Origin of the sequence: Cryobacterium sp. TMN-39-2 (assembly GCF_004402745.1) — a bacterium.
Lineage (GTDB): Bacteria > Actinomycetota > Actinomycetes > Actinomycetales > Microbacteriaceae > Cryobacterium > Cryobacterium zongtaii.
On the sequence record NZ_SOFX01000020.1, the window covers coordinates 1 to 57,671 of the forward strand.

A 57,671-nucleotide genomic window follows, 5' to 3' on the forward strand; every position below is an offset into this window, starting at 1 on the left:
CCGGCTCAGTGACTTCCTCATTGTTAACCCGGACGCCAAGAGCTAATTGCCCCGCAGCTCGTCATCGAGCCCGGAACGAACGCCGGTGGATTTGAGTCGACTCTCCCGCCATTCGTCGCCCATCGACGAATGACAGCTTGGTCTCGTATCCCATGGATTATGAGGCACCTTGGTTGCGAGATCAACCACACCGATCAGACGTAGTTGCCGCCCCTGCCTCCACGTTCCCTAATGCGACGATCTAGGACAAGGCTCGCCCAGACCAGACCTACGAGGACGACACAGTTGACGGCCATAGGAATCGGAAACGTCATCGTAAACAGGAGCACTATGGAGAGAGCGCCTGCTAGCGATTGAACTATGCGTTGGGCCTTCTCCAAGGATGGAAGCTTGGCTGCGTCTTGGTCGTTGCCCGGGTGTTCGGGCATCTGCGCTCCTCTGGGCTAAACGCTTGCGGGATACCGACGAAAGATTCGTTGTGGCCTTGATCATATCCGGGTGCCTCATACAAGCGGGCGCCATTCACACCGTGCAGTGTCTCGTATCCCTAGAGATATAGGAGGTCTCAAAGCCGTGATGTGGGCTTCTTCTGAGATCGCCTGGATCTAGCGACGGGCCGAGTCTTATAACTAGGTCGCACAACCTCCGGAGGGTTTTCGGTACTCATCGTTAGTTATGCGACACCTTGTCGTCGCTCACATGTCGATTGCGGCTGTTTAGCTGTGGGCATGGACGCTGCGATATTCTCTCCTACTGGGTACGCCTCGACTTGCCGCTGCAGCTTCCCGCACCGTCCGCGGGAACCATCACTCGCGAACTGCCCTACACACACTTCACCATCCTTCTGGATCCCGTCCGGCGCCTTGCTATCGCCACCGGTGTCAACATCAACGGCGACCAACTCATCGACGTCGACCGCGGTGATGACTGGCACCTCGACCCCCGCATCCCCAACAATGAACAGACTGGGGAGGCCGTCTACGCGAAGAACGACCTGGACCGCGGGCACCTCGTGCGGCGTCGAGACCCGGTCTGGGGCGACGCCGCAACCGCCCAGCAGGCCAACGCTGATACCTTCACCTACACCAATGCCGCCCCGCAAGCCGGGGCGTTCAACCAATCGAAAGAGCTCTGGCTCGGCCTCGAAGATCACGTCCTCACCTACGCACACACCAACAAGAACCGCATCAGCGTCTTCACCGCACCCGTGCTCTTCGAAGAAGATCCGGTGTATCGCGGTGTCAGGGTCCTTCAACTTTTCTGGAAGGTCGCGGCGTGGACGACAACGGTTGATTGCCACTGTTCTTCAAGCCGCTGGGTTCGTCTTGGATCAAAGGCCGCAGCTGGCCGATCTTGATCTCGACGCTCTTCGCGCCCAAACGCTCATCGCTGGCACTCCTCCCCCACTTGGCCCGTACCGCACATATCAAGTGCCCATTATGGTATCGCCGGCCTGACCGGCCTTGACCTGATGGCATTCGCCGACGCTGACGTTTTGGCGCCGGTCTTAGCCGTGCGGAATGACACTTGTGACCGTGGGCTCTGGGTCGAGCTCTCGGACGAGTCAGGAATCCACCTTTAGGGGACCTGGTGTGGCGGCGCATTACGCTCGCCCCTACCGACTCGAGCAGAGGGCAAAGAGGATCGGAAAGTTCCCGAACCGGAACTAGGCAGCTACTCTTTCGGAATGAGAGACACCTGGACACTCTTTACCCTCGTCTACGTCCAGAGCGGGTGGCAACGGTTTCTTCCGAGTTCCTCCATCGCGGTTCTGTCGTACCTTGCGACGGAGGGGGCCGCTTCGCCCACTGAAATAGACGAAGAACTAAGAGGCAACGTCGACACGGCTGAAGGTCTCACCTCGGATGTCTGGGAACCTCCGCTGGAATTCGCGGACGAAGAACTTCGCCCGCTCGATGAAAACTCCGAGGGCATCCCCCTCGTCAGTGACGGACCCCGCCGTAGCGCTGAGGTCGTCAACGCCCAGGCCCAAGCGACTCGGATACAAGAGATTGCCGAGCTCGAGGTCTTCAGCTCGCACCTGGGCCTGGCAGCCATTCGCACTCTGGCCGACCTGCTGGATTTCATGACTGCCGCACAGGTGACAGTCCTGGCCGATGGCCAGTATTCCATCAATCCGGCCGCTCCCCTGCCGGAGGAAGTCCTGCCCCTGACCGAACCACGCCGCGAGACGGAGGCACAGCTTCGCTGGAACCAATTACACCAAGAAATGTCCCAGCAGACTATTTCGCTCTTCAAACCAGAACAGCCCTACTCCGTCAACTCGTTGTCGACAACGATAAATGAGCTCGCCCAAAAGCTGGGGGCCGATCCACAGTCCATCCGTGAAGCCCTGGTCATCCTCATCGATGAGGGAGATTTCACGATCACCCGTGACCCCCTCCGAGCCGCTGCGGATGACCCTTTCAACGTCAACGTGAACTGGGAAGCGTTCTACGTATCCCGCCTTCCGGTGCGATTCAACAATCCGCCCAGCGAAGACAAATAGGCGCCGGAATGACCCCAAATCACGCCAAGCACCCCCAAACTCATTCCCTGGGCGGTACAGCTAGCTGATCATTTTTTGCTGGCCATCACCGAGCGGCCGGACAACGATTTTTGCTGCGGTATCGCGCAGGCTCGCATGCATTCTGCGGGCCTCGGCCCGCAGCAGACCAAACGCGTCATCCATGGGTACACCGTAACGCTGGGCGAGGGTCCCTTTGGCTTGCTCGATGAGTACTCGATCCTCAAGCATTACTTTCATCTGGTCCCGAACGGCGATGTGGCTATGGAGCTTCCTGTGCTGCTCAACACTGTTCGCGGCATACAGGGCCATCGCCTCAGCCAATTCTGCATCGCGGCCGCTCAACCGGCCGGGCTCTGCCAAGAACAGATTCATCGCGCCCAACCTTTGCGAACCAAACCGTATAGGAACAGAGTGAACAGCCCGATATCCGCGGGCCTCAGCGATATCGCTGAAGGCCGGCCAGGTCCCTCGAGCGTCGGCGATGCTGGGAACTTCAATCGTGGCTCCCGACCGGTATGCGTCCAGGCACGGACCCTCGTGGGCGCCGAGCTGTTCCTCTTCCACATCGCTGGCCCGCTCACTACTGGACGCTGCAACATGAAGTACGTCACTGCTATCGGCCAGGAGGATACCCGCGGCGATAGCAGCCGTGAACATCGTGCACCCCCGAACCAAAACGTCCATCGTGTCGATCACGTCATGGCCCGTCTGCACGGTGTCCGCGATAGCTACAAACACCTCAACGAAGCTCTCCCCCTCATTTGCAAACATTTCTATAAGTTACAACGCGCATCGCATTCCCGCACCTCTCAGTTCGCCCAACCTTGCTCGTCGCGCGCCCGCCTCCTACCTGGCAGACCACCGGACGCACCTCTTCCTCGCTCCCCCTGCGGCGACACCCTCGAGCGCCACAATGTTGAATCGTGTGTAAATTCCGTAAACACCATGTCTCGGAAACCTATAGCTTTCCAAGACATTCGATCCCCCACTCCCCCGGTGGCCCCCACCCACAAGATGGCGGGCCGTTCGATGCCCCATAGATGTGTCTCACCGTAAAACGTCTCAGGAGACTGGCAAGACGGGGTTTGTGAGTCAGAATGGGCGAATGAGGCATGTTGGGTACACGCGCGTGAGCACATCGAGCCAGGATGCGCAGCTGCAGCTCGACGCGCTCGTCAATGCTGGCGTGCAGAAACGCGACGTGTTCGCGAACGTCACGTCAGGGAGCAAGGCCGCGATCGAGCGGCCCGGGATGAAGAAGCTCCTCGGGTACGCCGAACCTGGTGACACGGTCGTCGTGTGGCGAATCGACCGGCTCGGCCGCTTCCTCATGGACGTCCTGAACACGGTGAACCTGCTGCGCGAGCGCGGCGTCCAGGTGCGATCCATTTCGGATGGCATCGACCCGGCGACGTCGACGGGCCGGCTGATGCTGAACATGCTCGCCACCCTCGCCAAATACGAGCGCGAACTTATCGTCGAACGCGTCAATGCCGGAATTGCCGCCGCGCGGCAGAACGGGACGCGCTTCGGTCGTCCGCTGTCCGATCCGGTCGTGATCGCCGACAAGCTCCAGCACGTAGCAGAAGCCCGAGTAAAAGGCCGCACCGCCAAGGACGCAGCGCAACTGGTCGGCTGGAGCCGTGCCACCCTTTACCGTCACCAGCAAGCCAAAGCATCCCTCACGAGCACGACGCCCTAAGGAAGCCGTCCGACGGCGCAGAGCGGTACCGGACTCGCCGGGACGCACGACTTGGCGACACGCTCATCCTTCGAGGACGAGCTTGTCTATTCCGCCGAGGGCCCCTCAGCCCAGTCGAGAGCGGCAGTGAGTTTCTCCTCGTCGGGCAGCGCGTTGCGCTCGGCCGCCGGCAGGGTGTCGTAGGTATACGTCGACACGGCCATCGGCGCATCGGTCTGACCCAAGGAGTAGCGGACGGTGTGATCGTTGCGGCTGCCGCAGATGAGGATCCCGACCGTTGGATTGTGCGTAGGGAGGCGGAGTTTGTCGTCGACAACGGCGATATAGAAACCGAGCTTCCCGGCGTACTCGGGCTGGAACTTCCCCGTCTTCAGCTCGACGACGACGTAGCGGAGCTGGACGACGTGGAAGAACAACAGGTCCAGGTAGAAGTCATCCCCGCCAACGTCGAAGTGCACCTGGCGGCCAACGAACGCGAAGCCAGCGCCGAGTTCGCGGAGGGTTTCCACGATGCGATCCATCAGGGACTGTTCCAGGTCCCGCACGGCGGCCTGGTCGGTCAGCTCGAGGAAGTCGAAGACGTAGGGGTCTTTCGCGATCTGCTGCGCGAGCTCCGACTCAGCAGTGGGAAGTTGCCTAGTGAAATTGCTCGGGCCCGACCCGATCCGCTCGTGGGTACGGTTCATAATCTGGTTCATCAACACGTTCCGTGACCACCCGTGTTCAACGGCGGCTTGGGCATACCAGGTACTCGTGCGGGCATCGTCGAGCTTGTCCAGTAGAACCGTGATATGGCCCCACGGCAATTGTCCAACAGCCTGTTGGACGATTACGCCCTCTCCTGGCCACGCCACCGCGAACGCCCTCATGTAGAAGAGATTGCTGCGAGAGAGCCCTGTCATCTGAGGGAATTCGGCTCTGAGATCAGAGGCCAGTCTGCCCACGACACCACTCCCCCACGCTTGGCTTTTCTGCTGGGTGAGTATCTCGCCCCCAATACCCCAATGCAGTTCGAGGAGCTGGGTATTGACCACCCGCTGAGCCCGCACCTGCGCATTCCGGACGCGCACCTTCAGACCCTGTAAAAGTTCGGCGTATCCCTCAGGGAGGGCAAGCTCAGTGTGCGTGGTCATGTCCTTCATTCTGTCCGATGCGTGCGTCGAGTCGCGCCGGCAGCTGGCTTGATGGTCCTGAGCAGCTCCAATGCTCGCGGAACATCCTGTCGGTGGCTCGCCGTACGGTCATGTCACCGGAGATTCCGGGGCAAGGCGAAGGAGCCTGAAATGCGCGTCCCACCGTATTACTCGACCAATCCGAATGACCCCGACGTGCACCACGTGCACAGCGACTGCCCCTCCGGAAAGCAAATCCCGGCCTCAAGCAGGCGGCCAGGCACAAACGACCAGCGACTCTGCCGGACTTGCGCTGCCATGTAAAGATCACTGGTGCGGCCCTGGCTCCGAGCGAGACAGGGCCGCACTGCCAGCATCAATTGGTGGCCCCATTTTTCGATCGGCACGCCAAATCGATCAGCTGCGGCACCCCGCCCGCGATGTCTCACATCTAATGGCGAGCACCGCCGACCAAGCACCAGGTTACGAGACGTAGTCGCCTCACGACCGGACTTCGACCGCGCGCTCGGCAACACTCTCCTCATCACGACCTGGTGTCAGCCAGTGAGCGGCCTGACTACACGCTTCTGACGAACGGCGACTGCAACAACGACTCCGCCGCCTAACAATCACCGACTGCTGGAGTGCGTTCAGCCGGAGCCGTCGATCCCGAGAGCCGACCGCCCTGGCCTGAGTTAGCGCTTTTCCTGCTCATCGGCCATAGAGCAATCGCAAGCAACCACACGCTAGCGAACCCGGCGAGCAAAGCCGCTGCGGTAAAAAAGCCGAGCTGTGACTGAGGCCACCCGCATTCGCGTCTACCACCACGATTGCCGCCAGGCCTGTAACGTTCCCTATTTGCTGCGCGGTGGTCAGGACGCCGGACGCAACCCCAGCTGACGTCGGCGGGAATGACCCCGTGACCAGGTCAGCCAGAGTGCTGATCGTAATGCCCATGCCGGCGCCAAAACCGGCGCTGGCAACCAGTACCCCGATGAGAGTGCCGTTGTCGGCAACAAGAGAAATCACCAGCAAGGACGCCGCCATGACGACCGTCCGCTAATCGCCGCTTTCGACCCGCCCACAGATCGCACCAGGAGGTGCGCATTCGCGGCCGCCGCGAACGCGGCGACTGACGGCACCAGGAAAGATAACCCCGTCAGGAGCGGCGCCAGTCCCCGGAAGATTTGGAAGTGAAGCCCCGGTCAGTTCGCCAATCGCTTCTACGAGGTCGCGGAACGAGAATGGTGTCGACGAGACGGCATTGAAGATCCCGGCGACCGGCATGGACAGGGCAAGCACATACAGATCAACGATGTCGTCCACGTGCACCGGTGTCCACGTGTTGGCGCCGTCGCCGATGTAGGTGGCGGCTCCCCGGGAGACGGCGCCCTGGATCATGTTCGCCACGGTGCCGGGGCCGTCGTGACCATAAATAAGTCCCGCGTGAACAACGATGCCCGTGACGTTCGGGGCATCCAGGTTAAGCTTCTCGGCGAGAGCCTTGACGGGCTGAACGCTGGCCGCCGGAAGTGGGGCGTTCTCAGTCATGTGAGCAGTCGGGTCGAATCCGTAAATTGAAGTCGAGCTCGTAAAGGTGATCGTCGTGGCCGACCCCGCGGTGTTCGCACCTGCTTGCGGGCGTCCTGATCGGCCAGGACCGCCGGTATGGGTGCGTCAACCTGACAGGGGGGTGGTGCGCGCATCACTTGGGGCGTGATGGTGCGGCCTGTCTTCTTCAGCGCCGTCAGCGGCCGATCCGACTTGTTTCTTGCGTTCAGCGCACTGGTATTCATCATTTAGCCAACGCTCAACAGGTGACGTCCAGCCGCATCGGTTAAGAAAGAGGGTTGTCCGGGCTTGCCACGATGTTGTACACCAGCCAGTTGGAGGTGGCGCCATCACAGATGGTGAGATCAGCCACATCAACCAGAAGGTCTTCGCTACTTTGAGGCAGACGGATCCGCAGTGTTGCCGCTCCGAGCAGCGGGCAACCCTGGTAGAGGTTTTGGCCGGCGACCTTGAGCATGACGTAGGCGGCGTGCTTCGGTTTTACCGTGAGCGTCCGTGCTGGGATCGTGGTTCTTTCTACGGCCGGGTCGCCGATAACGTTCCCGTTGACATCGAGCAGGGCCACATCTGGAAATCCGAACACTTCGCAGTCAGTGGTGCCGGTGTTGGCGAGCCTCACGTAAGTCAGGGCAGTGTTTTGCGGGTGGTCAGGGTCGAGGGATTTACGGGAGGCAGCAAACTCGCAGCTGCCGGTCGTGGCAGCTACCCTCGGTGCCGACGTTGCCGGCCTTTCATTGGCCCAGGTCGGCGAACAGGCCGTTAGTACCGCCAGAATGATCAACGCTGTCGCGCCCGTCAGTGCGATGGTGGATCGACGAGGTCGACCGTTCATTGGAATCCCCCCAGACCAAGTCATCTAGCAGAACTATACAACTGATCAGCGCGAAAAGTTGGGGAACTCCTAGTCCCTCAGAGACTCAGCACTCGCCCAGCTTCCCCGTATCTCGAGGGACAACTCGCTGGTCGCCCCAGACGTGCGTCGTTAGGTTCCAGGCTGGGCCTTCTGGGTCGGCCTGGGCTTCGGCTAAGACAGGCGCGGGTGCGTTCCTTCTGCCCTGGCAAGCGCGGCGCTCAACCGCTCGGCGTCCACTCGCGGGTGAGGATCACGTCTCGAAGATCGCGGGAGAGCTACGCGCGTTTCTCCTCCATGATGCCGAACCGTTCGCCCTCATCGCCCGGTAAGCGTCCGGGAATCGATCGTCTGGTAGGGCACTCCCCCAGTCCACGGTCGTTAGCCGAGGGCGGCGCGGCTATCGAGCAGGGCCTGACGGCTGTCCAGGCGCAGTTCCAGTTCCATCATCACGACGCCGGCGAGGCCTTCCAGAGTGGCCATCTCGGCGCTCGTGAAGTCCCGGGGCGTGTGGTCGATTAGGCACAAGGTGCCGACGTTGTGTCCGTCCCGAGTGGTGAGCGGAACGCCGGCATAGAACTGTAGACCCATTTCGCCGATCACCAGGGGGTTAGCGAGCGCTCGGGGATCGATCCGGGCATCTGTCACCACCCAGGGCTTGTCTTGCAGGATGGCGGAGGCGCACAGTCCGGCGTCGCGGTCGATCTGTTCAACGGCCAACCCGTGTCGCGATTTGAACCAGATCCGATCGTGGTCTACCACGCTGACGAGCGCGATCGGAACCCTAAAGGCGCGAGCGGCCAACGCGGTGATCTGGTCGAAAGTGTCGTCGGGCGGGGTGTCTAGTAGGTCGTAGCGTCTGACGGCGATCATCCGACCCTCTTCGTCCGCGGCGTCAGGAGCCCCGGGCCGGGTGGCCGTCAGTTGCAGAGGTGCATTGGCGCGGTGCCGCCCTGAGCTGCCGGCGATCCGCTGCCGCAGCGCGAGGACCAAATCGTCCACCAACGGCCTGTCCCGAGGGTCGCGCGCAGTCATCGCGGCGATCAGGCCGGCCCAGGCGGCTGGCACAGTTTCGGGAATGGCCGGATCCTTCATTAGTCGGGCCAGAGCCGACGGTACTGCCTGGCCGGGGAAGGCGATTTCGCCAGTGAAACACTCCAGTAGAACCAGTCCCAGCGCATACACGTCACTGGCTGGCCCGACCTGGTCACCCGTGGCCTGCTCGGGGCTCATGTAGTGAGCACTGCCGGTGGCCGCTCCATCCGCGGTATAGCGCCGGGAATCGGCGAGCAAGGCGATGCCGAAATCGGCGAGCTTAGCTCGGGTACGCGAGTCGTCGCCGTTGTAGTTGACGAGCAGCACGTTGGCGGGTTTGATGTCCCGGTGCACAACGCCGCGCGAGTGGATGTATTCCAGGCCTTCTGCGAGATCCTGAGCCAGCTGGGCGATTTGACGCAAGGGCAACGGGCCGCGGGCGAGCCGACGCTGCAGGTCGGCGCCCTCGACGAGCTCCATCACCAGGTAAATACGCGGCATCATTGGATCGCTGCGGTCAACGGCAGCGTCGAGCAGGGTGACGAGGCTGTGGTGACTAAGGGAGGCGAGGATGTTAACCTCATCCTCTTGACGCCGTACGTCGGCCGACTGGGTGGCGTCGGCGAGGAAGATCTTGATGGCCACGTGGCGGCCGAGGACTTCGTCGATAGCCTTGTAGACGGCCCCCATGCCGCCCTGGCCAAGCAGGTCAAGCAGCCGGTAACGGCCTCGCAGCAGCATACCCATTGCTGCACCATTCTCCGGCACACTGCCCGCCTTTCCTGCCGCAACTCTACCGGGCCAGATACCTGCGCCGTGGCCATGGAGACTGCGGGCGTCCTGTCGTTGTAAACCCGCAATGGGCGGGGTCGCTGCCAAGGTCTCGCGTTCGCGGCCATCCAATTCGACACACCGGCCAAGTGCACGCGTGCGGAACCACTTGTCGAATCACCCGATTGCATGCGAGATCACCCGCCCTTTTGGTTCATGATGCTCGGCCGACAGATACTCGTGATGCGCGAAGACCGGACTTTTTCCTAAATGACTGATTCTCACTAGTAGGTTCTAGCTACGTGTTGGAGCTGTCACCCCATGCGATTTATAGGCCGTGGAACACGCGGTTGAAGAACGCGGCCACATGGTCGGAAGTTAGGGAATGGCCCACGCCCCGAAAAGTCACTCATATCAAATTGCGCGCAGCGCTTTCGGCGCCGCGTTCGGGCGCTACGGGCTGCTTTGTGAGTTCCGGTCTGGAGGCGGCATTGGAGTTTTGCGGACAGGCAACGGTGGGCCGGACGTGATACTGAGCCGCAACCCAAAGGGCGATCGCCTTGCCCACAGGGACCGTATCGATGTCGGCGCTCTCAGGAAATGGGACGTAAAGATATTGATGCTCCACGCACTCCGGGTCGATCGCGGCCAATGGTCCTCTTGGTCTCTCCGCAGACTACCGGTGCCTCAAGACACTGAGCTTGTGGGGCGCGGCCATCGGTCTAACTGGCACCTTGCGGTTAGTTCTTGGATTTCAATCGAGCCGCAAGCGACCGACCGACAGAGAATCGTCGGGCGGACGCCCCGGCCCGACGATACTCTCGGGGGCCAAAATCGTCCTGGGCGCGGCTTTGAATAGTTTCGGCACCGCGGCGCCCACCCCACGAGTGCAACAAGACGTTCTAATGCGCCATGGTCAGCACATTAGGTCGTCACCTGTCCGTATACTCATCGAGTGCTTCCTGCTGATATCCCTAACCCACGCGCAGTCAGGCGCCCTTCCTTATCAACCATTGGAACCTGATGGTGCCTGACGTTATTGGCCAGTTGCTTCTTGAGAATGAGACTGACAGTGTTTTGGTTGACTTCGTAGTCGCCGGAAACCAAACTGCATTCGAAATACTGGTCCGCCGCTATAGACCGATGCTGCATGGCTACGCTATGCGGACGCTGGGTTCCAATGAGGAATCTGACGACGTCGTGCAGGAAGCGTTTATCACTGCGTGGGAAAAGCTTCCGGCGTTGAAGGACGGCGTGCACCTGAAGGCTTGGCTGATGCGTGTTGTGCGCAACAAGTGCCTGGATCGACTGCGAAAACGGCGCCCCGTCACCGTCGAGATTGACGAGAATATGCCGGCACGCTTGGACAGCCCCTTCGACGTAGTTGAAACCCTCCTGCAGAATGAGGCCTTGTCGCTGGCCCTATCCGGATTGCCAACGAAGCAGCGTCGAGCCTGGGTTATGCGCGAGTTTTCGGGTGCTAGCTACAACGTAATAGCTAGCGAGTTAGGCGTTCCGGAATCAACGGTTCGTGGCCTACTTGCTCGATCACGCCACACTCTCGCTCGGGAGTTGGCAGCATGGCACTAAACACCCAGCTTCGCAGCCGCACCCCGGGTGGCTTCCGCGCATAAAGGCGGGCCCTAAGCCAGACTCGTGGCCAAACGAGCGCGCGTCGGTACGAGATGTAAGAGCGGTCGTTTTGAAGTCACTTCCTCGCGAGCTAGGGAACTACGGGAGGGCACGGGAGGGGCTGCTTGTGCCCAATCAAATCGAATGCCCCGACCGCCCCGTGTCGTTCTGATGCTTAGCCTCAAGCGTCGTCACTCGGTGGCTAGGCAGGAATCAGCTGACCGCTGATTCTGCCGCTGCCGGATCATATTTACAGCTCCGTGTGCGGGACAGATTGAGGCCGAGCGATGAATCAGTCAGTCAGTCAGTCGGTCGCTCTGTCCATGTGGGGAGCACTTTCCGTCCGCTCTCCGGTGGATGGCTCTGCCAGCCACTGTGTGCGCTAATGAGGGCCAGAGGTTTCCCTCTGTCTTGGCGGGTTGATCCCCGCACGAGCGGGCGCGGTTCTGGCATGACCGTCATTCCTGCGGGTGTGTTGGCGGACTTGACTAGCGCTTCGATCCACTCCGAATCGAGGAGAGGCCATCGACCATCGGCGAATTTGAAGAAGAGTGGGGCGCCGGGGAATATCCAGATCGAGCCTCGCCCTCCGTCACCGTCCCTGTCATCTTTCCAGGAGAGATGAAAGCACTCCTTTAGGTGGAGCTTGACCCCGATGGCGACCTGAAGATGAGCGAGGGTCCAGTCGTCGAAGTAGATTGTGAGGCCCGAGTCGTACGTCAGGGTTCCCAAGAGCTTTCCTCTCATGAAATGGATATGACCGGACCATAACCCCACTGCGTAGCCTCAGGGAGGGGGTTGCGCACTCTCGCGCTGCTGTGTGTTCCATGCTTCACGGCGACGTAACGAACGCTCTGATTCAGGAGCGGACCCGAACTGCGAAAAGGCATGCCACGAGCTACCGCCGTGAGCGAGAATTGCGCCGACGCGTATCTGGCTTTGCCTGGTAACGGAAAAATCACAGGATGCTTCCTCGCTGATCTCTATTGCGTGGAAATCGCTGCGGTGACAATTAGAGTGCGGTTATGGACGACAAGCACGAACCGCACAGCAGTGATCGCAATCCTGGACGCGTGCGCAGAAGCGTGCACGGCGTCCGATTGGGGATCGCCCACCGGAAACTCTCCCACTCTGACTGATCCAGCTCACGAGGCCGGACGGAAGTGCGCGATGGTGCAGTGACTAGATTCCCGCTCCTATCCGTCGCGGTTGCCATAGTCTCCAAAATCGGGCTTCTCAGCCCAGAATGCTGAGTTTCGTCCTCGGTCGGGTCAAGAACAGGCCGATTCGCCTCGAGTTTCTTCGGGTTAGGTATTCTCGGGCGCATCTCCCCCAGCTCGACCCGGTCACCGTCACAATCGCCACGGTACGTCTTCGTAAGAGTTCGCGCACATCGCACACAGCACTGGGTGAGTGCAGCATGGTCGATCGCGAACGGGTCATTTCCGGATGGTTTGCCGCGCAGCGGAGGAGCGACAGACCAGCTCGGCCGAGTGCAGTACATGGCCCAACAGTGCGCTCTTGCGCGTATCGCACCTTAGGGTTTAATTAGGGTGACGCCGCAGCCCAGAAACGCTCCTTCCGGTTTAGGGCGATCTGCCAATTTTGCACCGCCCAGTGCTGGCCAAAGGCCGGTCGATGCGGCTCATCCAGCGCAGGAAGGCGATGGATCGATGATGCGCGTATCTTCTGCCTTCCTTGATCGCAGACAGGAAGCTTCATGACGGATACCGCTAGCCTCGCTTACGAACTCGCCACAGAATTGGAATCGGTAGTGCGAGGAGCACCTGGTGTGGACACCCTGTATCCGACCGCTCCCCTCGTGGCGAGAATTGTCGGTGCCATTGTCAGTGAGTTTACACAGAGAGAAGCAGCATCGGACCTGGTCACCATCACAATGGGAGACGCTGGGCTGATCGTGTCTGCCGCCGTTCGCGTCGTCGGCTCGGAGCCCGCCACTGACGTGTGCCGGCTCGTGTTTGACTCGATCGCCACGGTCCTAGCCGCCCACTCGCCCGTACCAATCGACACCATCAAAGTGACGGTTGCCAGCATCGGCTGATGTGCACCCGCGTTCCGACCGCGCGTCACAACCGATGCGGGCATCCGTCTTCAGTTCCACCTCGTTGGGCCCTACAGAACGGAGGGCCTAGCTGGGCCCGTGACTTCACCGCATCTCGGGGCTCGAGCTGACGCCCGTCGTGCGGCCGCCATAAACGCCGCCAACACGGCCTCTGTAGCGGCTGCAGCATTGAGCAGCGATCGCCATAGTCTCGTCCATCACTTTGTGTGAATTCACCCGCCCCAAAAGCAGCCAGTCGTTGCCGGGGTTGCGGCCTCCCTCCGGGTCGGGTGCGTCCGAAGCTGGCAACGAGGCAATCTGCTCTGTGAAGCGCACCCGTTTCGGTAGGGATCGCCACCAGCCCAGCGTCCCCGTATGGCCTCCTTCACTCTGAGCTCCCGGGCGACGGCTGCGACCGCGCTGCCGGTCACCGCCTCGCCCTTGTAACTCAGAAGTGAGCTCCCCACGTGACCGTGACACATCGAACATATTCTCTTGTGCGGTGCCCACTCGATGGAGTCAGGGCCGGGGCAATGACGTGGGTGCTGAAGAGAGTCCTGTAGCAGTCGAGTGTGGGCTTAGGCGGCGGGAAGCGCGTCGACAAGTTTGCCGTCGACGAGGTGCACAACTCCATGCATGCGCGGGAGGTGCACGAGGTCGTGGGTGACGAGCAGGGTTGACGTGCTCAACTCATCGGTGAGGCGCAGAATAAGGTCGATGATGCTGGCGCCGCGTTCTTGGTCCAGAGCGCTGGTGGGTTCGTCCACGAGAAGGACGCTCGGGTCGTTCATGAGGGCCCGGGCGATGTTGACGCGCTGGCGCTGACCGCCGGAGAGCTGGTGCGGGCGCTTGTCGCGTTGGTCGGCGAGGCCGACCGCATCGAGGAGCGCATCGGCCCGTGTGGCGGCTTTTGGGCGGTTCCGCCGGCTGTCCCGGGCGCCAAGCTCGTTCATGACGGTCAATTGCTCCCGCGCGGTGAGGGATGGCACGAGGTTGGACTGTTGGAAGACGATTCCGATCCTGTTGCGGCGCAGTTCGGTCGCGTCGCCGGGGGTCAGTCCGGTGGCATCGATGTCGTCGATGAGGACCTGGCCGGAGTCTGGCCGGATGAGGGTTGCCGCGACGGCGAGGAGGCTCGATTTTCCGGAACCGCTGGGTCCGGTGATGCCGGTGACGGTCCCGGGGTGGGCGGTGAGAGTGACGTGGTTGACGGCGGTGACGCGGCTGTCGCCATCGGGGAAGGTGAGGGTGATGTTGTTCAGGCGGATCATCGGTTGCTCCCAAGTGCGGTGAGGGGGTCGGCGGAGGTGACGGAGCGGAGCGCGAAGGCGGCACCCGCGAGGCCGAGTGTGATCATGATCACGCCGGGCAGAATCGTCGTGACCGGGCTGAGCAGGAACGGCAGTGCAGTGCCGGCCAGAGTTCCCAGGACGGCGACGAGTCCTAAGCCGGCTCCGATGCCGACAAGCAGCACGATAAGAGCTTGGCCGAGAGCGTCACGAACAAGTGACCTGGTGCTGGCGCCGAGGGCTTTGAGTACGGCGATGTCGCCCCTTCTCTGCATGGTCCAGACCGTGAAGAACGCGCCGATTACCAGGCCGGAGATACCGAACAACATGGTGACCATGAGCAGCAACGATCCGATCTCGGAGCGGAACGCGCTGAGCGCCATCAGGGAACCCAAGGTGTTCTCGGACACTGTCGCGTTCGCCGAGTCGGCGGCATCCCAGTCAGGGTTTCCGGCGACGGCAAGGACTGTGGCATAGGCGTCCGGGTTCCCGGTGGCGGCGGAGTAGGCCTGCCAGTCGTGGAGGGTCATCTGCACGACGGGTGTGTGGCTGTACCAGCCGTCTCCGTCGATGGTCTCGACGGTATAGGTGGTGCCGGCGATCGTGACGTCATCGCCGGTTGTCACGCCGAGGTCTGTCGCCGCGGGATCGGACAGGCCCAGGCGGCCGTCGCGGGTGGGTGCGGCCTGGTTGAATCCAGGTTGCACACCGAAGACGGCGATCGCGGCGCGGGTGGTGCCGGCTTCGCCGCGGGTCTGGCTGATCCCGATGGGTTCCGCGGCGGTGACCGCATCGGTTGAAGCCCAATCCCTCGCCTGCTGCTCTGTGATGGTGGAGTCGGAGAAGGTCGCACTGGATTCCCCGGCAGCAGGGGCAGAGAACACGATGCGGTCACCTGGAAGTGCGAGCACGGCCGAGATGTTCTGGGTTGCGAGCCCTCCCGTCAGCCCGCTGAGAAAACCGACGAGAACGGTGATGAGGCCGACGACGGAGCCGATGAGGACGAACCGGCCTTTGGCGAAGCGAAGATCGCGTAACGCGACGAACATGTGTGTGCCTTTCCTGCCACCGAATGTGATGACAGTTCCCACTTTCCCGTTTCGCGCCGGTTCCGTCATCGGCCGCCCGAACACCGTTTCGCACCCGGAGTGTGTACTCGCCCGTCGTACTTTCGAACGATGATCCTCAGACGGTGGACACGTAAACTCAGGCCATGGTCCACACTGCTCTGACCCCGGTCTTCGTGGGACTGCGAACTGGCCTGCACGCATTGTTCGTCGCCTTGACAATTCTTGTCATCGTCCGTGCGGTGGTCGCCCCAACCGACGCGAGCGTCATTGTCTTCGTCCTATCGGTGGCCCTCCTGGTGACATACGGCCTCGGGGCGGTCATCGGCCGTCCTGGTCGATTCCGCTCTCGCTTTCCGAGGCAGAGCTGGTTGGCTGTGCTCACCCTCGAGTGGGTGGCCCTGCTGTGGCTGATCCCGGAGGCGGCATACCTGGTCTTTCCCCTGTTCTTTCTCTACCTCCATCTCCTCGGTCGATGGCGGGGGTCCGCCGCGATCCTGGTTTCAACGGTCGTGGCGATCTGCACCCTCGGGGTGCACGGCCGATGGACCGTCGGCGGGGTGGTGGGCCCCTTTGTCGGCGCCGGTGTCGCACTCCTGATCGGCCTCGCCTACCAAGCGCTGGCCCGCGAGGCCGAACAGCGCGAGGCTCTCATGAGGGACCTGGTCAATACCCGGGGACAACTCGCGGCGACCGAACGTGAAGCCGGCGTCCTGGCAGAGCGCGCCCGCCTCGCCAGGGAGATCCACGACACGCTGGCTCAGGGGCTCTCCAGCATCCAGATGCTGCTGCACGCCGCCGAACGCACCGACCCCGACCGGCCCGGCGTCGAGCACATCCGGTTGGCACGGGAAACGGCCGCGGCGAACCTAGCCGATGCCCGCCGGTTCATCCGCGAACTTACCCCACCGCAACTCGACGACCAAGGTCTCGGCGGAGCGCTCCGCAGGCTCGCTGATACCCAGTGGTCGACGCGGGGTCTCGATGTGAACGTTCGGGTTTCCGATAGCGTCGCGCTGCCGATGCATCTACAGACGGCGCTGCTCCGAATCGCACAGGGCGCAGTCGCGAACGTCATCCAGCACGCCCACGCCACCACCGCGACCATCACCCTCGCCATCGACCGGGACGAGCTGTGCTTCACCATCGTTGACGACGGGACCGGATTCGACCCGCTTCTCCCCACGAGAGAATCGGCGGAAAAGACGGATTCATTCGGCCTGCAGGCCACTCAAGAGCGTGTGCAACAGCTCGGCGGCACCCTCACCATCGACACCGCACCCGGCCGCGGAACTACCCTGGCCGTCAACCTATCCCGCACGGAGACCCCATGATCAGACTCGTGATCGCGGATGATCACCCCATCGTCCGTGCCGGACTCAACGCCCTGTTCAGCCTCGAGGAGGACTTCGACATCGTCGCCGAAGCGGCCACCCCGGACGAGGCCGTGCAGGCCGCCGAGCGCGAGAATCCGGATGTCGTGCTGATGGACCTCCAATTCGGTGCCGGTGAGGCTTCCACCGGCGCTGACGCCACCCGACGCATCCGGGTTCTTGATGCGGCCCCGTATGTGCTGGTACTGACAAACTACGACTCGGATGCTGACATCCTCGGCGCCGTCGAGGCGGGGGCGAGTGGCTATCTCCTCAAAGACGCGCCACCGCACCAGCTGATTGCGGCCGTCCGCGCCGCGGCCGCCGGGGAGAGCGCCCTCGCACCCGTGATCGCCTCTCGACTCTTGAGTCGGATGCGCGCCCCCCAGGTCAGCCTCAGCGCCCGTGAAATGGAAGTGCTTGAGCTCGTCGCCCGCGGCAAGTCCAACACCGGGGTCGCAGCTGATCTCTTCCTCACCGAAACGACTGTCAAGTCGCACCTCGCGCATATCTTCTCGAAACTGAACGTCGGCTCCCGGACCGCGGCAGTATCGGCCGCCCGAGACCGCGGAATCTTGCGCTGACCGTGCTCCCTATCTGTCCAACTCCTCGCCCAACCCGTGTCCACTCTCCGGGCTCAAGGCCAGTATTAGCGGACAGTTCCGATTGGCCGTTAACTGGCTAGCCCCAGTACGCCATCTCTTGAGCGAGCGTATGACGAGATCGTGCGAGTGATCCGCTCACTGTTGATACGGGTACGCCGAACTCACCCGCGATCACCAAGTGACTAAAGCCGGAGCACCCACGCATCGTGCTTCCCGCGCCGGAAGGATAGATTCCAAAAATGGTGGTCAAGCGAATTGCGTTAGCGGCGCTTGTAGCGGGTGCTCTGGTCTTTGGCCTTGCCGGCTGTACAGGTCAGCTCGAGCTAGCCAACACGTTCACTGATGCCGCCGAAGACCACGGATACAACTGAACTGACACCGTTCCTTCCGACGAAGCAGTAAGAGAAATGGTCACCTGCCAGGCGACTGACGATCGCGTTTTGCTCGTCACTTTTGATGACGGCGCAGCGCTCAGAGCCAGCGAAGGGGCCTTCACTTCAGGCGGCTCAGAGGCGCTAAGCTCTGTCGTCTACGGAGACCGTTGGGTGGTTGTTGGATCGAACGATTCCGACGTCACGGAGCTTGCCAAAACGCTGGAATAAGGTCCTGGCAAAGAGTAAACATTCTCCGTCTCGGTACCAAAAACTGAGGGCCGATCCGGGCCTCATGGCCCCGGTGAACGCCGAATTGTGCCGGCCGCCTCGGACGCGCCTGCAGCCGCCGCTTTTCTCTTCGGGCTCTGGCCCTCACCGTCTGCCATCGTGTCCGTTTGGGGATCGTTTACCGGCCCCTCCCCCGCCTGGGCAACACGCCCGGAATGACGCGGCCGCGGCGCGTCCGGTTGTGCCTGTCGGCCCTTTGCGGCGGCGTTCTGTGATCGCTATTTGGCGCATCGAGCTGGTTACTCGAGTCGGCTCAAAGCGAGTAGCCAGCTTCTTGTATCCCATGGGATATGAGGCGTTTGGGTTGCGGGACACTTTCAGGGCTCACGAGCGCTCTGTGAGGCTTGGCCGAAGGATCAGTCCCTCCTTCCACCGCTACGGTGCGTTGGTTGTCGGATTCCGGCAGCCGCCATGCTGGCGATGATCCACGCCGATTTGGAATAACCTAGCCGCGAGTGGGCCGATCCACTCATCGACTGAACGGAAGTATGACTTGTGGACACTACTCCTGTAAGCCCTCGAATGCGTCGTGGCACCGCTCCCTTGATGGCAGTCACTCATGAACGCTGAGATGGCGGCGGTGCTTTGGGACATGGACGGGACGATCATCGACTCGGAGTCAGTCTGGGGAGAAGCTCAACACCGATTGGTGGCACTATACGGCGGTCGTTGGACGGATGCCGACATCACTGCACTAATAGGTTCAACAATGGAACAGACGGTAACGGCTCTGCGGTCGGCGGGGGTGGACCTGGACGATGACGCGATCGCTCACGCATTGGAAACCGCGGTCATCAACTCCCTCCGCGAGGAAATTGTCTGGAGGCCCGGGGCCCGCGAACTTCTCCGGAGCCTCGGCCACGCGGGCATCCGCCAGGCAATTGTGACCACGTCTTCGAAGAGCCTGGTCGATGTCGTCGTGCGGGCGCTTGAAGCCGACCTAACGTTTTCCACCGTCGTGAGCGGCGACGATGTTTCGCAAGGGAAACCTCACCCAGAACCCTATTTGACTGCGGCGGCCCGACTTAGCATCGATATCGCTGACTGTCTGGCAATTGAAGATTCGATCACGGGGCTTCGGGCTGCGATCGCTTCTGGCGCGGTCGCGTTAGGGGTGCCCAACGACGTCGCGCTCGAGGAAGGAAAAGATCACGCGCTTTGGGACACACTCCACGGAAGAACCGTGAAAGACGTATTGCACCTATTTGGTTCCCGACGTGGCGTCACTGCTCCCGGAATGTTCTAGCCGCGTCCGCTTTGCTTGGCGACAGTTGATGTTTGGACTGATCCGCTCTTCAATTAACTCGTGCTCGTACTCGTACTCGTACTCGTACTCGTACTCGTGCTCGTGCTCGTACTCGTACTCGTACTCGTACTCCATGCGGAAGTGGCCAGCACGAGCATCAGCCGGCCCATCGATGTCGCCTCGGCAAGATGAAGGACCGACCGTCGGACGATCACTGCGTTGTTGAGGAGTGCATCTACATGCCGTGATTGTCGCCGAGCTTTGCATTCGGGCTACGGTGCCTTTATGGCTTAGTTGACTTGGGATATGGATGGGACGCTACTGGACTCGACGCACGTAGTGCCCGAGGCATTCGTGACTGTTGCTCATCGGCTTGGAGCGCGCGATATTGATCGCGATCAAGTCGTCGCGGCGTACTCTCGTGGCGTACCGGAGGTGATGCTTCCACACCTTGTCGCCCGAGAGGTTACCAACCAGGAAATGAGCTTCTACGATGAGTCTCTTCGAGGCCAGCACATCGTGCCTTACGCTGGAATCATTGAGACTCTCGCTGACGTTCGGCGGCTAGGACAACTTCACAGGAGCCAGTTCCCGGGCGGGTCGCTTCCTGTTTGATGCTGCAGGTATTGAAGTCGACCTCCTTATCGGCGGTGATCACGTTCAGCACCCCAAGCCCGCACCAGACGGTGTAATTCGTGCAGCCCAGGACGCAGGGGCCTCACTGTCCAACGTGATCTATATCGGCGACGCTTCCACTAATCTTCAGGCAGCGCAATCGGCTGGAGCAGTGGGAGCTGCGGCCGCATGGGGACACCTATACGACCCAAAGGCGCCGGCCACCGTCACGCTCCGACGACCTGAAGATGCTCTCCCCCTGATCGGACACAACACGGTCGCTACCCCTCACCCACACGTGTCGCGCTGAGGGATCGTGTATCGCACGTTCGTCGGCGCGTGACGGGGGTCCTTGTGCAGCTGGGCAAAAGCCTTCCGCCCCAGCTCCGATCGCGCCACCGCTGAGCCGCGCAAGCCAAAAGCCCCTGAGTACTAATCAGGTCCCGCTCGCCGTTTCACTGACGATCCGGCTTGCGGAGTGCTCATACATTCATGGGCGGCGGCAAAGATCGTTGATCGGACCTGCTGGAATGATCCTCAGGATGATCCAGGCCACGATCATCACTCCTCGAGGCGGAAGTCATTGGACTGGGCTGCAAACCAAGCAGTAGAAGCCGTCTCAGCTGCCGCCGACCAGATAGAAGCAACGGTGGCGGCTGCGCTTCTGATTGCAACGCCAGCGGGTGCGAGGAATTGAGAGAGCGGCATTCGTCGTGCCAGTCGAACGGTGCTCGGTGCAAGTTCCCGTTTCATATTTTCGTACTCCTTAAGCGTGGGCGAGTCAATTGTGTTGACGGTGTGCGGGAGGGCAATGAGCGTCTAGGCCATCGTTTTCCTCGAGCGCGAGAGACTTGGCGCGAGAAGAATAACCACTACACCGACCACGATCAGCACACAGAGTCCCCATCTGAGATCTGTGGCTTCCGTTAGGCCGCCCACGATGGGGCTGGTGACGAGGAATCCGATCCGCATGAGCCAACTGACCAGAGTGACCCCGGCCCCCGCGCTGATTCCACGAAGGGAGGCGGCGGCCGTCAGCGCGCTGGGGACGAGCGTGGCGGAGCCATAGCCGGCCATCGCGAGGCCGAGCAGCAGGGTTACGACCTGGTCGTGCGTGCTGACGACAAGCAGCGCACCCGTCGCGATGAGGAGCCCGCCCAAGCGTGCGACTGCACTCCGCCCGAAACGATTGATGAGCAGGTCGCCTGAAAATCGACCTATGCACTGGCTGCCGATAGTGACGGTGAACGCGAGGCCGGCGAGGGCTACCGGCATCCCTCCGATCTGCACCGCTGACATAGCTGCCCAGTTGTTCGCGACGTCTTCCAGCATCGTCCCGCAGATCGCAATTGCGATAAGCGGCAATGCGGCCACGAACGCGAGTCTCAGGCCCCCACGTGGCCGGGCGGCATCCGCGGCCGACGCCTCGGGCGCCTGCGCGGCTGGCCCGATCAACCAACCGCCCGCGATGGCGAGCAGGAAACAAATTGCTGCAACCACCGCGAGGAAGACTCGCACGTCTACCCCTCCGGCTGCGGCCAGGGTGGCTAGGGCGCCGCTGGCGACTCCGCCGAGGCTCCACAGCGCGTGCATCGACGAAAGAATTGATCGCCCGGCCAGATCCTGAACTCTGATCCCCGCAATGTTCTGAGCTACGTCCACAATGGCGTCGAAAAAGCCAATGAAAAATATCATCCCGGCGAGCATCCAGCCAGAGGTAGCCCAGGCCGCTCCGGCAACCGAGGCGCCCAGGAGTGCCGTGCCGAGCACGGCTACGGGTATCGCCCCGAATCGAGCTATGAGCGGTGATGGCAGAGCCGATGAGGCAATCGCGCCGACAGCGAAAGCTGCCACGATCAACCCAAACTCTGCTGCGCCGAGACCCAGCCGTTGGGAGAGCAGCGGGTACCACGGGAGCAGCGCTGCGAAGACGGCCCCGTTGCTCGCGAACATGATTCCCACACCCGCTGGACCCGCTCTTGAGACTTTGCCTGTCTTCGTCATAGCGAGCACTGTACGATCTAGAATGATCACGTGCAACGATCAGAACGCCACCGATTGATCATTCGCTCTGTTGATTCCGGTGTTCGTACCGTCGACGATCTGGTTACCCTCACGGGAGCCTCTGCCGTCAGCATCCGGCGCGATCTCGTGGAATTGTCCGAGCAAGGCGCCCTGAGACGTATTCGGGGTGGTGCCGCACCCTCGCTGAGCCGTGGAGCGCGGTATCCATTCGAGATTCGCCGTAGTGCAGATGCAGCCGAGAAGATGATGCTGGCTCGAACGGTCGCCGGCCTCATTTCGCCCGGCGATTCCGTGCTCATTGACAACGGCACGACGGCGCTGGCTGTTGCGGAAGGACTTTCCGGCCTTGGCATCACTGTAATGGCGCTGTCTCTACATGCCGCCGCCGCGCTGGCCCGGACGCCGGGAAATGAAGTGATCGTGCCGGGGGGTGTGGTCGGACCCGACGACCTGGCTTTCACGGGACCGGGTGCAGCGGAAGCGGTTCGGGCAATGAGGTTTGACTTCGCTATTCTCGGAGCGTGCGCAGCCGACCCGGAAACCGGCCTCACGGTAGCCGGATGGGGAGACGCTCAAGTTAAGCGGGCCGCCATCGAATGCGCCCGGCGCGTCGTGCTGGTCGCCACCCCCGACAAGTTCGAACGCACAGCCGCTCACCGATTTGGCAGTCTGAAAGACCTCGACACGATTGTCACCACCCGCGACGTGCCCGCTGAAGTCATATTCGACGCAAGGGAAGCAGGGGCCACCGTAATCGTGGCATCCGAAGAGCTCGCGTAACGCGAGCAGGTAACTGGTAGTTCTCCGGGCGGCGGCTAAGGCCGGGATCACTTCTCACCCGAGTGGTGCGAGGCGGATCGAAGCGATCCCAGAGGCAGTGCACGAGGGGGGGGGGGCTACCACGGGATAACTGCCCAAGCAACACTCGCTTCGCGCTGTCTCGTATCCCATGGGCGGCTTCAAGGGGTCGTAGCAACATCGTCAGAGTGAGGTGTTATCGATGGCGTCGAGAGTGGCGGGCGGCACATCGCCGCACACGCCAAATACTGGCATTGGGCTACTGCCCCTCCGCCGGATGCACAGAAGGTGGCTCTTACGACGCACTGTGGGCGAGGCGATTGGCCGGATGCTCCTGCCTTTATCCGAGCTTTTTTGACCTGGTGTTGTGTCGACCAGGGGGCGAGCACATCGAAGTCGACTTCACGCATGTGTTGTTGTGACTCAATATGTCTCCTCCGGTTGCAACCTTGGCCGGCGTGCGGCGAGCGGTGTGGGTCCGGGAACCTAACGAACCCGGAGTAGGCGGTGCAGTGCACGCGTCAGGATGGGCGAGAGCTGCTCATCCGTGAGGTGCGGGAAGGTCGATATTGCCGCAAACGACATGAATGCGGCATTTACTGCGAACAACTGTTCCGGGGTTGGCGTTTCGCTGTAGATCACCTTGGCGACGCGATCGAAGACGTCTGGCCGACCGTTGGCGGGACTCGGAAGGGCGCTTACAGCGGGATCGGAGACGAGAAACACGATCCGCAGTCTCTGATTGAGCCCAGCGGCCACCAGCGCCGTTATTGTCGCATCCATTCGAGCGGTTCGGGATTTGATAGCGCTAATGGTCTCTAGCGTCGCGAGGAACTGTGACGTCTCGGCCTCAATGATCTCGCTCAGGATGTCGGCCTTCGACGAATAGTGATAGTACAGCGCGGCTCGAGTCAGCCCGAGTTCAGTTGCCACGTCCTGCATGGAAGTCCCGTCATAGCCGTGCTCGGCGAACATCGTGCCGGCAACCTCGAGAATGCGCTGCTTGGCCTGAGCGGTTTGCTCGGAACGAGTGGTGCGGGCGACTCGTGCCACGGTGAATGCTCCCTAATTCCTAGATGGTCTTAGTTACTTTACAGTTCGTACAGCACAAACCGACACCCTGTATAGTAATTGACTATACAGTGTGTATAACGAAAATGGTTCGTGATCTCACGACTTCCTCCCAACAGAACGGGTTCTCCACATGGCTGGTCTTCTCTATCGTCTCGGAAGATTCGCCGCACGGCGGCGGTGGAGCGTCATCACTGCCTGGATCGTCATTTTCGCGCTGTCCGGCGCCAATTATGCGCTGTTCGCGGGCGCGATCTCGTCCTCGATCACGATTCCGGGTACCCCGACGGCGAAGGTGAGCGAACAGCTTGAGGAGCAGTTCCCAGCGGTAAGTGGAGGGACTGGAAGCCTCGTCTTCTCCACCACCGGTGGTCAACCCTTCACCGAGACGCAGAAGGCACAAGCCCACGCCCTGCTTACCGATATTGCTAAATTCTCGGGCATCAAGGCCGCAACGAATCCTTTCGCGATCGAGACGGAACTGGCCGATCATCGCCAGCAGATCATGGACGGGCGTGCACAGCTCGTTGCCGGAAGAGCCGAGCTCGACGCGGCGCAGGGCCAGCTTGATGTTGGCGTGCAGCAGCTCGCCGGCGCGCAAGCGCAACTCGACGCGGCACGCTCCCAAGCGGACGATTCCGCCGACGCTCAGGCGCAATTCGCGCAACAACAGCAACTCCTCGACGCCCAGAAGACGCTCCTGACTGCGCAGCAGGCCGACCTCGACTCTGCCGTTGAGTCCTTGACAGAGCCTGGTTTAAAACTCGATCTCGGATCCTCACTTCTCGGAATGTCAAAGAACATTCGTTTTGTCTCAGAGGACGGCACGGCGGCACTTGCGACAGTGCAATTCACCGAGAATGCCTTCGTCGTACCGCCTGAGCTGAAGGCCCAGGTCGTTGCCGCGGCCGCCGATGCCCGCATCCCAGGTGTTAAGGTCACGATATCCAACGAGCTGGTTCAAGGCACACCCAATGTCGTCGGTCCGGGTGAGGCCGTTGGGATCGTCATCGCGGCCATAGTGCTGCTTGTGCTGCTGGGAACGGTATTGGGGGCAGCGCTTCCGCTCATCAGCGCGATGGTCGGACTCGGTGTCGCACTCCTTGCCGGTCTATCGTTCTCGGGGCTCGTCGAGTTCACTTCGATCACCCCACTCCTCGCCGTCATGCTGGGCCTTGCGGTGGGTATCGACTACTCCCTTTTCATCATCAACAGACACAGGTCCCAGCTCAACCGGGGAATACCGCTAACCGAGTCCATCGGATTGGCCAACGGTACGTCTGGCAACGCCGTCGTCTTCGCCGGGACAACTGTCATCGTCGCGCTCCTGGCCCTGAACATCACCGGCATTCCGTTTCTGGGCCTCATGGGCACGGTGGGCGCTGTCTCCGTCGCGGTCGCTATCCTCGTCGCTATCAGCCTCACTCCCGCGATGCTGTCACTGGCCGGCATACGCATCCTTCGCAAGAAGGAGCGAAAGCAAATAAGAGATGCCACCACCATCAAGGCCGCTCCCATGTCGACACGGCGCGCGGTGCTCACCATCGTCGCGGGAGTCGCGCTTCTCGGAGTCGTCGCCCTCCCCGCGCTGACGATGCGGCTTGGCCTCCCCGATGGATCGTCAGAAGCGACATCCTCCAGCCCTTACAAGTCCTTCGCCACCATCGCCGACAAGTTCGGGGTCGGCCAGAACGGCCCACTGGTTGTCGTCGCTGATCTCCCGGAAGCAGCCACGGGCTCTGCCTTGCTCCAACAGCAGGTTGCCATCGCCACAAAGATCGCGGCCCAGAACAACGTGAGTGCCGTCGCTCCCATCGCCACATCGCCAAACGGCACCGCTATCGCCTTCCAAATCATCTCCACCGGCGGCCCATCGAGCGTCGCCACTGAAGATCTCATTCACGACCTTCGCAACCTCTCCCCCGTTGAGACGAAGGATGGCGCAGTTACCCTCGGCGTTGCAGGTACCGCCAGCGCACAGATCGACATCTCCGAGAAACTGAGCGAGGTCCTCCCGATCTACCTCGCCGTGGTCCTAGCGCTGTCCCTGATCATCCTTATCTTCGTCTTCCGCTCGATTCTCGTTCCCATCATCGCGACCGCCGGCTTCGTGCTCTCGCTCGTAGCCACTCTCGGCGCCCTCACGGCCGTGTACCAGTTCGGGTGGCTCAGCGCGCTCTTTGGAGTCCACGACCCCGCCCCGATCCTCAGCTTCCTACCGATACTCGAAATCGGCGTGCTCTTCGGCCTAGCTATGGACTACCAGCTGTTCCTGGTATCCGGGATGAGAGAAGCATACGTGCACGGCTCCTCAGCACAGGAAGCGGTGCAACGCGGCCTCCGCCTGGGCCGGCCTGTAGTCACCGCCGCAGCACTCATCATGATCGCCGTCTTTGCCGGGTTCATCTTCTCGGAGTCAGCGACGATCCGACCGATCGGGTTCGGTTTGGCATTCGGCGTTCTCCTCGATGCCTTTATCGTGCGGATGCTCCTAATCCCCGCCGCCATGCACCTCCTCGGCGACGCCGCCTGGTGGATCCCAAAACGGCTCGACCGACTCTTGCCGAACATCGATGTGGAGGGCGTGTCGCTCCAGCGCCTTGTGATCACAGGCCCAAAACCACCCCACCCAGCCTCCCGACTCTAAAGATCCCGCTGTCGACGGCTGCAATTGGTCTCGCCCTAGGAATGATCGTGTTCCACCAGACGGCAAACATCGGCCAAGTCATCGTCATCGTCATGACCGCGCGGGCGCAGCCGTGGAACCACGGCTAACCTCACTCTCGGCGGCTCCCTGGCGAGCCTTGGCTACGCCCTGACAGGATTGCAGTCCTCTACCGCCGCATCCCGTATTCCGTCGCAGTACGCGCTCGCGGTAGCGCCGCTCTCGTGGTCGTGGCTGCGGGTGCCATATTCAGCGGCTCCCCTGGATTTGCCGCCGCTGCTGCTATGGCCATGATCGCGGTTCAATCGTTCGATGCAGTGATTTCGGGTCTGAGTGCCGACTAAATCAAAACTTATGGACCTGCTTTCACTGCCCTGGCCGACACCGTCGCGCTGGTGTGGCTGCTTTCTTCATAACGGCGCCCGATCACCACACCAGAATATTGTGAGCAGGTGAGCCTGTCTTGTGACAGTTAGCGCTGTGCGCGGCATCTTTTCTAGGCTGGTTGGCCTCTTCTTGGTTCTTCGCAACGTCCCTGCATAGCGCTGAGCTCGTCGGGCCCCGGCGCCCGTCGAAAGGATGCGAACAGGACATCGCCAGGCACAGTACACACGCTGACCAATTCCAAGAGATACGAGGCACGTAGGTTTGCCTCTTTAACCAACCTGGTCGACTCTTGCGTGTTGGCACGGTGAAGGTCCGCGCTTGCACGCGAGGATGGTGCTGCTGTCGCGTTCTGTGTTAAGGCGTCGCTAATTGGCGGGAGCTTCCTCGAACTACCAACGAGTAGTCGCATTGACCGTCTGGGATCTTACTTGTGCCTGCGATGAGGCCGAGGAGTGTGTTGCAACGCGACCGGTGGCGTTTACGGGTGCCGCAACCGGGGAGTCGAGTTCGACTCCCCGCAATCGCGACGGTGTTTGAACTTGGTGGGCACCCCGTCACGTCGAGAGTTTCATCTGCTGACGGACCCACTTCGGTACCGGAGCTCCGCCCTCCTAACTCTCGCCACGCCGTTCAGGTGTCCTGGGGAATTGCAGCAGCGGCTACACCAACGACGGCTCCACCGACGCGGTCTCGGCCAGCAGGGCAACGAAGAGCGGGTGACTGGCCTCGATCCCAGTCACCCGGGTCACAAAGGTAGCCGGCGCTTCGCTTGCGAGAAGCGACTGGAGCTCAACCGACTGCGCGTCATCGAGCACGTCGAATCGAAGTGCTGCACCGTAAGCCCGGACGAGGGCAGCGGGATCACCTCCGGACTCGGCGATTCGCGCGGCGGGAGCGATGAAACGCTCGGTGCGTGAGATCTTGCGTAACGGTTGCCGGCCGATGCGTATACAGGTGTCTGGAAGATCCGGATCCTCGAATCGCTTGATCACTCGTGCGATGTACGCCGCCAGTTCCTCCCGATCGAAGCCGTGGCTGTCCACGAGCAGCCCCGAGTTCGCTGCGACTACCGCGTCGACCTCGGCGCGCACTGAGGGAAGTGCGAGTGCGTCCGCGATGCTCTCGGCCCCGGCGAGGAAGCCGTGGTAGGCCGTCGTGGCGTGGGTGGTGTTCACCGCGAAGAGCTTGCGCTCGATGAAAGGCGTGAGGTTGTCGACGTAATGAGCATCGGGAATCCTCGGCTCTGCACCCGCGAAGGGTGTGCGGTCGATGATCCACTCGAAGTATTCGCCGACGACGACGTCAATCCCGTCCGATGCCTGGCCAGGGACGATGCGGTCGACTGCGGTGTTCGCGAACACCGCCCTGTCGAAGAGAAGCGATGTGTCGATCCCCCCGTCGGCGAGGTGCTCGCGCAGCGTATCGGAAGCACCAATCGCGTTTTCGCACGCGAGGACCGCGAGTTTCGGAGCATCCGATGCTCGCGCCAAGATTCCCGCACGAAGGATCGGCGCGATAAAGGGCAACACGGTTGCGCCTACCGCACAGGTGACGACGTCGGCTTTAGCGACGGCTCGTGCTGCCGCGTCCGGATCGGTCTGTGAATTGATCCCGGAAATGCCCTCGACGAGGTGAACAACGCCGTTCGGACCGATCTCGCGGACCACGTATTTCGACGCCGCGTTGATAGCGTCAATAAGTTCGGCTGACACGTCGACAAAGGTGACGTCGTAGCCAGCACGCTGCAGGGCGAGTGCGATGAAGCCGCGGCCGATGTTGCCGGCTCCGAAATGGACGGCACGCATTATTCGAGGTTCGCGTGGTTGCGCCACAGCGAGGGCATGTCGAGTTTGTCTTCGCGGACGATCATGAGCGCCACGGTGTCGCCGAGCAGCAGGAGGCATTGCTCGAACAGGCTCGTCATGGGTTGGATCGAGGGGATCTCGTGGGCGAGGTTGAGCTTGGTCTGCACGGGGATGCGGACGAAGTGATCGGCGTAGTCGCGCATCGAGCTCTGCGAGTTGGAGCCAATGTGTACGACCCTCGCTCCGTGCTGCTTGGCCCGCGCAGCGATCGCGATCGGGATCGCGCTTTCGCCGCTCCCAGAACCCACGATCAGCACGTCGCGATCAGTGATCGCCGGCTCCGTGATTTGCCCGACAACGACCGTGTCGACGCCGAAGTGCGCAAGTCGCTTTGCGATCGCCTGCAGCGAAAGCAGAACACGCCCTACCCCGACGAAGTACACCCTGTCGGCCATGCGAACTTCTTTAAGTAACGTGTCGACGTCGGCGGCATCGATAGCAGCCATCGTCGCGGAAATTTCGGCCGTGATGCCCTGCTGGGCCTGTCCGAACGCGCTCATGCCGCCACCCGCACAGCGCGGTCGAGGCCCTCACGGACGGCAAGGTCGAGCAACCGCTTGTTTTCCGCGAGCGTCGCACCCTTTCGGAACAGGCTCGTGCTCCCCAGCACGAGGTCTCTCGCGCCCGCGGCCACCAGGCCCGGCACGGACTCCAGCGAGACCCGGCCGTCGACCTGCAGGACGGCCTCGGAACCTGTCGTATCAAGGAGCGCGCGGAGCGCGGTGATCTTCTTCAAGGCGTATGGCACCTGCGCCTCGCTCGCATCCGTCGCATAACCAGGATTGATGAGCATCAGGCACACCTTGTCGACTTCCGGCAGGACCCAGTCGAGGACGTTGAGCGGCGTCGCCGGGTTCAGCGCGATGCCCGCCTTGGCGCCGGAGCGCCGGATCACGCGCAAGAGACGGTCTACATGCCGGGTGCTCTCAAAATGAAACGTCACCGAATCCATCCCGATGCTGAGCATCTCTTGCACGAAGTAGTCGTTGTCGGTCGACATAACGTGGGCGTCCAGGGTCATGCTCGTGACCTCGCGGATGCGTTTGGCCGTCTCCAAGCCAATGGGCATGCTCGGGCTGAACCGTCCGTCGAGGATGTCGACGTGCAGCGTGGTAACCCCGGCTGCTTCTACGCCTTGAATGGTTGATTCGAGATTTGCCAGATCGCCAGTCATGACGGATGCCGAATATTGAACGCTCATGAGCGCTCCCTTCAATAGGGGTCGTCCGCCACTTCGATTCAATTCGTCGGGTTGACAGAACGACTATTGATCGGGAGACTATCACATGAGCGCAGTCGCTCATATGAGAAAACTGAGAAGATGAAGCAGCACAGACGAAGGAGTCTCGATGAATACGGCCAGTGATCCGGTAGCAGAACGCGCTGCCGATGTGCGGCAAGGCGCTCGCCGATGAGCGCCACCACGACTACCACGAAGCCCTTGGGAGGCGGGGTCCGCGCACGCATCCAGGCCTTCGGCGGCTTCCTCACCGCCATGGTGATCCCTAACGTCGGCGCCTTCATCGCCTGGGGCTTTGTTACCGCCTTGTTCATCCCGACGGGCTGGATGCCGAATGAAGAATTCGCGCAGCTCGTCGGCCCGATGATCGGCTACATGTTGCCGCTGCTCATTGCGTTCACGGGAGGGCGTCTCGTCCACGGCGCCCGCGGCGGCGTGATCGGCGCAGTCGGTACCATCGGCCTCATCGTCGGCGCCGGCATTCCGATGTTCCTTGGCGCGATGATCATGGGCCCGCTGAGCGCCTACCTGCTTAAGCGGGTCGACAGGTTCTTGGAGCCCCGCATGCGCGCCGGCCTTGAGATGCTTGTGAACAACTTCAGCCTCGGCATCCTGGGCTTCGGGCTGTGCCTGCTCTCCTTCGCCGCGATCGGACCCGGAATCGAAGAGCTCAACAAGTTGCTGTTGGCAGGAATCAACGCGCTTGTTGCAACAGGCGTCTTGCCGTTGCTCGCACTCCTCAACGAGCCGGCGAAAGTCCTCTTCCTCAACAACGTCATCGACCAGGGCGTCTACTACCCACTCGGCCTTCAGCAAGCCGCAACCCAGGGCAAGTCCATCTTCTTCATGGTCGCCTCCAACCCTGGTCCCGGACTAGGGCTCCTCACGGCCTTCCTCTTCTTCAGCAAATCGAAGTTGATCCGCCGCAGCACACCCAGCGCGATCCTGATCCACTTCATCGGCGGTATCCACGAGATCTACTTCCCGTACGTCTTGATGAAGCCGCTTACGATCGTCGGGATGATCGCAGGTGCCGCGTCCGGGATCGCAACGTTCTCGCTCTTTGACGTCGGACTCGTTGCTGGGCCGAGCCCGGGGTCGATCGTTTCCTATCTGCTGTTGACCCCCCGTGGCAACTACCTCGGCGTTTTGACGGGTGTACTCGTCGCTGCGATCGTGACGTTCGTCGTGACGGCCGCGATTCTGAAGTTCGATCGGTTTCGTAGTGGCTCGACATTGGACGAGGAGGACGAAGGCCTCGAAGCAGCCCAGAACAAGAGTTCTTCGATGAAGGCGGAGGGTCGGAGCCTTCTCGCCGGCGCCCTCACTCAGACCGACGCACGCCCCACCTCCATCGTGTTCGCGTGCGACGCCGGCATGGGAAGCAGCGCGATGGGTGCCTCGGTATTCCGTAAGCGACTCACCAAAGCGGGCATCACCGGTATCGCGGTAACTCACGCAGCAATCGAAAACATTCCTATCGACACAGGTCTAGCGGTCATCCAGCAAAACCTCGTCGAGAGAGCACGGCGAGTGCACCCGCACCTCACGATCATCCCGATCGCCAACTATCTCGGCGACCCTGCCCTCGACGAACTGCAGGAGAAGCTCGCGGGCACCCCCGCGCCTGAGGCTTCGCAGGATACTCTGAACGGCTGACCTAGCGGTGACCCCGGGCAGGACGTGAAGCACGCACTCACGTCCTGTCCGGCTTTCGTTACCTACGCATATGCGCCGACGCCGCCGGGTCTTCGCGCTCGGAACGCGCATAGGATCACAGCTAGGCTGCTTGTGCCGCTCGGTTTCCGGGCCGAAACCATAAAGCCCACGAACTCCGCGAAGCAAGGACGAGAGATGGTCGAAGAATTCAGCCGCGACACGTTGGCTACCGTCGCTCGTCGTTTCTATCTCGAAGACGTATCAAAGGTGGAGCTCGCTGCCGAATACGGGATGTCCCGCTTTAAGATCGCACGGATTCTTCAGATCGCGCGCGAGTCCGGCGTTGTTACGATCGAAATTCACAACCGTGACGACCAGCGGCGCTCCCTCGGGGAACGGCTCGCGACCCATCTCGGACTCGATGAGGTCCTTGTCGTCCCGAATGGCGACTCGGACGACGCAGACCGCCAACGCATCGCTTTCGAGTCCGCCCGATACCTCTCCCGAATCACCCGGCCTAACGACACGATCGGTGTCTCGTGGGGACGCACCGTATATGCGCTCACCGAGTACCTTCAGGACCTCCCCCCCTGCACTGTCGTCCAGTTGACGGGAACGGTCGGCAACGACGTCTCCCAGTCGCCCATGGTGGTTCTCCACCGCATCGCTGCCAGGCACCCGCTGTCGACAATCGGAATTTTCGCGCCCCTTTTCACCACGACCCCCATCGCCGCCCAGGTTCTGCGCTCAGAGAAGAGCATTGCCGACGCACTCGCGACCTACGACCGGCTGACCACGGCCGTCCTCGCGATCGGCTCCTGGAATCCTCCGATCACTCAGATCAAGCCGCTTCTCGATCCCGAGGAGCTCGTCGCCCTCGACGCTGAACACGCTGTCGCGGAAGTCGTCGCGAGTTTTCTCGACGCGGACGGGCGAATCATTGATCTACCGTTCAATCAACGACGAATTGCCATCGAGGTCGAACAGTTACGTTCCACACCCCGGGTCATCGCTGCCGCTGGTTCGGTCGCGAAAGTACCCGCGATACACGCTGTCGCCTCGTCGGGGATACTCACCATGCTCGTCACTGACGAAGCAGCCGCGCGTGAGCTCCTCCTGCTTCCGAAGATAACCGCACACACCCGGCCCGCTAACAACTCTCCCCTCGAGCACTCCGCGTAAGGTAGCGGCATGAATCGGCGGCGATCCACGGTTGAAAGGCGGGTGATTTTGTGCTTGAGCCCTGGGCTTTGAACTGCTTTCAAGCGGTTACAGGAACCGTTGTCGGTAATCACTAGTAGAACGGTGAAGCCGTGGCCGGCGAAGAGCGCGGTTGCCTGCTGCACCCTGAGTGGTCCGGGGCTCAGCGCCACGCGACGCGATTGGCTCCCATGGCGATGAAGTTCTTGCCACCTTTCTGCTGGGTCCAGGGGCGCCGATGATGGCGGAGACCACAAACACGACGTTGCCTGAACCAGACAACGCCGAAGCTATCGAGTACACGCGGAACGCTCAGAAACGTCACCCGGTCATGTCCGCAGAGGAAGAGAGTGACGTCCTCGGCTCGCTGGACGACGGCTACGATTCAACACAGACACCCAGTACTCACAATGAAATACTTCTTAGCGATTCGTATGGGACATTCGACTAGGTAATTGCTGACCATGTCGGGGTTCAGCTTGCTGACACCCTATTTACCCTGAGAAGCGTTCTACGCATCCCGACTTCCGGTGCGATTTAACAATCCGCCCAACGAAGACGAATAGACGCCGAAAAGACCCCAAACCACGCCGAGCCCGCCCAACCGCATCCTGAGGACCAGGGCTAACTGATCATCTTTTGCTGGCCATCACCGAATGGCCGGACGGCGATTTTTGCTGCGGTATCGCGCAGGCTCGTATGCATCTTGCGAGCCTCGGCCCGCAGCAGACCAAACGCCTGATCCATGGGCACACCGTAGCGCTGGGCGAGGACGCCTTTGGCTTGCTCGATAAGCACTCGATCCTCAAGCATCACTTGCATCTGGTCGCGAACGGTGGCGTGCCTTCGGAGCTTCCTGTGCTGCTCAACACTGTTAGCGGCATACAGGGCCATCGCCTCTGCCAGGTCCGCATCTCGGCCACTCAACCCGCCGGGCTCTGCCAAGAACAGATTCAACGCGCCTAACCTCTGCGAGCCAAACCGGATGGGAACAGAAGGAACAGCCCGATATCCGCGGACCTCCGCGATAGCGCTGAAGGCCGGCCAGGTGCCTCGAGCGTCGGCGATGTTAGGAACTTCGATCGTGGTTCCCGACCGGTATGCGTCCAGGCAAGGACCCTCGTGGGCGCCGAGCTGTTCCTCTTCCACATCGGCGGCCCGCTCACTGCTGGACGCAGCAACATGAAGGACTTCACTGCTATCGGCCAAGAGGATACCCGCGGCAATAGCAGCCGTGAACGTTGTGCACCCCCGAACCAAAACTTACATCGTGTCGATCACGTCATGGCCCGTCTGCAAGGTGTCCGCGATAGCTACGAACACCTCAACGAAGCTCTCCCCCTCATTTGCGAACATCTCTACAAGCTACAACGCGCTTCCCCATTCGCGCACCTCCCAGTTCACCCAATCTTGCTCGTCGTGCGCCGGCCTCCCAGGCAGTGGACGCAGCTCGTCGCCACACCCCCATCGTTGTACGGCGCCGGCAACCTCGACGCCACGAAGTTGATTCGTGTGAAAAATTCCGTAAGTGTCATGTCTCGGAAATCTACAGCTTTCCAAGACACCAGGCTCGTCTGAAACTCGCCGCTCACTCCCCCACAATTCCGGGACGGCCGAACGTCTCGGAAAGTCGTCGCACCCCGGTCGTCATTCGACTATGACTACTGTCTGCCCTGGGTTGACGAGCCGGTCCGAGGTCTCCACCGTCTGAGGGCCGGAGCCCGAAGGACTAATCTCGCTCTACCTGGGTTTGCATCTGTAGCAGTCCGGCCAGCGGCCGAAGCTGGAGCGCTACCGCGACCTGCGCTTCATGGTAGTGAGCTCGGCGCGGTGCTTGGATTGGGCGGAAGGCGTCGAGGCTCAGTTCGGAAGCGGTGCTATATCACCTGCTTGATTGACGCAAACCGGATCGTCGGATGGCACCGTCCGCGTTGGTGACACCCAGAGCGTGCGACTGATCCGGTGGCTGTCCGACCTCGGGATCCTAGTCGACACCCCGACACCGCGGCGCTTTCGACGCTCTTCGCCGCTACCTCGGGCAATACCCAGGCCGGCCGCTTCTCCGGGCCGAAGGGGCACGGCCGTACCAGCGGTGCACCGGCGGAGCAGAAGCTGCACTCGCGGCTGCGCAGCGAAGACGAGGCGCGCCGGGTCTGGCAGGTGTCGGAGGCGTTGACCGTGGCTGTCTTCGTCACGCCTCGAGCTCCGCCCTGGTGATCCGCCGGCGCAGGGCACTGTGCTCGCCGACCGCGGGGAGCCGGGCCGCGCCGTCGAGCGGATCGGAGCTGCCGATCCCCACCTGGGCAGCGGGCAGCTCGGCGTGCACGCGCTGCTCGAAGGCGCGCGCCAGCGCGGTGGACCGGAACACCCCGCCTATTCCCCGCACTTGCGGCGCCTCGACGGTGTCCTGACCTACTCTGCGCAGCCCGGTCAGGGCAGCGTGGGCGAGTTCTTCGGCGGCCGCGGCGATGATCCCCGCCGCCACGGCGTCGGTCGCGGCGAGCTCTGCCACGCCGGCCGCGTATCGGGCTATCCGCCGCACCCGTTCGTCGTCGGCTTGCAGTTCGATGTAGGCGTCTTCGAGCGCCGGGAAGTCGGCGAGCACCACCTGCACGAGTTCGGTGTCCGGCCCGCGTCCGTCATAGGCGCGCATCACCGCCTCGAGGGCGGCTCGTCCGATCCAGTATCCGCTGCCGGCATCGCCCATGAGATGGCCCCAGCCGTCGATGCGCGCAACGTCGTGCTCGCCCACGGCGAGCGAGACGACCCCGGTGCCGGATGCGACGACCACGCCGCACCCGTCGTTGAGGGCGCCGAGATAGGCCGTGATGGAATCGTGCGCCAGAGTCACCGAGTGGGCGCCGAGCGGAGCCGCGTCGGCGAGGAGCGATTGCGCATCCGAAGCCCCGTCGGTGAGTCCGGAGACACCGATGCCGATCGTGGTGGCCGCGCCGCCGCGCCGCGCCGCCTCGGCGAGCACCGCCGAAAGCTGCGGCATCAGCGGCAGGTCGGTGCGGATGCCGGGTTCCGCCCAGTGGCGCATGGTGCCGCCCGCGACGTGGCGAACCTTGATGCCCGACTGGCCGGCATCGATGGCGAGAATGCTGCTCATGGGGGCATACACCTATCGTCTCGTGGATCGTTCGTTGAAGCAGAAACCGTGCGGGAGTCACGGTTAGGTGTACTGACGCGAAAACCGGCCGACCCCGCAGGGCCGGCCGGATTTCAGGGGGACCTTCGGTTCGCTACTTGGTGAGCGCGGACAGGTCGGGGTTCTCGGCGTACGCCTCTGCAGCGTTGTCCTTGGTCACGATCACCGGGGTCAGCAGGTCGGCCGGCACGATCTTGTTGCCGTTGTCGTAGGACTCGGTGTCGTTGACGGTGGGCTCGTCACCGGCCTGGAGGGCGGTGGCCATGGCGATGGCTTCCTTGACCAGGGCACGGGTGTCCTTGTAAATGGTCGAGTACTGCTCGCCGGACATGATCAGCGGGATCGATGCGGCTTCGGAGTCCTGACCGGTCACGACGGGGAGGACGGCCTGTCCGGCATCCTTCACCGAGGTGATGATGGCGCGGGCGAGGGTGTCGTTCGGCGACAGGACGCCATCGACCGCTTCGGCCTGGTAGGTGCCCTGCATCAGGGTGTCCATGCGGCGCTGAGCGTTCTCCGGCTTCCAGCCGTCAGTGGCCGTCTGGGCGATGTCGGTCTGGCCGGAGACGATCTTCAGGGTGCCATCGTCGATCTTCGGCTGCAGGATGTCCATTGCTCCGTCGAAGAAGACCGCGGAGTTGGAGTCGTCGGCGGAGCCGGAGAAAAGTTCCACGTTGTAGGTGGTCTTGTCCGGGAACTTCGCCGCCATGCCGTCGAGGAGGGCCTGGCCCTGAAGCTGGCCGACCTTGAAGTTGTCGAAGGCGACGTAGTAGTCAACGTCGTCGGTGTTCAGGATGAGACGGTCGTAGGCGATGACGATTGCACCGGCGGCCTTGGCCTCCGCCACCTGGGTGCCGAGCTGCGCGCCGTCCTTCGCGCCCACGATGATGACCTTGGCGCCGTTGGTGACCATGGTCGAGATCTGCTGCTGCTGGTCGGCGACAGCGTTGCTGGCCCCGGCGTACTGCACGTCGCCCTCGAATCCAGCGTCGGCGAGCCCCTCTTCGAACAGGCTGCCGGCCAGAACCCAGTTCTCACTGGTCTTGTCGGGCAGGGCGACACCGATCAGCGAACCGGCCTCGAAGCCGCTGGCGGCTTCCTCCGTGCCGGCCGCGGCACCGCGCCCGGTGTCGGAGGAACAGCCGGTGAGGCCGAGTGCCGCGACTGCCATGATGGCGGTCGTGGCAAAAAGGATCTTCTTCATTGGGATCTCTTTCTTTTCTGTGTGTGGTGCTGCGAGTGGTACTGCGGGGTGGTGCTGAGTGCCCGTCGAGTGACTCGGCGCGGCAGTTCAGCGTGGAAGTGATTCAGCGCGGACGCTAGTTCTTGAGATCGGCCGGAACCGCGGTGTCCGGGGTTCCGCCGCCCGGGGTGACCTGGGACGTTGTGCGCTCTTCGGCCAGAATCTGGCCGCCGCCACCGCCCTTGTTGCGGGTCATCAGTCCGATGATCGACGGGCGTCCCTGCGACTTGTTGAAGACGTCGACGCCCACGGCAATCAGGAGCACGAGGCCCTTGATGATCTGCACGAGGTCGGACGAAATGCCCTTAAGCGCCAGGCCGTTGGAGAGCACGGCCATCACGAGTCCGCCGATGATGGAGCCGGCGACGGTGCCGATACCGCCCGAGACCGCCGCTCCGCCGATGAATACGGCGGCGATCGCGTCGAGCTCCCAGCCGGTGCCGTCGAACGGGCCGGACGCCTGCGATCGGGCGACGAAGATCATGCCGGCCAGCGCGGCCAGCACCGACATGTTCATCATCACGAAGAAGTTGACCCGCTTCGAGTTCACGCCGGAGAGCTCCGCGGCGTGCTTGTTGCCGCCGACCGCGTAGATATGGCGGCCGACGGTGGTGCGGTTCGTGAGGAACGAGTACGCCACGACGAGCAAGGCGAGGATGATGCCCGAGACCGGGAAGCTGGTGCCGACGCGGCCGGTTGCGAACAGGTAGGCGGCCACCAGGACCACTCCGCCGAGCACGATGACCCGCAGGATACTGGTCCAGGCCGGTGCGGATGCCGCACCCATCACCGCGCGGGTGCGGCGTCCACGCACCTCGAGACCGATGAGGATCAGCACGACGACGATGCCGAGGAGCATGGTGAGGTTGTTCACGCCCAGGTTCGGGCCGAACTCGGGCAGGTAGCCCTTGCCGATCACCTGGAAACCGGCTCCGACCGGCACGGTGGCCGAGTCGCCGATGAATTGGTTGCCACCGCGCCAGATGAGCATTCCGGCCAACGTCACGATGAAGGCGGGGACCCCAATATAGGCGACCCAGAAGCCCTGCCAGGCGCCGATGAGCCCGCCGACGATGAGGCCGAGGATGATGGCGGCCCACCACGGGAAGTTCCAGTCCTTCATGGCGAGGGCCACGATGATGCCGGTGAAGGCTGCGACCGAGCCGACCGAGAGGTCGATGTGGCCGGCGATGATCACCATCACCATGCCGATCGCCAGGATCAGGATGTAGGAGTACTGCTGCACGATGTTGATGATGTTGCCGGGCTGGAGGGTCTTACCGCCGGTCCAGATCTGGAAGATAATGATGATCGCGACGAGGGCGCCGAGGATGCCGAACTGCTTGAGCGAACCGCCGCCGCCGAACAGGCCCTTCAGGTCACGGATGTCGAATCCGCCGCGCTTGTCAATACCGGGTGCGCTCATTACGCGACTACTTTCTGTGAGGAGGAGGTCATGCTCCGCATGAGGGTTTCAGGATCGGCCTGGGCGACAGGGAGCTCGTTGGTGATCTTGCCTTCGAAGATCGTGTAGATGCGATCGGAGACACCGAGCAGCTCAGGCAGCTCCGATGAGATCATGACGATTCCGGTGCCCCGCGCGGCGAGGTCGCGGATGATCTGGTAGACCTCGGCCTTGGCGCCCACGTCGATGCCGCGGGTCGGTTCGTCCAGGATCAGCAGGTCGGGATCGGTGAACATCCACTTGGCCAGCACGACCTTTTGCTGGTTTCCCCCGGACAGCTTGGTCACGCCCTCCTCCACGGTGGGGGTCTTGATGCGGAGGCTGGTGCGGTACTGCTCGGAGATCTGTGCCTCTTCGAGTTCGTTCACAACAATGCCGCGGGAGATCTTGCCGAGCTTGGCCGACACGATGGACCGTTTGATGGTGTCGAGCAGGTTGAGGCCCAGCGACTTGCGGTCTTCACTGACGTAGGCGATGCCGTGGCCGATCGCTTCGGCGACAGTGCGGAGCTTGATCTCTTCGCCGTCCTTGAAGACCTGGCCGGAGATGAACTTGCCGTAGGACCGACCGAAGAGGCTCATCGCCAGTTCGGTGCGGCCGGCGCCCATCAGGCCGGCGAATCCGACCACCTCACCGCGGCGCACGGTGAAGCTTGAGTTCTTCACCACCTGGCGCTCGGCCGTGAGCGGGTGCTGCACGGTCCAGTCGCGCACCTCGAAGAAGACCTCGCCGATCGTGGCGGTGTGCTCCGGAAAGCGGTTACCGAGCGTTCGGCCGACCATGCCGCGGATGATGCGGTCTTCGTCGACCCCGTCAGCTACCACGTCGAGGGTTTCGATCGACTTGCCATCGCGGATGATGGTGATCTGGTCGGCGATCTGCTCGATCTCGTTGAGCTTGTGCGAGATCATGATCGACGAGATGCCCTTGCCCTTGAGGCCGCGGATCAGGTCGAGCAGGTGCTGCGAGTCGCTCTCGTTGAGGGCGGCGGTGGGTTCGTCCAAGATGAGCAGCTTCACGTTCTTGTTCAGCGCCTTGGCGATCTCCACCAGCTGCTGCTTGCCCACACCGATGTTCTTCACCTGGGTGTCCGGGTCGTCGTCAAGCCCGACCCGAGCGAGCAATTCGATCGCCCGGCGCTGCGCGTCCACCCAGTTGATGATCCCGCGGCGGCTTGGCTCGTTGCCGAGGAAGATGTTCTCGGTGATCGAGAGCTCGGGGATGAGTGCGAGTTCCTGGTGGATGATGACGATGCCGGCGGCCTCGCTCTGCTTGATGTCGCGGAAGCGCACCACGGAGCCCTCGTAGACGATGTCGCCGTCATATGTGCCGAAGGGGTAGACGCCCGAGAGCACTTTCATCAGGGTGGACTTGCCGGCACCGTTCTCGCCGCAGATCGCGTGGATCTCCTCGGCTCGTACGGTGAGTGACACCTTGTCGAGCGCTTTGACGCCCGGGAACTCCTTGGTGATGGACTGCATCTCCAGGATGGTGGGGTGCGCGCTGTGAGCCGTCTCCACGTCTGACCTCCTCGTCTAACTGGGCCGGCTTGGCGACCCTGGTCTGACGGTAGACCTCCAATCCCTTATCGTCAACTTGTTAACGCAAGAATTTGGCAACGATCAGCTAACGGCGGTTTTGATCCCCGCTTGCTGCAGCACGAGAGCCGCCCCGCCGAGGGCTTCGGCCCGCTCCCCCAAGGATGACATCACCAGATCGGTGGTCTCCATGATCATCGGCACGGCGTAGCGCTTGAGCGCGCTGCGGATCGGACCGAGCAGCATTTCACCCAACCCCGTCAGCGGCCCGCCCACGATGATGGTGTGCGGGTTGATGAGGTTGGTGATCGCCGCTATCGATCGACCGACGGCCAGGCCGGCCTCTTCGACCACGCGGATAGCCCGCTCGTCGCCCTCGAGGGCCATCCGCACGATATCCCGGGTGCGAACCGGACGGTCGAGGGTGCGTGAGAGCAGTTCGATCATGATCGTGGTGGACGCCACGGTCTCAAGGCAACCACGGTTTCCGCAGCGGCACAGCAGTCCATGTTCGTAAATGGGAGTGTGACCGATTTCCCCGGTCAGCCCGATATTTCCGGAGTAGGGCACGCCATTGAGGATGAGCCCGGCACCGATTCCGGTGCCCACCTTGACGAAGACGACGGTGGGGGTTCCGGCGTGCGAGCCCCAGGTGACCTCGGCGAGCACGCCAAGGTTCGCATCGTTCTCCAGGTACACCGGCAGTTCGAAGATCTCCTCGACCATGCCCACCGTCACGCCCACCCATTCGGGCAGGATAGCGCCGTCGACCACGGTCCCGGTGCGCCGGTCGATGGGACCGGGCACGCCGACGCCGACGCCGAGCACCGACGAACGCGGCACCCTCGCGTGGTTCAGGGTCGAGGTGAGCAGGTTGGCCGCAATGTCGAGCGCTTCGGCGGCCGTATACCCGGCCGGGATCTCGACCTCTTTTTCGGCGATCACCCGGTAGTCGAGCGTGGCCACGATGATGCGTACGTGGCGGCGCCCGAAATCGATGCCCACCGAGACCGCGCCGTCGGTCGATGACAGGCTCACCAGTTGTGCGCGCCGTCCTGAGCTGGTTGTCGGCGAGGTCGCGACCAGACCGAGCTCAACGAGCACCTTGACAATGTTTGAGACTGTCGCGGTAGAAAGACCGGTGGTGCGCGCAATATCGGCCTGCGTCGTTGGCCCTCCGGACACCGTGGAGAGAATTCGTCGCTGGTTGGAGAGCCTCAGGGCGCTCTGCGACCCTGGCTTGCTTCGTTCGCGCACCGGCATGTATTCAAGAGTGGCGCAAAGCAATCACGCCGTCAACAATTGAATACAAACAAGCGGTCCAACGAAGCCGTGTCCACGAAGCCACTGGCGCGAGCTGAGCGGCACCCATTCGCCGACCGGATCCGCCTGCCGGTACGGGAAACCGGATCGACCCCAACCTGTGGCGACCTCTGATCATGAACATCCGGCGCTTCTACGGCCTCGGCCCGGAAGTTCACCAATCTCGCCTCGCTGATACAAGCCCATGGGGCGGAGAAGGTTAGGGGATATTGGCAGGCGGATCGGTCTGATTCGCTGGACCCAAGTGGGCGAGGCTTGCGTGCCGGAGATGGTGGCGGGCGTCGTTGTCAAACACGCGGACGGGGTCTGGCACCTCGGTTCGAGTGGCGAGACTCGTGCACTGAATGAGTCCGACTGGTCTATGTACGAGCCCAAACGCACCCCGTTCGCCTGGGGTGCCATGGGGCAGGCCGCACCCGACGATAGATAAGTCCGGTAGGGGATCCCCTCGCGGACGGCTACTCCTCCCCTGAAAAGTGCTGCTTGCGGCCATTCAGCGCCAGGAGAATCTCGTCTTGGGCATCGATCAACGCATTCTTGCGGAACCTGATTTGCGTTCATCCTGCAATATTGGAGCAACGATGCGAATTCTCGCCGCAGCGGCGCATGTAAGCATTCGACCATCTCCAGCACTATTTTCCCGCCCGCTCGGACCTCCTGCAGGCCGTGCTACAGCGCGTGCTTCACCGATCCTTGGCGTGAATGCGGGAAACCACCGGGATTGACCTGGCGCCGGCAGCAATGGCCCGTGTCACACAATGCCAGTATCAGGCTCGACGCCGCCATCATGCAGCAGCAAACCGATCCCACCGTCGTGCGCCTGTACGTGGAAATATGGGCGATGGCCGCTTAGGGCGAGGAGATCGCCGCGGTGCTCCGGGAGTTCTACAGCGAGTAGGCATCTGCTCAACTTGGGGCCGTGAAGATGTTCAGCATCCACGTGGGTGACCTGGCCCCCACCGATGTCGCTGCCGCACAGGCCTTGGCCGACGTTGGCACCATTGGGCTACTGCAGGAGCGAGGAGCAGAGAGAAGGGACTCATCGCGGCACAGTTGCAACACGCCCTTGACTCCCGAATTCTGATCGAGCACGCGAAGGGCGTTGTAGTAGAAAGCGCTGAGCCAGCCATGGACGAAGTATTCGTGGCTTTGCGGAAACATGCGCGCCACCACAGGCTCACGCTCATCACCGTGGCCACCGCGGTTATCGACCGCAGCATCGGGCCGAAAGGCGAAGCCGGCTCACACGTCAGAATCCTGCACGGCGAAATGGTTGTGTCCCTGATGACGACAAGAATTGGCTCATGGGCATACTCCGCCGTAGGGTCTAACGGACCTCGCGCGGCTTGCATCGGCCATCTCGATCGCCGGGCAATTAGCCTCGAGAATATTGGGACAGCTCCGGTCCCGGATGAAGCACCGCGTTGACGACGGCACGGATGGCGAACTCACTGGCCTCGGCGAGTTCGATCTCCTGCGGGTGCAGGAGCCATTGCAGTTGCAACCCGTCCATTACGGCGAGAATGCTGGCTGAGGCAGGACCAATCATCGCAGTCTCCGTGACGCCCTCCTGCAAGCACAACACTTGAAAGGCGTCGGCGACTTGGCCTCGTAGCGTCGAATACCGACTCTCGAAGTAGGGGCGTGCCGGGTGATCATCAGTGACGGACTCGGCCGAAAGTACTGTGTAGACCTGCACCACACCAGCGCGGCGCGAGTTCACGAGGGCCGTGCGCACCAGGTGCAAGAACAGGTCCGGCCCTCCTGGGATGTGCTGCTCGTCGAGATCGGCGACGTCTGTGTGGTCGCGGTAGGTGAGCATCTCAAGCAGCAAATTTTGCTTGGACCCGAAGTGATGAAGCACTCCGGCGTGGGTTAGATCCACCTGGTCGGCTATGTCGGCAAGGGTGCCGTTCGCGTAGCCCTTGTTGCCGAAGATGTCGATGGCAGCGTCGAGGATCCTCTTGCGCTTACGCAGCGTCGCTGGGCGAGTGCGCGGCGAGATGCTCTGGACATCGTGTGTCACGGTGCCCCCTTCAGCGGCGACGATGAAGTCTGAATTGTTACTTGTCATTATTACCTACCTGTTGGTAGCCTACGCAGAAGATCACTTACCAGCAAGTAAGTAATTGCGAAGAGCGCACCGATGACGGTGCTGTATCACAAAGGAGAAGCAATGAGGCTTAGAACAACCTTTATCGGCGCTGGACTGGTGGCGGCTCTCGCCCTCACCGGCTGCACCGGAGGCGCCGCCCCCAGCCCACAGCCTGAGGCCGGGGCAGCACTGACCATCGCGAAGCCAGACGGCGCCATCGCCACGGAGTCGAATAACCCCTGGGTCGGTGATTCGTCCGCGAACAAGCTTGGCTATAAAAACGTCATCTTTGAACCCCTCGCCATGGTGAACCTCGTCGGCGAGAACGAGACCACCCCCTGGCTGGCAGAAAAAGTCGAATGGAATGACGACTACACCCAGCTCACCGTTACCCCGCGCACCGGGGTGACCTGGAGCGACGGTGAGGAGTTCACCGCCGATGACATCGTCTTCTCCTTCAACCTAATCCGAAACACTCCCGCGCTGGACACGGGCAACTTGCAGCTGACTGACGTTGTGAAGGACGGCGAGAACGTGGTCCTCACCTTCGCTGAGTCGAAGTTCGTCAAGCAGGCGCAGGTGTTGCACATCCCGATGGTCCCTGAGCACGTTTGGGCCGACATCGCCGACCCCACTACGGAGACCAACCCCGAACCCGTCGGTACCGGTCCGTACACGCTGGACAGCTTCAGCAGCCAGTCAGTCACGTTGCAGGCCCGTGACGACTACTGGGGCGGCGAGCTCGCCGTGCCGACTCTGTACTACGTCTCGTACAACGACAACACGGCGCTGACCACAGCACTCGCGAAGGGCGATGCCGACTGGGCGCAGGCGTTCATCCCCAACGTGCAGAGCGCGTTTGTAGACAAGGACCCTGAGCACAACAAATTCTGGGCCGCGAACGTCATGGCGCCCGACGTCCTCTTCCTCAACCACCAGCAGAAGCCGTTCAACGATCTCGCCTTCCGCCAGGCGGTCAACATCGTCATCGACCGTGCTGCGCACACCGAGATCGCCCGAGAGAAGGCCGGCCCCGAACTATCGTCGGTTACCGGCCTGCCGACTCCCGTCGGCGAGCAGTACATCGCTCCCGAGTACCAGGGCGAAGAACTCGCCATGGATGTCGAGGCCGCTCGCGAGATTCTCACCGACGCGGGATACACCTGGGCCAAGGACGCCCTGATCGACCCCGATGGCGAGCCTGTTTCGTTCACCCTCGAGGTCCCGCAGGGCTGGAACGACTACGTCACCGGCATTAGCCTCATCGCCGACCAGGTCACGAAGACCCTCGGCGCCGACGCGAAGGTGAACACGCCGGACGCCGACACGTGGTGGGCGAACAAGCGCTCGGGAAACTTCGACGCCATCATGCACTGGACCGACAGCGGCACGACGCCGTACGACCTCTACTCCGACACAATGGACGGACGCTGGTTGCTGACGGGCGAGAACGTGGACTACAACTTCGGTCGATACGACAACCCGCGTGCCACCGAGCTGCTGAACACGTACGCGACCGCGGCAACCGACGAGGAGCGCACCGCAGCGCTTGAAGAGATCCAGAAGGTGTTCGTCGAGGACGTGCCTGTAATCCCAGTCGGCACTCACCCGGTGCTGGGTGAGTACAACACGCGCAATTACGTGGGCTGGCCAAGTGAGGAGGATCAGTACGCGACAGCTGACCCTGTACAGGTCACCGTCCCGCTGATCCTCACGAAGCTGACACCGGCCGAGTAGTTCGAATCGAAGGAGGGGCGGATGCGACAGCATCCGACCCTCCTGCGCCGACCCTCACGAAAGCGACGAAACCCATGCCAGACCCCCTGCTCAGCGTGCACGACTTCTCCATCGTGTACGACGTCGATCCGCCCGTCGAGGCAGTGAAGAACGTCACCCTCGAACTGCAGCGCGGCGAGATCCTCGGACTCGCCGGCGAGAGTGGATGCGGCAAGACCACCCTTGCCTACGGCCTGCAGCGCCTGTTGCGTGCACCCGCGGTTATCACCAGCGGAAGCGTTACCTTCCACGACGCCTCCGGTGTTGACATCGATGTCAACGCGCTCGACATCGAAGAGATGCGACGCTTCCGTTGGGACAAAATCTCTATGGTGTTCCAGGGGGCGATGAACGCGCTCAACCCTGTCACCACGATCGGCGCACAACTCGACGACGTGTTCCAGGTTCACCGTCCCGACCTCAACCGGCGCGAACGCCGCGCCGCGTGCGAGGAGCTGCTCGAGCTCGTCGCCGTGGGGCGCGAGCGCATCCGTTCCTATCCGCACGAGCTCTCCGGCGGCATGCGCCAACGCGTGATGATCGCGATGGCGCTCGCTCTGCGCCCTCAGCTCATGGTCATGGACGAGCCGACCACGGCACTGGATGTACTCGTGCAGCGCGAAATCCTGCGCCAGATCTCGCAGCTGCGCCACGAGTTCGGCTTCTCGGTGATCTTCATCACCCACGACCTCCCTCTGCTGCTGGAGATCAGCGACCGCATCGCGGTAATGCGCAACGGAGAGATCATCGAACTCGCACCCGCGCGCGAGCTCTGGGAGCAACCGCAACATGAGTACACCAAGACGCTGCTGGCGTCGTTTCCCCGCCTAACCGGCGAGAGGGGAGTGTTGGTCCGATGACCACACTCGAGTTTGTGAACGTTTCCAAACGCTACCGGGTGCGCGGAGCACCGTCGATGCTCGCCCTCGACGACGTCAGTTTCACCCTGCACGACCGCGAGACCATTGCCCTGGTCGGCCAGTCCGGCAGCGGCAAGTCGACCATCGCGAAGATCCTGACCCAGCTGGAGACACCGACCAGCGGCGAGGTTCTGTTGAACGGCAAGCCGATCCCGCGCCACGGACGAGGCCTCCGCAGCTACCGCCAGACGTTGCGGATGATCTTCCAGGATCCCTTCGCTTCGCTTAACCCCTACCACTCAATCCGCTACCACATCGAACGCCCACTGCGGCTGGACAACGTCGTCCCCAAAGCCGAAACCGAGAGAGAGGTCAGACGTCTCCTGGAGCGGGTACGCCTGGACGCGGATTCGGTCATCGACCGCCGCCCGCACGAGCTTTCCGGCGGACAACGCCAACGAGTCGCGATCGCCCGAGCGCTTGCGTCCCGGCCGTCGCTGCTCGTGGCCGATGAACCGGTGTCGATGCTGGACGTGTCGATCCGCCTCGGTGTGCTGAACCTTCTCGCCGACCTGCAGAGAGAAGAGGGCCTGGGTGTGCTCTACATCACCCACGACCTCGCCACCGCGCGGCACTTCAGCGACCAGATTATGGTGCTGCACCACGGTCGCGTGGTCGAGCACGGTTCAGCCGACGACGTTATCCTGAGCCCCCAGCACGAATACACCCGGGAGCTCCGATCGGCGTCGCCCGACCCGGAGAAGCACTTCGCGACGACATCGGCCCACCCCCAGGGCGGTGTCGCATGAAGATCCCAGTCCGCTTCATCGCCAGCCGTTCCGCGTTCTACCTGTTCACGGCGTTCGCGGCGATCACCATCAATTTCTTCCTGCCGCGCATGATGGCGGGTGACCCCGTCACCGCGTACATGCAGCGGAACGCCGGGCAGATCACCCCGGAAGCCGAGCGGTCGCTGCGCATCCTCTTTGGCCTCGACCAGGACAGCAGCGTCTGGGAGCAGTACTCGGACTACTGGCAACTGTTGTTCAGCGGCGACCTCGGACGCTCCTTCTCCAACGGCCTCGCCCCCGTCGGTGACGTCATCTCCTCAGCTCTGCCATGGACGCTCGGGCTTGTCGGGATCGCCACGATCGTGTCATTCGTGCTCGGCACCGCAACTGGCGCCCTGATCGGCTGGCGTCGGGGCAGCAAAGCAGATGTGATCGTGCCGATCTCGACCTTTTTCAGCACGGTGCCGTACTTCTGGCTCGGACTGATCGCGATCGCGGTCTTCTCGTCCACCCTCGGTTGGTTTCCCGCCTCGCACGCTTACGACAAAGGCTCGTCGCCCGAGTTCACGGCCGACTTCATTGGCCAAGTTATCGCCCACGGCGCATTGCCGGCGATCACGATCGTCATCGCGTCGCTCGGAGGATGGATCCTCGGCATGCGCAACATGATGCTTACCGTGCTCGACGAGGACTACATCACCGTGGCACAGGCTAAGGGCATGCCGAACCGTCGCGTGCTCTGGAACTATGCAGCCCGCAATGCGATGCTGCCGCAGCTGTCCAGCTTCGCGCTATCCATCGGATTTATCGTCGGCGGCACGATTGTGATGGAGATGGTGTTCTCTTATCCCGGCATCGGCAAGCTGCTGCTGGACGCGACCACTGCGAAGGACTACCCGCTAATGCAAGGCGTGTTCCTCATCATCACGATGGCGGTGCTGTGCGCGAACATCCTCGCAGACGTCGCCTACGCCATCCTCGATCCCCGCACACGCCAGACGGAGGCCTGAGATGACAACCCCGCTAAACCTCACCGGACCGGCAAGCGCCGGCAGCCCCGAAACGGCGACATTGCGTTCGCCGGCAGCGAGCATTCCGCCCAAGGAAAAGACGTTCCTGTCGCAGCTCGCGTCGTCGTTCGCAATGTTCCGCAACCCAAAGTCGCTGACTGGACTCGTCATCCTGGGCGTCTTCGTCGCGGTTGCGCTCCTCGGCGACGTCCTCGCTCCGTACGGCGCGCTGGAGAAGGACTTCACGGCGCTACGTCAGGCACCGTCCTGGGCCCACCTGCTCGGCACGACGCACATGGGGGAGGACATCCTTAGCCAAATTATCTACGGCACCCGCGGTGTGCTCATCGTTGGGTTCCTGGCCGGTATCATCGGCACGGCGATCGCCGTGGTCATGGGCGTCGTCGCCGGGTACACCCGGGGCTGGCGCAGCGAGTCGCTGTCCGCGATCACGAACGTGTTCCTCGTCATACCAGGGCTGCCGCTGATCATTATTGTCGCGTCCCAGTTCGAGAACCCACCGCTCATCCTCATCGCCGCCGTGCTGGCGGCAACCGGCTGGGCCTGGGGCGCCCGCGTCCTTCGGGCGCAGACGATGTCGCTGCGCAACCGCGACTTCATCCAGGCCGCTCGCGCGAACGGTGAGCCGCTGCATCGCATCATCCTCGTGGAGATGCTGCCGAACCTCATGGCGATCATCGCCTCGAGCTTCGTCGGCACCGTCACTGCAGCGGTGCTGGGCCTCACCACTCTCGCCTTCATCGGCGTGATCCCCATCACCAACCTGAACTGGGGAACGATCCTGTTCTGGGCTCAGCAGAACGGCGCCTTCCCGGACTTCTGGTGGTGGTACATCCCGGCTGGACTCTGCATCGCCATCCTCGGCGTCGCACTGTCACTGATCAACTTCGGCATCGATGAGTACGTCAACCCACGCCTGCGTTCGGCAGGCGAGCGTGCCCGGGCGATGAAAAAGAAGGGTCTCGACATCAACGAGACGATGACCATCGTGCGCACCATGACCAAGACTTCGACACCGAGTAAGCAAGAGGGCCCGAAATGACCATCTCCGAAACATTCACCGCTTCCCGCCTTTACCAGGATCCCGCACGCGCGATCCCCGAACGCGTCGCCGACCTCCTCGCACGCATGTCGCTGGAGGAGAAAGTGGGGCAGATGCTCCAACTCGACGCCCGTCAGGGCCTCGACGACCACGTGCTTACGAAGTATGTCGGATCGGTACTGCACACCTCGCCGGAGCTGATCGTGCGTGCGAACGAACTCGCCGCCGACACGCGGCTGCGCATACCGCTGCTTGTCGCTGAGGACTGCATCCACGGTCACTCGTTCTGGGAGGGCGCGACGATCTACCCGACGCAGCTGGGTATGGCGGCGTCCTGGAACGCCGACCTCCTGGAGCGGGTCGCCCGGGCGACAGCGATCGAGGTGGCTGCCACGGGCGTGCACTGGACCTTCTCACCCGTGCTGTGCATCGCTCGCGACCTGCGCTGGGGGCGGGTGAACGAGACTTTCGGCGAGGATCCGTTTCTCATCGGCGAGCTGGCCTCGGCGATGGTGCGGGGCTATCAGGGACACGGTCTGGCCGACCCGACGGCGATCCTCGCAACCGCCAAGCACTTCGCCGGGTACTCAGAGACGCAGGGAGGGCGTGATGCCAGCGAGGCAGACATCTCTCGTCGCAAGCTCCGCTCGTGGTTCCTGCCGCCGTTCGAGCGGGTGGCCAAGGCGGGCTGCCGGTCCTTCATGCTCGGCTACCAAAGCATGGACGGCGTGCCCATCACCATTAACGACTGGCTTCTGAGCAAGGTCCTCCGGGGCGAATGGGGCTATACCGGCACCCTCATCACCGACTGGGACAATGTCGGCCGGATGGTCTGGGAACAGCGTGTGCAGCCCGACTATGCGCACGCGGCCGCCGCTGCCGTGCGGGCCGGCAACGACATGATCATGACGACCCCCCAGTTCTTCCAAGGCGCGCTGGATGCCGTCGACCAGGGTCTCCTCGACCCGAACGCGTTCGACCCGGCTGTCGCCCGGATCCTCACCCTCAAGTTCGAGCTCGGATTGTTCGAGAACCCCCGGTTGCCGCGCGCTGACCTGGACGAGATCGTCGGTAACGCCGCACACGCTCAGCTAAACCTGGAGGTGGCTCGACGATCGATTGTGTTGCTGGAAAACGACGGAGTGCTGCCGTTGTCGGCTGCTCGCCCGACCCGGGTCGCCGTTGTGGGGCCGCTGGCCGACGATGCTCAGACTCAGCTGGGCGACTGGGCCGGTGGATCGGGTCAGGTCGGTTGGCTCGCCGGGCAGCCGCGCGAAATGATCACCACCGTGCTCGACGGAATCCGGCGGATCGCGCCCGATGACTGGGCAGTCACCTATGCGCGCGGCGCCGACATCCTTACTCTGCAGCCGGATCCCATCGGCGCGACATTCCCGGATGGACAGCCCCGCCCGCCGCACGTCCTGGCGTGCGACCCCGACCCGAAACTTATCGCCGAGGCCGTCTCCGCGGCGAACCAGGCGGATGTCGTGGTGGTCGTCGTCGGCGACAGGATCGAACTCGTCGGTGAGGGGCGGTCGACGGCGACGCTCGAGCTCATGGGTGGACAGAACGCCCTTCTAGACGCGCTAATCGCGACGGGGAAGCGGGTGGTCGTCGTGCTGCTCGCCTCCAAACCGCTCGTGCTGCCAATCTCCGTTCAGCGGGCCGCAGCTGTGCTTTGGACGGCGAATCCGGGCATGCAGGGCGGGCGCGCACTCGCCGAGATTCTCCTCGGTGAGGTACAACCGTCCGGGCGCCTGCCGATCTCCTTTGTGCGGCACGTCGGGCAGCAGCCGGCGTACTACAACCAGATCCGCGGCCAGCACGGCGACCGCTACGCCGACCTCACCCAGTCACCCGCCTGGGCCTTCGGTGAAGGGCAGAGCTACACCACCGTCCAGTACGAGGACCTCGTACTGGAGGCGACGGCGCTGACAGCATCCGAGACGATCGTGGCGCACATCACGGTGCGCAACACCGGCGCCCGCCCGGCACTGGAGACAGTGCAGGTGTACGTGCGGGATGTCGTCACCTCGGTGAGCTGGACCGATAAGGAACTCAAGGCCTTCCGTCAGGTCGAGTTGGTACCCGGCGAGACCGTTCGCGTGCGGTTGGAATTGCACGTCGCCGAGTGCACCATCGTGGATGCCAAAGAACGACGAGTCGTGGAACCGGGCGAGTTCGAGCTTTTGGTCGGTCCGTCGTCACGAGACACCGCGTTGCTCGGGGCGGGGTTTACGGTGACAGAAGATTAGCGGGCGGGGCAGCCAATGAAGTCGCCCACTCGAGTGCACCGACTACCACCGGTGGCCTTGACCCTCGAGAGTGGACACGGGTAAGGGCCATACGGACGGGCCTATCGGTCGGCCCGCGCCCACGTCAGCCCACGCGTTTTGCTCAACCGGGGGGGGTGGCCGCTGAGCGATCCCCTGTCCGACTGACGTGCCGGCCGCAAGGCAAGCAGCCCTGGACTTCTAATCCATGCGAGGGCGTTCAAGCGGACGTCTCAATCGCTCCACCTAAAACGAGAGCCCGTGATGCACGACACCATCAGCGATGTCGTGCAGCTTTGAACTACTTGTGCGCGCGTAGGTGCGGAGCAAGGAGAAGGCGGCATCAATGGGCACCCCGTGGCGCTGCGCCAAAACACTCTTAGCTTGCTCGATGAGTATCCTGCTCTTCAGCGCTTGCTGTAATTGACCGTTCACCGTGCCTTGATTGCGAATGGCTTGATGCTGAACGAGGCTGATCGTTGCCACCTGAGCCAAGGCCAGCGCCAAGGCTGCGTCCTGGATACTGAACGGTTCGCGGGTGGAACTAAAGAGGTTAAGGCTCCCGAACGTGTCACCGCGCAAGCGCAATGGGAAAGAATGCGCAGCATCGAATCCCCGCTCCCGGGCAATCGCAACAAACTGAGGCCACCGTCCGGATACTTCGGAGAGATTAGAAATCTCTACAGGTTCCCCGGAAGCGAAGCAGTCCAGACACGGGCCTTGATCGTGACCAAGCTGGGCCTCTTCGACCTCGCTCGTACGCTCGTTTGAAGACGCCATAATGTGAAGAACTCCACCGCTGTCGGCTAGAAGAATTCCGGCGTCTGTCGCCGCGGTGAATTCGGTGCTGGCCTGGACGAGGATGTCCATGGTGTCGACGACGTCGCGGCCCGCACTTAGTGAGTCGGCGAGGAGCACAAAAACGTCTGCAAGATCAACTTCGCGTTGTGAGAACACCATGCACCCAGAGAATTGACCGCGATCACACCGACCGTAATGGGGTTGCACACCGTCATGGTTGTCCGATAAGGGCTCCTCTACTAGCCACTCCCCCAGCCCGGCAACACACCCAGAATGAGGGGACCGCTACGCGTCCGGTACGTGTAGTCAGCGTCTTGTAACCCGTGGGTTGCGAGGCGTCTCGCCCACCCGGTCGAAGGCTGATCAAATGATGGCTTGATGCGCGATGGGGATCTGTTGCGTCGCGTGATCGCCGAGTTAGTACCACGGTGCAGCGTGTTCATCGACGGCATCTCGTTAGTTGCCAGATGACCGAATATCGTGCCGTTTTCGACGCAGAGATCATCTTCTCGAACGAGGGCGGTCTTCAGGCCCAGTCGTTTCGTGACGACGTGCCCGGCCCTGATGTGAGCCAAGAAGAAATCGCCCGCCTGTTCGTCACTTCGCTCGATCTGCTCATGACCGAAAGTACCGTTGTGGATAACGTCCGGATTATCGAGGAGGCACACAAGGGCACGAGGGGTGGTCCCGGTGACCCGCGACGCCGCGTCTGATCTATTGAGGCTAGCCAGATTCACCGTAGTGATGCCGCGCTTCTGAGGTCGAGATGCCTCTACGTCGCAGACCTCCTGGGTGAACGGTAATTACTCATTTTTGGTTATGAGGCACCCAGGAACGCCCAGACGAAGCAGCTCATCGACGCATTCGTAGGCGGCCCCGAGGCCTGTGCGACAGGGGATCGTCTACCGGCCACTTCCCCGCCTCGGCAACACGCCCTGTAACTTTCGGCGCTATGTGGCGACGTTCTGTGATCGCTATTTGGCGCATCGACCTGGTTGCCGGCGGGGAGTCATCGGCTTGTATCCCATGGTTTACGAGACAGTGGTACTGCCCAATAGGTGAGTGCACCTTCAAATTCTTGGCTTCTGTAACCTTTTCGATCCTGCCGGACAATACAGGGCATGGGAAACAACGATCGCGATGATGGCGAGCTGTGGGCGCGCAGCCTCGCGGGTGAGGGCGAGGCCTTCGGTGTGCTTTACGATCGCCACCGCGACCGGGTCTTCCGACATGCCTACGGATTGTCGGGAAACCGGCATGACGCCGAAGACATCCTTTCGGCAGCCTTTTTTGAGTTGTGGCGCCGCCGCAGCAAAGTGAGATTGGTAGAGAACACTGTTCTCCCGTGGCTATTGGTCACGACCACTAACGTCGCCCGCAATAGCAGGCGGGCAGCGTTTCGCTACTCCAAGCTTCTTCTTTCCCTCCCCAGGGGCGAAGCCGTCCATATCGATAAGAGCCAGGCCTCCTTTGCGGAGGACGCCGCCGACATGCATGCGGCGCTTGCACTCAGGAGTTTGAACCCAACAGACATGCGCCTCCTCAGTTTGGTCGTCTTCGAGGAGCATTCTCTCGCTGCAGCCGCGGCCATCCTCCACATCACACGTGGGGCGGCGAAGACTCGGATGCATCGGGCACGTCGGCGAATGAGAGCAGCAATCACCGAAGGGGCCAGTTCCAACTCTGGCGCGATAGCGGAAGGAAATTTGTCATGAATCAACTTCACGTCGATAACACGTTTAGCGACGCGCTCAGGGCGAAGCTTGTGAACCACGTCCAGTCGACCGCTCCTGCCCAACGACGCAGGCAGACACTGCTGTGGTCGGCGGCCGGGGTTGTTGTCGGCGCGGGTCTCCTCGGGGGCGTGGCGGCCGCAGCGGGCGGCCTGCTCATCCTGCCCGGAAGCCAGCCAGTCACCCACGAAGACTTCGCACAGTCGTCCTACCATGTCAGCGATACCCTCAAGGCTTTCGGCAGTCTCACCGCCGACTACGACCCGTTTAATTCCCCGCAGGAGCTGGCCGCGGCCAGCCAAGTCATCGTAGAAGGAACGGTCGTGGGGCTACAGAAGGGACGAACGACCATGGTATTCGACTCCGTTGTCCTCGTCTTGCTCCCCAACGACGTAGTCACAGGAGAGCTCGCAGCTGGCAATGACGGCAACGTTTACGTCGAGCTCAACGGGGCGGGCAGTCCGGATCCCTTGTACTACGCAAAAGCCTTGCCTTCTGGAGCCAAGGTTGTTGCCTACATGGTTCCCGCCGGGGACGGCACGCTCGAAGAAGGGAACGACGTCGCTATCGACAACCCGAAAGCCGGGCGCCCCGAAGGACAAGCGTTGTTCCTCGCGAACGGTCCACAAGGGTATTGCAAGTCGAAGGCCACGACGTCGTCTGGCCCCTCCTCGGCGCGCATGCGCCCGGGAACATTGCCGACACCCTTCCGGGAGGAAGCTTGATCGCGGGATAGGCGTCTTCCTCATGCGACGTAAATCGACTGTGAAGTGTCTCGTAACCTACGTGCCTCATATCGCATGGGTTTCGAGATGCATCGGTTAAGAGACACATGGAGATGACTGAAATTCAAATCAGAGTTTCGTCGTACGTCGCCTCTACGCCCATGCAGAACTGATGAACTACGAGTTCGGCTGATCGAGGCGCTCCATCCAGGCCCCGGTGAGGGCCAGTGGGGCGAACCCGAACTTTGCGTATAAACCATGTGCGTCGTCAGTGGAGAGTGCGATACGGCGCAACCCGAGAGGGCGGCAGTGGTCGACAATTCCGGCAATCAGCATCGCTCCAATGCCTCGGCCGCGAACCCCCGGGTCTACGAAAACATCGCAGAGCCATGCGAATGTCACTCCATCCGTAACCATCCGCGCGTAGGCGATCTGCTTTTTCGAAGCACTGTCGTAGACACCGAAGTTGCGTGAGCCTTCTATCGCGGCGTCCTGCCGGGATCGAGAGCGCCCGGGCGCCCAATATGACTGCTCACTGATCGATTGATGAACCCATTCTCGGTCGATCTCCGCGACGTCCCCTGAAAAGCGATACTGAGCATCCATGGCCTCATCTAACTGGTGAGACGAGGGATCTGCTGCCTAACTAGCCGATGTCCTGAAAACGTGCGTACAAGCGGACGGTCAAAAACATGAGCCGCATGCGATCAGAACACTCTGCGGCATGCTCTGCGGCTCGGCTTGAATACGCCTGGCTAGTCACTTCTCCCGCGACAGTACTTCGTCAGTGAGCCAGATCCTCAAGCTGGCGTGACCACGCGACCTCTTGGTGTAGTTGCCCAGTCCCCGTGAATAGTCGAACCTGATGGGTTTGCGCAAGGACCGCCGCCATTTCGTACCGGTCTGCAGACTCGAAGCCGAGCTTCTGCCAGAACGGGCCTGACCGGCGCGAGAACAGCCACGCTTGACTGGCACCGCAGCGAGCAGCATCTGACATAGCGAACATCGCAAGTCGTGACCCTGCACCGGCCGCGCGACGCCCGGGAGTGACGGCGACGCTACGAATTAGGACGTGCGCGCCATCTGGACTCAACTCGTAGCCGGTGCTGCCAACAATCGAGCCGTCCGGATCCCGCTCGGTCCAGAGCCTCACAGAGGGGGCGTCGAGACCGGACAGAGTCAGATCCACTTCGCCAAGAAAGTCGCGAAGCTCATCGATGTCAGTCGCTACTACCTGTTTCATCAGCACACGCCCATTCTCGTGGACATCGCCCTGACCGGTCATCCCCGATCCCCGACTTGGTACAGAACTGTCGGAGTGCTTCAAAAGGCGCCCACAAACGGTGGTTGATCACGTGCGGGGATTTTGGGGCCCTCGCGTCATCAGAAGCGGTCTCCTGCGTCTCGTATCCCATGGGTTACGCGACAACTGGGTTATGAGACACCGGCTAGAACGCCCGACTGCGTCGGTATTCGCGAGGCGCGGAACAAATCGAGTTGCACTCGTGAGGGAGAGACAACTTACCTTCGTATTGGGATTCAGCCGTCCGAGCCCTTAGCCAAGACCGGCTCTAACATGACCTCGATGTGTCGGGTCGGGGATCGCGGCGTGCTGCTGACGCTGGCTCCAAGCTGGTCCTCGGCGCAAAACCAATGGATCATGTCAGCAACCCGGTATATGTCGAATCTTAGGAAAGGCCGGTCGATCTCGTGAGGGACGGTGAACGAACCGTCTGGTTTCATATCGACGTAGAAGGCCTTCTTCTTGGCGTCGTTGTCCTCCTGAGCGAGAGACGCAAGATAGGTACGCAGCGCATCGGGGGCATGTTCCCTCGCGATTTCGATGTCCACGGAATCCGAGAAGCCGGGGACGTCGACCATCGCGGTCAAGAAGTCATTCGCCTGTATATGCTTCGCGACGTGATCTACCCCCAGCTTGCGCAGCTCGGGCACCTCGTGTTGCGTCTCTTCACTGTCTTTCCACGCGTCCCAGAACGCCTTATAAACCCAGACCGCTTTACCCACTTCTTCCTGAGCAAGAACAACCAATGCTTGGGCACGCTGTGACGGAAAGAGTGCGTCCGCGTCGACGATGAGCCGCGCTGCATTCTCCAGGAGCGCAAGCCAGAATACTCGGGCAGCTGCAGGCGTTAGCATCATCACCTTGCCAGACTAGATGGGTGGTCCTCGCCGGGCGCGTGCGCTGGGTCTCATACCGGATTAGGAAGCGCCTGCGCGGCGATAGCGCCAAATAGCGATCAAAGAACGCCGCCACGAAGCGCTAACAGTCACAGGCGTATTCGACTTCAACTAGCCGGGTTTCGCGGCACTATCTGACGTCAAGCTGGCGTGTGGCCCAGTTGGACAGGATCTAGCCCTTAGCAGCGTCTTGACTTCGACTAAGAAATACGACGGAGCCGAACAATTCCCTCGTAGGCAAGCGTGACTGCCACTCCGAGGAGGACAACGCCGAACCCGTACTCGAACCATTCTGACGCACGTCCCAAGGTGAGTATCGCGAACCCGAATGGGATGAGAGCCCCGCCGAAATATACCGCGCTGTTTCTCGCTTGATTAGCTTCGGACTCGGGACGCTCGTGACGTGTCATGGCTGAAGCCTACCGATCGTGCAAACCATGTCAAGTCGCAGTTGACAAAGGCAGTGGTCTATCTATGATAGACACATGTCTCGCGAAAATTCAGGTTTCAATTCATCGGCAGCAGTGACACCCATTGTGCTTGCGCTTGCTTCCGTTGGCATCGCACTTTCCACGCTTTTCATTGCTCC

48 protein-coding genes and 1 pseudogene (1 of these 49 running past the window's edge) are annotated in these 57,671 nt (G+C 62.0%); 26 read left to right on the forward strand and 23 right to left on the reverse strand.

Translation table 11 applies throughout. The features are described 5' to 3' along the window. Window positions 1-685 precede the first annotated feature (685 nt). Both E3O57_RS05460 and E3O57_RS05465 read left to right on the forward strand, forming a co-directional pair. A complete protein-coding gene (locus E3O57_RS05460; protein ID WP_341476135.1) occupies window positions 686-1,357 on the forward strand; it encodes a DNA/RNA non-specific endonuclease in 672 nt (223 codons plus the stop codon). Window positions 1,358-1,687: 330 nt separating this feature from the next. Continuing rightward, window positions 1,688-2,509, forward strand: coding sequence for a DUF6042 family protein (locus tag E3O57_RS05465; RefSeq protein WP_103479305.1), 822 nt, complete (start codon window positions 1,688-1,690; stop codon window positions 2,507-2,509). Window positions 2,510-2,569: 60 nt separating this feature from the next. On the opposite strand, the gene E3O57_RS05470 is transcribed toward E3O57_RS05465, so the two are convergent. Continuing rightward, complete coding sequence (locus E3O57_RS05470) at window positions 2,570-3,301, reverse strand: GAF and ANTAR domain-containing protein (RefSeq protein ID WP_103479306.1); 732 nt, start codon at window positions 3,299-3,301, stop codon at window positions 2,570-2,572. 334 nt (window positions 3,302-3,635) lie between these two features. On the opposite strand from E3O57_RS05470, the gene E3O57_RS05475 reads away from it, so the two are divergent. Further along, on the forward strand, window positions 3,636-4,232 hold the full coding sequence (locus E3O57_RS05475; RefSeq protein WP_103479307.1) for a recombinase family protein: 597 nt from the start codon (window positions 3,636-3,638) through the stop codon (window positions 4,230-4,232). An 86-nt stretch (window positions 4,233-4,318) separates the two neighbouring features. Here E3O57_RS05475 and E3O57_RS05480 read toward each other — a convergent pair whose 3' ends face one another. The 4 genes from E3O57_RS05480 to E3O57_RS05495 all read right to left on the reverse strand — a co-directional run bounded on the left by E3O57_RS05480 (window position 4,319) and on the right by E3O57_RS05495 (window position 9,548). After that, a complete protein-coding gene (locus E3O57_RS05480; protein WP_103479308.1) occupies window positions 4,319-5,365 on the reverse strand; it encodes a YhcG family protein in 1,047 nt (348 codons plus the stop codon). Window positions 5,366-6,403: 1,038 nt separating this feature from the next. Then, complete coding sequence (locus E3O57_RS05485; protein WP_133159771.1) at window positions 6,404-6,946, reverse strand: NAD(P)-dependent oxidoreductase; 543 nt, start codon at window positions 6,944-6,946, stop codon at window positions 6,404-6,406. 235 nt (window positions 6,947-7,181) lie between these two features. After that, window positions 7,182-7,748: a DUF4232 domain-containing protein gene (locus tag E3O57_RS05490; RefSeq protein WP_165787935.1), complete on the reverse strand. Its 567-nt coding sequence runs from the start codon at window positions 7,746-7,748 to the stop codon at window positions 7,182-7,184. Between the two features lie 399 nt (window positions 7,749-8,147). Further along, a complete protein-coding gene (locus tag E3O57_RS05495) occupies window positions 8,148-9,548 on the reverse strand; it encodes a protein kinase (protein WP_103479311.1) in 1,401 nt (466 codons plus the stop codon). Between the two features lie 1,047 nt (window positions 9,549-10,595). On the opposite strand from E3O57_RS05495, the gene E3O57_RS05500 reads away from it, so the two are divergent. Together E3O57_RS05500 and E3O57_RS05510 are read left to right on the forward strand one after the other, a co-directional pair. Further along, window positions 10,596-11,162, forward strand: a complete 567-nt coding sequence (locus E3O57_RS05500; RefSeq protein WP_103479312.1) for an RNA polymerase sigma factor — start codon at window positions 10,596-10,598, stop codon at window positions 11,160-11,162. Window positions 11,163-12,996: 1,834 nt separating this feature from the next. Continuing rightward, a complete protein-coding gene (locus E3O57_RS05510) occupies window positions 12,997-13,266 on the forward strand; it encodes a hypothetical protein (RefSeq protein WP_103479313.1) in 270 nt (89 codons plus the stop codon). A 578-nt stretch (window positions 13,267-13,844) separates the two neighbouring features. Here E3O57_RS05510 and E3O57_RS05515 read toward each other — a convergent pair. Next, window positions 13,845-14,537 (reverse strand): ABC transporter ATP-binding protein, encoded by a 693-nt coding sequence (locus E3O57_RS05515; RefSeq protein ID WP_103479314.1) that lies wholly within the window; start codon window positions 14,535-14,537, stop codon window positions 13,845-13,847. Beyond that, a complete protein-coding gene (locus E3O57_RS05520) occupies window positions 14,534-15,604 on the reverse strand; it encodes an ABC transporter permease (protein WP_103479315.1) in 1,071 nt (356 codons plus the stop codon). The genes E3O57_RS05515 and E3O57_RS05520 overlap by 4 nt, the downstream gene beginning before the upstream one ends. A 164-nt stretch (window positions 15,605-15,768) precedes the next feature. Here E3O57_RS05520 and E3O57_RS05525 point away from each other — a divergent pair, with 164 nt between their 5' ends. From E3O57_RS05525 to E3O57_RS19215, 6 genes and pseudogenes are all read left to right on the forward strand, one after another. Beyond that, window positions 15,769-16,956, forward strand: a complete 1,188-nt coding sequence (locus tag E3O57_RS05525) for a sensor histidine kinase (protein WP_103479316.1) — start codon at window positions 15,769-15,771, stop codon at window positions 16,954-16,956. Further along, complete coding sequence (locus tag E3O57_RS05530; protein WP_103479317.1) at window positions 16,953-17,579, forward strand: response regulator transcription factor; 627 nt, start codon at window positions 16,953-16,955, stop codon at window positions 17,577-17,579. Before E3O57_RS05525 ends, E3O57_RS05530 begins: the two co-directional genes overlap by 4 nt. A 1,242-nt stretch (window positions 17,580-18,821) precedes the next feature. Continuing rightward, window positions 18,822-19,508: an HAD family phosphatase gene (locus E3O57_RS05535; RefSeq protein ID WP_103479319.1), complete on the forward strand. Its 687-nt coding sequence runs from the start codon at window positions 18,822-18,824 to the stop codon at window positions 19,506-19,508. Between the two features lie 60 nt (window positions 19,509-19,568). After that, window positions 19,569-19,700 (forward strand): hypothetical protein, encoded by a 132-nt coding sequence (locus tag E3O57_RS19155; RefSeq protein WP_255455735.1) that lies wholly within the window; start codon window positions 19,569-19,571, stop codon window positions 19,698-19,700. Window positions 19,701-19,814: 114 nt separating this feature from the next. Further along, a complete protein-coding gene (locus E3O57_RS19210; protein ID WP_103479320.1) occupies window positions 19,815-20,123 on the forward strand; it encodes an HAD family hydrolase in 309 nt (102 codons plus the stop codon). Then, window positions 20,098-20,433 (forward strand): annotated as a pseudogene (locus E3O57_RS19215) (HAD hydrolase-like protein); the annotation flags it as partial. The gene E3O57_RS19210 and the pseudogene E3O57_RS19215, both read left to right, overlap by 26 nt. Window positions 20,434-20,942: 509 nt before the next feature. Here E3O57_RS19215 and E3O57_RS05550 read toward each other — a convergent pair. Next, the gene (locus E3O57_RS05550; protein WP_198416804.1) at window positions 20,943-22,127 is read right to left on the reverse strand and encodes an MFS transporter; all 1,185 of its coding nucleotides are present in this window, start codon (window positions 22,125-22,127) and stop codon (window positions 20,943-20,945) included. Window positions 22,128-22,157: 30 nt separating this feature from the next. Here E3O57_RS05550 and E3O57_RS05555 point away from each other — a divergent pair, with 30 nt between their 5' ends. Next, entirely contained in the window at window positions 22,158-22,928 is a 771-nt protein-coding gene (locus E3O57_RS05555) for a DeoR/GlpR family DNA-binding transcription regulator (RefSeq protein ID WP_103461470.1), read from the forward strand. Between the two features lie 504 nt (window positions 22,929-23,432). Here E3O57_RS05555 and E3O57_RS05560 read toward each other — a convergent pair. Beyond that, window positions 23,433-23,999, reverse strand: a complete 567-nt coding sequence (locus tag E3O57_RS05560; RefSeq protein ID WP_103479322.1) for a TetR/AcrR family transcriptional regulator — start codon at window positions 23,997-23,999, stop codon at window positions 23,433-23,435. A 151-nt stretch (window positions 24,000-24,150) separates the two neighbouring features. Between E3O57_RS05560 and E3O57_RS05565 the strand changes: the two genes are divergently transcribed. Continuing rightward, window positions 24,151-26,664: an MMPL family transporter gene (locus tag E3O57_RS05565; RefSeq protein ID WP_103479323.1), complete on the forward strand. Its 2,514-nt coding sequence runs from the start codon at window positions 24,151-24,153 to the stop codon at window positions 26,662-26,664. A gap of 1,064 nt (window positions 26,665-27,728) precedes the next feature. Here the strand turns inward: E3O57_RS05565 and E3O57_RS05570 are convergent. Genes E3O57_RS05570 through E3O57_RS05580 form a run of 3 tightly spaced genes read right to left on the reverse strand, consistent with a single transcriptional unit; the run spans window position 27,729 to window position 30,135 of the window. After that, window positions 27,729-28,874: a mannitol-1-phosphate 5-dehydrogenase gene (locus E3O57_RS05570; RefSeq protein ID WP_103479324.1), complete on the reverse strand. Its 1,146-nt coding sequence runs from the start codon at window positions 28,872-28,874 to the stop codon at window positions 27,729-27,731. Next, the gene (gene hxlB / locus E3O57_RS05575) at window positions 28,874-29,434 is read right to left on the reverse strand and encodes a 6-phospho-3-hexuloisomerase (RefSeq protein ID WP_103479325.1); all 561 of its coding nucleotides are present in this window, start codon (window positions 29,432-29,434) and stop codon (window positions 28,874-28,876) included. Before hxlB ends, E3O57_RS05570 begins: the two co-directional genes overlap by 1 nt. After that, the gene (locus E3O57_RS05580; protein WP_198416805.1) at window positions 29,431-30,135 is read right to left on the reverse strand and encodes a ribulose-phosphate 3-epimerase; all 705 of its coding nucleotides are present in this window, start codon (window positions 30,133-30,135) and stop codon (window positions 29,431-29,433) included. Before E3O57_RS05580 ends, hxlB begins: the two co-directional genes overlap by 4 nt. Window positions 30,136-30,345: 210 nt before the next feature. Between E3O57_RS05580 and E3O57_RS05585 the strand changes: the two genes are divergently transcribed. Together E3O57_RS05585 and E3O57_RS05590 are read left to right on the forward strand one after the other, a co-directional pair. Next, window positions 30,346-31,833 carry a PTS mannitol transporter subunit IICB gene (locus E3O57_RS05585; RefSeq protein ID WP_103479326.1) on the forward strand — a complete coding sequence of 496 codons (1,488 nt, stop codon included), beginning with the start codon at window positions 30,346-30,348 and terminating at the stop codon, window positions 31,831-31,833. A 195-nt stretch (window positions 31,834-32,028) separates the two neighbouring features. Next, on the forward strand, window positions 32,029-33,015 hold the full coding sequence (locus E3O57_RS05590; RefSeq protein ID WP_103461477.1) for a sugar-binding transcriptional regulator: 987 nt from the start codon (window positions 32,029-32,031) through the stop codon (window positions 33,013-33,015). Between the two features lie 642 nt (window positions 33,016-33,657). On the opposite strand, the gene E3O57_RS05595 is transcribed toward E3O57_RS05590, so the two are convergent. The 6 genes from E3O57_RS05595 to E3O57_RS05620 all read right to left on the reverse strand — a co-directional run bounded on the left by E3O57_RS05595 (window position 33,658) and on the right by E3O57_RS05620 (window position 41,693). Beyond that, window positions 33,658-34,293, reverse strand: a complete 636-nt coding sequence (locus E3O57_RS05595) for a GAF and ANTAR domain-containing protein (RefSeq protein ID WP_103479327.1) — start codon at window positions 34,291-34,293, stop codon at window positions 33,658-33,660. A 931-nt stretch (window positions 34,294-35,224) separates the two neighbouring features. Next, the gene (locus E3O57_RS05600) at window positions 35,225-36,145 is read right to left on the reverse strand and encodes a BadF/BadG/BcrA/BcrD ATPase family protein (RefSeq protein ID WP_103479328.1); all 921 of its coding nucleotides are present in this window, start codon (window positions 36,143-36,145) and stop codon (window positions 35,225-35,227) included. 133 nt (window positions 36,146-36,278) lie between these two features. Then, window positions 36,279-37,388: a sugar-binding protein gene (locus E3O57_RS05605; RefSeq protein WP_103479329.1), complete on the reverse strand. Its 1,110-nt coding sequence runs from the start codon at window positions 37,386-37,388 to the stop codon at window positions 36,279-36,281. Window positions 37,389-37,503: 115 nt separating this feature from the next. Further along, complete coding sequence (gene mmsB / locus E3O57_RS05610; protein WP_103479449.1) at window positions 37,504-38,814, reverse strand: multiple monosaccharide ABC transporter permease; 1,311 nt, start codon at window positions 38,812-38,814, stop codon at window positions 37,504-37,506. Window positions 38,815-38,852: 38 nt separating this feature from the next. Then, window positions 38,853-40,373, reverse strand: coding sequence for a multiple monosaccharide ABC transporter ATP-binding protein (gene mmsA, locus E3O57_RS05615; RefSeq protein ID WP_103479450.1), 1,521 nt, complete (start codon window positions 40,371-40,373; stop codon window positions 38,853-38,855). A 141-nt stretch (window positions 40,374-40,514) separates the two neighbouring features. Continuing rightward, on the reverse strand, window positions 40,515-41,693 hold the full coding sequence (locus tag E3O57_RS05620) for an ROK family transcriptional regulator (RefSeq protein WP_103461482.1): 1,179 nt from the start codon (window positions 41,691-41,693) through the stop codon (window positions 40,515-40,517). Window positions 41,694-42,806: 1,113 nt separating this feature from the next. Between E3O57_RS05620 and E3O57_RS19220 the strand changes: the two genes are divergently transcribed. Then, complete coding sequence (locus E3O57_RS19220; RefSeq protein ID WP_165787937.1) at window positions 42,807-43,181, forward strand: ANTAR domain-containing protein; 375 nt, start codon at window positions 42,807-42,809, stop codon at window positions 43,179-43,181. Here the strand turns inward: E3O57_RS19220 and E3O57_RS05630 are convergent. Continuing rightward, window positions 43,129-43,827, reverse strand: a complete 699-nt coding sequence (locus E3O57_RS05630; protein WP_103461484.1) for a TetR/AcrR family transcriptional regulator — start codon at window positions 43,825-43,827, stop codon at window positions 43,129-43,131. The genes E3O57_RS19220 and E3O57_RS05630 overlap by 53 nt on opposite strands. A gap of 102 nt (window positions 43,828-43,929) precedes the next feature. On the opposite strand from E3O57_RS05630, the gene E3O57_RS05635 reads away from it, so the two are divergent. The 6 genes from E3O57_RS05635 to E3O57_RS05660 all read left to right on the forward strand — a co-directional run bounded on the left by E3O57_RS05635 (window position 43,930) and on the right by E3O57_RS05660 (window position 51,606). Next, on the forward strand, window positions 43,930-45,585 hold the full coding sequence (locus tag E3O57_RS05635; protein WP_103461485.1) for an ABC transporter substrate-binding protein: 1,656 nt from the start codon (window positions 43,930-43,932) through the stop codon (window positions 45,583-45,585). A gap of 74 nt (window positions 45,586-45,659) precedes the next feature. Beyond that, window positions 45,660-46,484 carry an ABC transporter ATP-binding protein gene (locus E3O57_RS05640; protein WP_103461486.1) on the forward strand — a complete coding sequence of 275 codons (825 nt, stop codon included), beginning with the start codon at window positions 45,660-45,662 and terminating at the stop codon, window positions 46,482-46,484. Then, complete coding sequence (locus tag E3O57_RS05645; protein WP_103479332.1) at window positions 46,481-47,293, forward strand: ABC transporter ATP-binding protein; 813 nt, start codon at window positions 46,481-46,483, stop codon at window positions 47,291-47,293. Before E3O57_RS05640 ends, E3O57_RS05645 begins: the two co-directional genes overlap by 4 nt. Beyond that, the gene (locus tag E3O57_RS05650) at window positions 47,290-48,285 is read left to right on the forward strand and encodes an ABC transporter permease (RefSeq protein WP_103461488.1); all 996 of its coding nucleotides are present in this window, start codon (window positions 47,290-47,292) and stop codon (window positions 48,283-48,285) included. Before E3O57_RS05645 ends, E3O57_RS05650 begins: the two co-directional genes overlap by 4 nt. Before the next feature lies 1 nt (window position 48,286). Beyond that, a complete protein-coding gene (locus E3O57_RS05655) occupies window positions 48,287-49,348 on the forward strand; it encodes an ABC transporter permease (protein WP_103479333.1) in 1,062 nt (353 codons plus the stop codon). Continuing rightward, window positions 49,345-51,606: a glycoside hydrolase family 3 N-terminal domain-containing protein gene (locus E3O57_RS05660; protein WP_103479334.1), complete on the forward strand. Its 2,262-nt coding sequence runs from the start codon at window positions 49,345-49,347 to the stop codon at window positions 51,604-51,606. Before E3O57_RS05655 ends, E3O57_RS05660 begins: the two co-directional genes overlap by 4 nt. Before the next feature lie 264 nt (window positions 51,607-51,870). Here E3O57_RS05660 and E3O57_RS05665 read toward each other — a convergent pair whose 3' ends face one another. Further along, window positions 51,871-52,584, reverse strand: coding sequence for a GAF and ANTAR domain-containing protein (locus tag E3O57_RS05665; protein WP_103479335.1), 714 nt, complete (start codon window positions 52,582-52,584; stop codon window positions 51,871-51,873). A 308-nt stretch (window positions 52,585-52,892) separates the two neighbouring features. On the opposite strand from E3O57_RS05665, the gene E3O57_RS05670 reads away from it, so the two are divergent. The 3 genes from E3O57_RS05670 to E3O57_RS05680 all read left to right on the forward strand — a co-directional run bounded on the left by E3O57_RS05670 (window position 52,893) and on the right by E3O57_RS05680 (window position 54,883). Next, window positions 52,893-53,138 (forward strand): hypothetical protein, encoded by a 246-nt coding sequence (locus tag E3O57_RS05670; protein ID WP_103479336.1) that lies wholly within the window; start codon window positions 52,893-52,895, stop codon window positions 53,136-53,138. 408 nt (window positions 53,139-53,546) lie between these two features. Next, window positions 53,547-54,140 (forward strand): RNA polymerase sigma factor, encoded by a 594-nt coding sequence (locus tag E3O57_RS05675; RefSeq protein WP_103479337.1) that lies wholly within the window; start codon window positions 53,547-53,549, stop codon window positions 54,138-54,140. Then, window positions 54,137-54,883, forward strand: a complete 747-nt coding sequence (locus E3O57_RS05680; protein ID WP_103479338.1) for a hypothetical protein — start codon at window positions 54,137-54,139, stop codon at window positions 54,881-54,883. Before E3O57_RS05675 ends, E3O57_RS05680 begins: the two co-directional genes overlap by 4 nt. A 177-nt stretch (window positions 54,884-55,060) precedes the next feature. Here E3O57_RS05680 and E3O57_RS05685 read toward each other — a convergent pair whose 3' ends face one another. From E3O57_RS05685 to E3O57_RS05695, 3 genes are all read right to left on the reverse strand, one after another. Beyond that, entirely contained in the window at window positions 55,061-55,489 is a 429-nt protein-coding gene (locus E3O57_RS05685; protein WP_103479339.1) for a GNAT family N-acetyltransferase, read from the reverse strand. A gap of 178 nt (window positions 55,490-55,667) precedes the next feature. Next, complete coding sequence (locus tag E3O57_RS05690; RefSeq protein ID WP_241990314.1) at window positions 55,668-56,168, reverse strand: GNAT family N-acetyltransferase; 501 nt, start codon at window positions 56,166-56,168, stop codon at window positions 55,668-55,670. Window positions 56,169-56,422: 254 nt separating this feature from the next. Beyond that, the gene (locus E3O57_RS05695) at window positions 56,423-57,043 is read right to left on the reverse strand and encodes an AbiV family abortive infection protein (RefSeq protein ID WP_103479340.1); all 621 of its coding nucleotides are present in this window, start codon (window positions 57,041-57,043) and stop codon (window positions 56,423-56,425) included. 524 nt (window positions 57,044-57,567) lie between these two features. On the opposite strand from E3O57_RS05695, the gene E3O57_RS05700 reads away from it, so the two are divergent. Further along, window positions 57,568-57,671, forward strand: partial view of a hypothetical protein gene (locus E3O57_RS05700; protein ID WP_133159773.1) — the 5' portion only. Its footprint extends 109 nt past the window's final position; 104 of the gene's 213 nt are visible here — the first part of the coding sequence; the start codon lies at window positions 57,568-57,570; its stop codon lies off the right edge, out of view.

What these genes read in the sequence shown, in the direction of transcription:
- E3O57_RS05590 (WP_103461477.1), top strand. Translation starts at nt 32,029, where the DNA reads ATGGTCGAAGAATTCAGCCGCGACACGTTGGCTACCGTCGCTCGTCGT.
- E3O57_RS05635 (WP_103461485.1), top strand. Translation starts at nt 43,930, where the DNA reads ATGAGGCTTAGAACAACCTTTATCGGCGCTGGACTGGTGGCGGCTCTC.
- E3O57_RS05630 (WP_103461484.1), bottom strand. Translation starts at nt 43,827, where the DNA reads ATGACAAGTAACAATTCAGACTTCATCGTCGCCGCTGAAGGGGGCACC.
- E3O57_RS05645 (WP_103479332.1), top strand. Translation starts at nt 46,481, where the DNA reads ATGACCACACTCGAGTTTGTGAACGTTTCCAAACGCTACCGGGTGCGC.
- E3O57_RS05515 (WP_103479314.1), bottom strand. Translation starts at nt 14,537, where the DNA reads ATGATCCGCCTGAACAACATCACCCTCACCTTCCCCGATGGCGACAGC.
- E3O57_RS05570 (WP_103479324.1), bottom strand. Translation starts at nt 28,874, where the DNA reads ATGCGTGCCGTCCATTTCGGAGCCGGCAACATCGGCCGCGGCTTCATC.
- E3O57_RS05495 (WP_103479311.1), bottom strand. Translation starts at nt 9,548, where the DNA reads ATGGGTATGCTGCTGCGAGGCCGTTACCGGCTGCTTGACCTGCTTGGC.
- E3O57_RS05550 (WP_198416804.1), bottom strand. Translation starts at nt 22,127, where the DNA reads ATGACGAAGACAGGCAAAGTCTCAAGAGCGGGTCCAGCGGGTGTGGGA.
- E3O57_RS05470 (WP_103479306.1), bottom strand. Translation starts at nt 3,301, where the DNA reads ATGTTTGCAAATGAGGGGGAGAGCTTCGTTGAGGTGTTTGTAGCTATC.
- E3O57_RS05520 (WP_103479315.1), bottom strand. Translation starts at nt 15,604, where the DNA reads ATGTTCGTCGCGTTACGCGATCTTCGCTTCGCCAAAGGCCGGTTCGTC.
- mmsA (WP_103479450.1), bottom strand. Translation starts at nt 40,373, where the DNA reads ATGCAGTCCATCACCAAGGAGTTCCCGGGCGTCAAAGCGCTCGACAAG.
- E3O57_RS05580 (WP_198416805.1), bottom strand. Translation starts at nt 30,135, where the DNA reads ATGAGCGTTCAATATTCGGCATCCGTCATGACTGGCGATCTGGCAAAT.
- E3O57_RS05680 (WP_103479338.1), top strand. Translation starts at nt 54,137, where the DNA reads ATGAATCAACTTCACGTCGATAACACGTTTAGCGACGCGCTCAGGGCG.
- E3O57_RS05670 (WP_103479336.1), top strand. Translation starts at nt 52,893, where the DNA reads ATGACCGAATATCGTGCCGTTTTCGACGCAGAGATCATCTTCTCGAAC.
- E3O57_RS05565 (WP_103479323.1), top strand. Translation starts at nt 24,151, where the DNA reads ATGGCTGGTCTTCTCTATCGTCTCGGAAGATTCGCCGCACGGCGGCGG.
- E3O57_RS05585 (WP_103479326.1), top strand. Translation starts at nt 30,346, where the DNA reads ATGAGCGCCACCACGACTACCACGAAGCCCTTGGGAGGCGGGGTCCGC.
- E3O57_RS19210 (WP_103479320.1), top strand. Translation starts at nt 19,815, where the DNA reads ATGGATGGGACGCTACTGGACTCGACGCACGTAGTGCCCGAGGCATTC.
- E3O57_RS05655 (WP_103479333.1), top strand. Translation starts at nt 48,287, where the DNA reads ATGACAACCCCGCTAAACCTCACCGGACCGGCAAGCGCCGGCAGCCCC.
- E3O57_RS05500 (WP_103479312.1), top strand. Translation starts at nt 10,596, where the DNA reads ATGGTGCCTGACGTTATTGGCCAGTTGCTTCTTGAGAATGAGACTGAC.
- E3O57_RS05650 (WP_103461488.1), top strand. Translation starts at nt 47,290, where the DNA reads ATGAAGATCCCAGTCCGCTTCATCGCCAGCCGTTCCGCGTTCTACCTG.
- E3O57_RS05690 (WP_241990314.1), bottom strand. Translation starts at nt 56,168, where the DNA reads ATGACCGGTCAGGGCGATGTCCACGAGAATGGGCGTGTGCTGATGAAA.
- E3O57_RS05475 (WP_103479307.1), top strand. Translation starts at nt 3,636, where the DNA reads ATGAGGCATGTTGGGTACACGCGCGTGAGCACATCGAGCCAGGATGCG.
- hxlB (WP_103479325.1), bottom strand. Translation starts at nt 29,434, where the DNA reads ATGAGCGCGTTCGGACAGGCCCAGCAGGGCATCACGGCCGAAATTTCC.
- E3O57_RS05695 (WP_103479340.1), bottom strand. Translation starts at nt 57,043, where the DNA reads ATGATGCTAACGCCTGCAGCTGCCCGAGTATTCTGGCTTGCGCTCCTG.
- E3O57_RS05640 (WP_103461486.1), top strand. Translation starts at nt 45,660, where the DNA reads ATGCCAGACCCCCTGCTCAGCGTGCACGACTTCTCCATCGTGTACGAC.
- E3O57_RS05685 (WP_103479339.1), bottom strand. Translation starts at nt 55,489, where the DNA reads ATGGATGCTCAGTATCGCTTTTCAGGGGACGTCGCGGAGATCGACCGA.
- E3O57_RS05675 (WP_103479337.1), top strand. Translation starts at nt 53,547, where the DNA reads ATGGGAAACAACGATCGCGATGATGGCGAGCTGTGGGCGCGCAGCCTC.
- E3O57_RS05665 (WP_103479335.1), bottom strand. Translation starts at nt 52,584, where the DNA reads ATGGTGTTCTCACAACGCGAAGTTGATCTTGCAGACGTTTTTGTGCTC.
- E3O57_RS05605 (WP_103479329.1), bottom strand. Translation starts at nt 37,388, where the DNA reads ATGAAGAAGATCCTTTTTGCCACGACCGCCATCATGGCAGTCGCGGCA.
- E3O57_RS05535 (WP_103479319.1), top strand. Translation starts at nt 18,822, where the DNA reads ATGAACGCTGAGATGGCGGCGGTGCTTTGGGACATGGACGGGACGATC.
- E3O57_RS05530 (WP_103479317.1), top strand. Translation starts at nt 16,953, where the DNA reads ATGATCAGACTCGTGATCGCGGATGATCACCCCATCGTCCGTGCCGGA.
- E3O57_RS05620 (WP_103461482.1), bottom strand. Translation starts at nt 41,693, where the DNA reads ATGCCGGTGCGCGAACGAAGCAAGCCAGGGTCGCAGAGCGCCCTGAGG.
- E3O57_RS05525 (WP_103479316.1), top strand. Translation starts at nt 15,769, where the DNA reads ATGGTCCACACTGCTCTGACCCCGGTCTTCGTGGGACTGCGAACTGGC.
- E3O57_RS05600 (WP_103479328.1), bottom strand. Translation starts at nt 36,145, where the DNA reads ATGAGCAGCATTCTCGCCATCGATGCCGGCCAGTCGGGCATCAAGGTT.
- E3O57_RS05480 (WP_103479308.1), bottom strand. Translation starts at nt 5,365, where the DNA reads ATGACCACGCACACTGAGCTTGCCCTCCCTGAGGGATACGCCGAACTT.
- E3O57_RS05490 (WP_165787935.1), bottom strand. Translation starts at nt 7,748, where the DNA reads ATGAACGGTCGACCTCGTCGATCCACCATCGCACTGACGGGCGCGACA.
- E3O57_RS05660 (WP_103479334.1), top strand. Translation starts at nt 49,345, where the DNA reads ATGACCATCTCCGAAACATTCACCGCTTCCCGCCTTTACCAGGATCCC.
- E3O57_RS05465 (WP_103479305.1), top strand. Translation starts at nt 1,688, where the DNA reads ATGAGAGACACCTGGACACTCTTTACCCTCGTCTACGTCCAGAGCGGG.